Annotated in this window: 66 protein-coding genes, 1 tRNA gene and 1 pseudogene (1 of these 68 running past the window's edge); 32 read left to right on the forward strand and 36 right to left on the reverse strand. The window is 57.6% G+C overall.

Going from position 1 to position 52,808, the window contains the following annotated elements; all coding sequences use genetic code 11:
* The first annotated feature begins 175 nt into the window (after positions 1-175).
* Positions 176-382 carry a YqaE/Pmp3 family membrane protein gene (locus FZZ85_RS07900; RefSeq protein WP_115081635.1) on the forward strand — a complete coding sequence of 69 codons (207 nt, stop codon included), beginning with the start codon at positions 176-178 and terminating at the stop codon, positions 380-382.
* 7 nt (positions 383-389) lie between these two features.
* Here the strand turns inward: FZZ85_RS07900 and FZZ85_RS07905 are convergent, their stop codons facing one another.
* From FZZ85_RS07905 to FZZ85_RS07925, 5 genes are all read right to left on the reverse strand, one after another.
* The gene (locus FZZ85_RS07905) at positions 390-632 is read right to left on the reverse strand and encodes a hypothetical protein (protein ID WP_226413897.1); all 243 of its coding nucleotides are present in this window, start codon (positions 630-632) and stop codon (positions 390-392) included.
* Positions 633-674: 42 nt separating this feature from the next.
* Positions 675-842, reverse strand: coding sequence for a hypothetical protein (locus FZZ85_RS07910; RefSeq protein WP_226413899.1), 168 nt, complete (start codon positions 840-842; stop codon positions 675-677).
* Positions 839-1,474 (reverse strand): DUF389 domain-containing protein, encoded by a 636-nt coding sequence (locus FZZ85_RS07915; RefSeq protein WP_226413901.1) that lies wholly within the window; start codon positions 1,472-1,474, stop codon positions 839-841. The genes FZZ85_RS07910 and FZZ85_RS07915 overlap by 4 nt, the downstream gene beginning before the upstream one ends.
* A gap of 133 nt (positions 1,475-1,607) precedes the next feature.
* Positions 1,608-2,402 carry a prohibitin family protein gene (locus tag FZZ85_RS07920; protein ID WP_226413903.1) on the reverse strand — a complete coding sequence of 265 codons (795 nt, stop codon included), beginning with the start codon at positions 2,400-2,402 and terminating at the stop codon, positions 1,608-1,610.
* A gap of 103 nt (positions 2,403-2,505) precedes the next feature.
* Entirely contained in the window at positions 2,506-2,739 is a 234-nt protein-coding gene (locus FZZ85_RS07925; protein ID WP_226413905.1) for a hypothetical protein, read from the reverse strand.
* Positions 2,740-3,351: 612 nt separating this feature from the next.
* On the opposite strand from FZZ85_RS07925, the gene FZZ85_RS07930 reads away from it, so the two are divergent.
* On the forward strand, positions 3,352-3,645 hold the full coding sequence (locus tag FZZ85_RS07930) for a hypothetical protein (protein ID WP_186494653.1): 294 nt from the start codon (positions 3,352-3,354) through the stop codon (positions 3,643-3,645).
* A gap of 6 nt (positions 3,646-3,651) precedes the next feature.
* Here the strand turns inward: FZZ85_RS07930 and FZZ85_RS07935 are convergent, their stop codons facing one another.
* A complete protein-coding gene (locus tag FZZ85_RS07935; RefSeq protein ID WP_226413907.1) occupies positions 3,652-3,948 on the reverse strand; it encodes a hypothetical protein in 297 nt (98 codons plus the stop codon).
* Positions 3,949-4,055: 107 nt separating this feature from the next.
* Between FZZ85_RS07935 and FZZ85_RS07940 the strand changes: the two genes are divergently transcribed.
* The 4 genes from FZZ85_RS07940 to FZZ85_RS07955 all read left to right on the forward strand — a co-directional run bounded on the left by FZZ85_RS07940 (position 4,056) and on the right by FZZ85_RS07955 (position 5,915).
* Entirely contained in the window at positions 4,056-4,544 is a 489-nt protein-coding gene (locus FZZ85_RS07940; protein WP_226413909.1) for a hypothetical protein, read from the forward strand.
* Between the two features lie 154 nt (positions 4,545-4,698).
* On the forward strand, positions 4,699-4,905 hold the full coding sequence (locus FZZ85_RS07945) for a hypothetical protein (protein ID WP_226413911.1): 207 nt from the start codon (positions 4,699-4,701) through the stop codon (positions 4,903-4,905).
* A gap of 81 nt (positions 4,906-4,986) precedes the next feature.
* Entirely contained in the window at positions 4,987-5,271 is a 285-nt protein-coding gene (locus tag FZZ85_RS07950) for a hypothetical protein (RefSeq protein WP_226413913.1), read from the forward strand.
* A 326-nt stretch (positions 5,272-5,597) separates the two neighbouring features.
* Entirely contained in the window at positions 5,598-5,915 is a 318-nt protein-coding gene (locus tag FZZ85_RS07955) for a DUF3288 family protein (RefSeq protein ID WP_226413915.1), read from the forward strand.
* Between the two features lie 570 nt (positions 5,916-6,485).
* On the opposite strand, the gene FZZ85_RS07960 is transcribed toward FZZ85_RS07955, so the two are convergent.
* Positions 6,486-6,689 carry a hypothetical protein gene (locus FZZ85_RS07960; RefSeq protein ID WP_226413917.1) on the reverse strand — a complete coding sequence of 68 codons (204 nt, stop codon included), beginning with the start codon at positions 6,687-6,689 and terminating at the stop codon, positions 6,486-6,488.
* 121 nt (positions 6,690-6,810) lie between these two features.
* A complete protein-coding gene (locus FZZ85_RS07965; RefSeq protein WP_226413919.1) occupies positions 6,811-6,981 on the reverse strand; it encodes a hypothetical protein in 171 nt (56 codons plus the stop codon).
* A gap of 142 nt (positions 6,982-7,123) precedes the next feature.
* Here FZZ85_RS07965 and FZZ85_RS07970 point away from each other — a divergent pair, with 142 nt between their 5' ends.
* A complete protein-coding gene (locus FZZ85_RS07970; protein ID WP_226413921.1) occupies positions 7,124-7,396 on the forward strand; it encodes a DUF3303 domain-containing protein in 273 nt (90 codons plus the stop codon).
* Positions 7,397-8,230: 834 nt separating this feature from the next.
* On the opposite strand, the gene FZZ85_RS12205 is transcribed toward FZZ85_RS07970, so the two are convergent.
* Positions 8,231-8,368, reverse strand: a complete 138-nt coding sequence (locus tag FZZ85_RS12205; protein WP_226414129.1) for a DUF1651 domain-containing protein — start codon at positions 8,366-8,368, stop codon at positions 8,231-8,233.
* A gap of 55 nt (positions 8,369-8,423) precedes the next feature.
* On the opposite strand from FZZ85_RS12205, the gene FZZ85_RS12090 reads away from it, so the two are divergent.
* From FZZ85_RS12090 to FZZ85_RS07985, 4 genes and pseudogenes are all read left to right on the forward strand, one after another.
* Positions 8,424-8,558, forward strand: a complete 135-nt coding sequence (locus FZZ85_RS12090; RefSeq protein ID WP_255616095.1) for a hypothetical protein — start codon at positions 8,424-8,426, stop codon at positions 8,556-8,558.
* 83 nt (positions 8,559-8,641) lie between these two features.
* Positions 8,642-8,749: pseudogene (locus tag FZZ85_RS12210) on the forward strand (arsenical-resistance protein); the annotation flags it as partial.
* 13 nt (positions 8,750-8,762) lie between these two features.
* On the forward strand, positions 8,763-9,155 hold the full coding sequence (locus FZZ85_RS07980) for a chromate transporter (RefSeq protein ID WP_370631162.1): 393 nt from the start codon (positions 8,763-8,765) through the stop codon (positions 9,153-9,155).
* Between the two features lie 65 nt (positions 9,156-9,220).
* A complete protein-coding gene (locus FZZ85_RS07985) occupies positions 9,221-9,670 on the forward strand; it encodes a hypothetical protein (protein WP_226413923.1) in 450 nt (149 codons plus the stop codon).
* Positions 9,671-9,681: 11 nt separating this feature from the next.
* Here FZZ85_RS07985 and FZZ85_RS07990 read toward each other — a convergent pair whose 3' ends face one another.
* Positions 9,682-9,882, reverse strand: a complete 201-nt coding sequence (locus FZZ85_RS07990; protein WP_226413925.1) for a hypothetical protein — start codon at positions 9,880-9,882, stop codon at positions 9,682-9,684.
* Between FZZ85_RS07990 and FZZ85_RS07995 the strand changes: the two genes are divergently transcribed.
* From FZZ85_RS07995 to FZZ85_RS08005, 3 genes are all read left to right on the forward strand, one after another.
* On the forward strand, positions 9,858-10,463 hold the full coding sequence (locus tag FZZ85_RS07995) for a hypothetical protein (protein WP_226413927.1): 606 nt from the start codon (positions 9,858-9,860) through the stop codon (positions 10,461-10,463). The two genes, FZZ85_RS07990 and FZZ85_RS07995, sit on opposite strands and share 25 nt — an antisense overlap.
* A complete protein-coding gene (locus FZZ85_RS08000) occupies positions 10,456-11,835 on the forward strand; it encodes a virulence-associated E family protein (protein WP_226413929.1) in 1,380 nt (459 codons plus the stop codon). Before FZZ85_RS07995 ends, FZZ85_RS08000 begins: the two co-directional genes overlap by 8 nt.
* 400 nt (positions 11,836-12,235) lie before the next feature.
* Complete coding sequence (locus tag FZZ85_RS08005) at positions 12,236-12,370, forward strand: high light inducible protein (protein ID WP_114987765.1); 135 nt, start codon at positions 12,236-12,238, stop codon at positions 12,368-12,370.
* Between the two features lie 851 nt (positions 12,371-13,221).
* Here FZZ85_RS08005 and FZZ85_RS08010 read toward each other — a convergent pair.
* From FZZ85_RS08010 to FZZ85_RS08020, 3 genes are all read right to left on the reverse strand, one after another.
* Complete coding sequence (locus FZZ85_RS08010; RefSeq protein WP_226413931.1) at positions 13,222-13,380, reverse strand: metallothionein; 159 nt, start codon at positions 13,378-13,380, stop codon at positions 13,222-13,224.
* A gap of 115 nt (positions 13,381-13,495) precedes the next feature.
* Positions 13,496-13,822 carry a ferredoxin gene (locus FZZ85_RS08015; RefSeq protein WP_226413933.1) on the reverse strand — a complete coding sequence of 109 codons (327 nt, stop codon included), beginning with the start codon at positions 13,820-13,822 and terminating at the stop codon, positions 13,496-13,498.
* A gap of 26 nt (positions 13,823-13,848) precedes the next feature.
* Complete coding sequence (locus FZZ85_RS08020) at positions 13,849-14,595, reverse strand: phycobilisome rod-core linker polypeptide (protein WP_226413935.1); 747 nt, start codon at positions 14,593-14,595, stop codon at positions 13,849-13,851.
* 157 nt (positions 14,596-14,752) lie between these two features.
* Between FZZ85_RS08020 and FZZ85_RS08025 the strand changes: the two genes are divergently transcribed.
* From FZZ85_RS08025 to FZZ85_RS08035, 3 genes are all read left to right on the forward strand, one after another.
* Positions 14,753-15,160, forward strand: coding sequence for a hypothetical protein (locus tag FZZ85_RS08025; RefSeq protein WP_226413937.1), 408 nt, complete (start codon positions 14,753-14,755; stop codon positions 15,158-15,160).
* Positions 15,161-15,426: 266 nt separating this feature from the next.
* Entirely contained in the window at positions 15,427-15,795 is a 369-nt protein-coding gene (locus FZZ85_RS08030; RefSeq protein ID WP_226413939.1) for a hypothetical protein, read from the forward strand.
* A 976-nt stretch (positions 15,796-16,771) separates the two neighbouring features.
* Entirely contained in the window at positions 16,772-17,014 is a 243-nt protein-coding gene (locus FZZ85_RS08035; RefSeq protein ID WP_226413941.1) for a hypothetical protein, read from the forward strand.
* A 38-nt stretch (positions 17,015-17,052) separates the two neighbouring features.
* On the opposite strand, the gene fldA is transcribed toward FZZ85_RS08035, so the two are convergent.
* Positions 17,053-17,568, reverse strand: coding sequence for a flavodoxin FldA (gene fldA / locus FZZ85_RS08040; RefSeq protein ID WP_226413943.1), 516 nt, complete (start codon positions 17,566-17,568; stop codon positions 17,053-17,055).
* Positions 17,569-19,195: 1,627 nt separating this feature from the next.
* Here fldA and FZZ85_RS08045 point away from each other — a divergent pair.
* Positions 19,196-19,444, forward strand: coding sequence for a DUF3104 domain-containing protein (locus FZZ85_RS08045; protein WP_226413945.1), 249 nt, complete (start codon positions 19,196-19,198; stop codon positions 19,442-19,444).
* 1,550 nt (positions 19,445-20,994) lie between these two features.
* Here the strand turns inward: FZZ85_RS08045 and FZZ85_RS08050 are convergent.
* Positions 20,995-21,360 (reverse strand): hypothetical protein, encoded by a 366-nt coding sequence (locus tag FZZ85_RS08050; RefSeq protein WP_226413947.1) that lies wholly within the window; start codon positions 21,358-21,360, stop codon positions 20,995-20,997.
* A gap of 147 nt (positions 21,361-21,507) precedes the next feature.
* A tRNA-Arg gene (locus FZZ85_RS08055) sits at positions 21,508-21,581 on the reverse strand.
* A gap of 89 nt (positions 21,582-21,670) precedes the next feature.
* On the opposite strand from FZZ85_RS08055, the gene FZZ85_RS08060 reads away from it, so the two are divergent.
* Positions 21,671-22,381, forward strand: coding sequence for a helix-turn-helix domain-containing protein (locus FZZ85_RS08060; RefSeq protein WP_226413949.1), 711 nt, complete (start codon positions 21,671-21,673; stop codon positions 22,379-22,381).
* A gap of 19 nt (positions 22,382-22,400) precedes the next feature.
* Here the strand turns inward: FZZ85_RS08060 and FZZ85_RS08065 are convergent, their stop codons facing one another.
* Positions 22,401-22,637, reverse strand: coding sequence for a hypothetical protein (locus tag FZZ85_RS08065; protein ID WP_226413951.1), 237 nt, complete (start codon positions 22,635-22,637; stop codon positions 22,401-22,403).
* Positions 22,638-22,656: 19 nt separating this feature from the next.
* Positions 22,657-23,514, reverse strand: a complete 858-nt coding sequence (gene rsmI / locus FZZ85_RS08070; RefSeq protein ID WP_226413953.1) for a 16S rRNA (cytidine(1402)-2'-O)-methyltransferase — start codon at positions 23,512-23,514, stop codon at positions 22,657-22,659.
* Positions 23,515-23,540: 26 nt separating this feature from the next.
* Here rsmI and FZZ85_RS08075 point away from each other — a divergent pair, with 26 nt between their 5' ends.
* On the forward strand, positions 23,541-24,458 hold the full coding sequence (locus FZZ85_RS08075) for a 3'(2'),5'-bisphosphate nucleotidase CysQ (RefSeq protein WP_226414131.1): 918 nt from the start codon (positions 23,541-23,543) through the stop codon (positions 24,456-24,458).
* A 7-nt stretch (positions 24,459-24,465) separates the two neighbouring features.
* Here the strand turns inward: FZZ85_RS08075 and FZZ85_RS08080 are convergent, their stop codons facing one another.
* The 14 genes from FZZ85_RS08080 to sppA all read right to left on the reverse strand — a co-directional run bounded on the left by FZZ85_RS08080 (position 24,466) and on the right by sppA (position 35,853).
* The gene (locus FZZ85_RS08080; protein ID WP_226413955.1) at positions 24,466-26,631 is read right to left on the reverse strand and encodes a polyribonucleotide nucleotidyltransferase; all 2,166 of its coding nucleotides are present in this window, start codon (positions 26,629-26,631) and stop codon (positions 24,466-24,468) included.
* A 106-nt stretch (positions 26,632-26,737) separates the two neighbouring features.
* Positions 26,738-27,040 (reverse strand): 30S ribosomal protein S14, encoded by a 303-nt coding sequence (rpsN, locus tag FZZ85_RS08085; protein WP_011363576.1) that lies wholly within the window; start codon positions 27,038-27,040, stop codon positions 26,738-26,740.
* Between the two features lie 57 nt (positions 27,041-27,097).
* The gene (gene rseP, locus FZZ85_RS08090) at positions 27,098-28,180 is read right to left on the reverse strand and encodes an RIP metalloprotease RseP (RefSeq protein ID WP_226413957.1); all 1,083 of its coding nucleotides are present in this window, start codon (positions 28,178-28,180) and stop codon (positions 27,098-27,100) included.
* Positions 28,181-28,204: 24 nt separating this feature from the next.
* On the reverse strand, positions 28,205-29,482 hold the full coding sequence (serS, locus tag FZZ85_RS08095; protein WP_226413959.1) for a serine--tRNA ligase: 1,278 nt from the start codon (positions 29,480-29,482) through the stop codon (positions 28,205-28,207).
* A 42-nt stretch (positions 29,483-29,524) separates the two neighbouring features.
* Positions 29,525-29,686: a hypothetical protein gene (locus FZZ85_RS08100; RefSeq protein WP_006852120.1), complete on the reverse strand. Its 162-nt coding sequence runs from the start codon at positions 29,684-29,686 to the stop codon at positions 29,525-29,527.
* 78 nt (positions 29,687-29,764) lie between these two features.
* Entirely contained in the window at positions 29,765-31,255 is a 1,491-nt protein-coding gene (locus FZZ85_RS08105; RefSeq protein WP_226413961.1) for an AAA family ATPase, read from the reverse strand.
* The gene (locus FZZ85_RS08110; protein ID WP_226413963.1) at positions 31,252-31,788 is read right to left on the reverse strand and encodes a DUF177 domain-containing protein; all 537 of its coding nucleotides are present in this window, start codon (positions 31,786-31,788) and stop codon (positions 31,252-31,254) included. Before FZZ85_RS08110 ends, FZZ85_RS08105 begins: the two co-directional genes overlap by 4 nt.
* The gene (gene yidC, locus FZZ85_RS08115) at positions 31,785-32,915 is read right to left on the reverse strand and encodes a membrane protein insertase YidC (RefSeq protein ID WP_226413965.1); all 1,131 of its coding nucleotides are present in this window, start codon (positions 32,913-32,915) and stop codon (positions 31,785-31,787) included. The genes FZZ85_RS08110 and yidC overlap by 4 nt, the downstream gene beginning before the upstream one ends.
* 56 nt (positions 32,916-32,971) lie before the next feature.
* Entirely contained in the window at positions 32,972-33,379 is a 408-nt protein-coding gene (locus tag FZZ85_RS08120) for a PH domain-containing protein (protein ID WP_226413967.1), read from the reverse strand.
* Positions 33,376-33,762, reverse strand: coding sequence for a ribonuclease P protein component (locus tag FZZ85_RS08125; protein ID WP_226413969.1), 387 nt, complete (start codon positions 33,760-33,762; stop codon positions 33,376-33,378). The genes FZZ85_RS08120 and FZZ85_RS08125 overlap by 4 nt, the downstream gene beginning before the upstream one ends.
* A 62-nt stretch (positions 33,763-33,824) precedes the next feature.
* Complete coding sequence (gene rpmH / locus FZZ85_RS08130; RefSeq protein WP_226413971.1) at positions 33,825-33,962, reverse strand: 50S ribosomal protein L34; 138 nt, start codon at positions 33,960-33,962, stop codon at positions 33,825-33,827.
* A gap of 46 nt (positions 33,963-34,008) precedes the next feature.
* Positions 34,009-34,584: a DUF2808 domain-containing protein gene (locus FZZ85_RS08135; RefSeq protein WP_226413973.1), complete on the reverse strand. Its 576-nt coding sequence runs from the start codon at positions 34,582-34,584 to the stop codon at positions 34,009-34,011.
* A 76-nt stretch (positions 34,585-34,660) separates the two neighbouring features.
* A complete protein-coding gene (aroH, locus tag FZZ85_RS08140; protein ID WP_226413975.1) occupies positions 34,661-35,044 on the reverse strand; it encodes a chorismate mutase in 384 nt (127 codons plus the stop codon).
* Complete coding sequence (sppA, locus tag FZZ85_RS08145; protein WP_226414133.1) at positions 35,041-35,853, reverse strand: signal peptide peptidase SppA; 813 nt, start codon at positions 35,851-35,853, stop codon at positions 35,041-35,043. Before sppA ends, aroH begins: the two co-directional genes overlap by 4 nt.
* Positions 35,854-35,906: 53 nt before the next feature.
* On the opposite strand from sppA, the gene FZZ85_RS08150 reads away from it, so the two are divergent.
* Genes FZZ85_RS08150 through FZZ85_RS08160 form a run of 3 tightly spaced genes read left to right on the forward strand, consistent with a single transcriptional unit; the run spans position 35,907 to position 39,758 of the window.
* Positions 35,907-36,848: a DMT family transporter gene (locus tag FZZ85_RS08150; protein ID WP_226413977.1), complete on the forward strand. Its 942-nt coding sequence runs from the start codon at positions 35,907-35,909 to the stop codon at positions 36,846-36,848.
* Positions 36,845-37,954, forward strand: a complete 1,110-nt coding sequence (locus tag FZZ85_RS08155; protein ID WP_226413979.1) for a glycosyltransferase — start codon at positions 36,845-36,847, stop codon at positions 37,952-37,954. The genes FZZ85_RS08150 and FZZ85_RS08155 overlap by 4 nt, the downstream gene beginning before the upstream one ends.
* A complete protein-coding gene (locus FZZ85_RS08160) occupies positions 37,929-39,758 on the forward strand; it encodes a glycosyltransferase family 39 protein (RefSeq protein WP_226413981.1) in 1,830 nt (609 codons plus the stop codon). The genes FZZ85_RS08155 and FZZ85_RS08160 overlap by 26 nt, the downstream gene beginning before the upstream one ends.
* An 11-nt stretch (positions 39,759-39,769) precedes the next feature.
* Here the strand turns inward: FZZ85_RS08160 and FZZ85_RS08165 are convergent, their stop codons facing one another.
* Positions 39,770-40,291, reverse strand: coding sequence for a DUF721 domain-containing protein (locus FZZ85_RS08165; RefSeq protein WP_226413983.1), 522 nt, complete (start codon positions 40,289-40,291; stop codon positions 39,770-39,772).
* Between the two features lie 64 nt (positions 40,292-40,355).
* On the opposite strand from FZZ85_RS08165, the gene FZZ85_RS08170 reads away from it, so the two are divergent.
* Genes FZZ85_RS08170 through FZZ85_RS08185 form a run of 4 tightly spaced genes read left to right on the forward strand, consistent with a single transcriptional unit; the run spans position 40,356 to position 43,464 of the window.
* On the forward strand, positions 40,356-41,129 hold the full coding sequence (locus FZZ85_RS08170) for a PspA/IM30 family protein (RefSeq protein ID WP_226413985.1): 774 nt from the start codon (positions 40,356-40,358) through the stop codon (positions 41,127-41,129).
* A 56-nt stretch (positions 41,130-41,185) separates the two neighbouring features.
* Positions 41,186-41,512 (forward strand): thioredoxin, encoded by a 327-nt coding sequence (trxA, locus tag FZZ85_RS08175; RefSeq protein WP_226413987.1) that lies wholly within the window; start codon positions 41,186-41,188, stop codon positions 41,510-41,512.
* A complete protein-coding gene (locus FZZ85_RS08180) occupies positions 41,499-42,689 on the forward strand; it encodes an aminotransferase class I/II-fold pyridoxal phosphate-dependent enzyme (RefSeq protein WP_226413989.1) in 1,191 nt (396 codons plus the stop codon). The genes trxA and FZZ85_RS08180 overlap by 14 nt, the downstream gene beginning before the upstream one ends.
* A complete protein-coding gene (locus FZZ85_RS08185) occupies positions 42,682-43,464 on the forward strand; it encodes a biotin--[acetyl-CoA-carboxylase] ligase (protein WP_370631164.1) in 783 nt (260 codons plus the stop codon). The genes FZZ85_RS08180 and FZZ85_RS08185 overlap by 8 nt, the downstream gene beginning before the upstream one ends.
* 66 nt (positions 43,465-43,530) lie before the next feature.
* Here FZZ85_RS08185 and FZZ85_RS08190 read toward each other — a convergent pair whose 3' ends face one another.
* Positions 43,531-44,229: an ABC transporter ATP-binding protein gene (locus FZZ85_RS08190; protein WP_226413993.1), complete on the reverse strand. Its 699-nt coding sequence runs from the start codon at positions 44,227-44,229 to the stop codon at positions 43,531-43,533.
* Positions 44,222-45,793 (reverse strand): NAD(P)H-quinone oxidoreductase subunit N, encoded by a 1,572-nt coding sequence (locus tag FZZ85_RS08195; protein WP_226414135.1) that lies wholly within the window; start codon positions 45,791-45,793, stop codon positions 44,222-44,224. The genes FZZ85_RS08190 and FZZ85_RS08195 overlap by 8 nt, the downstream gene beginning before the upstream one ends.
* A gap of 111 nt (positions 45,794-45,904) precedes the next feature.
* Here FZZ85_RS08195 and topA point away from each other — a divergent pair, with 111 nt between their 5' ends.
* Genes topA through FZZ85_RS08220 form a run of 5 tightly spaced genes read left to right on the forward strand, consistent with a single transcriptional unit; the run spans position 45,905 to position 51,847 of the window.
* Positions 45,905-48,604, forward strand: a complete 2,700-nt coding sequence (gene topA, locus FZZ85_RS08200) for a type I DNA topoisomerase (protein ID WP_226413994.1) — start codon at positions 45,905-45,907, stop codon at positions 48,602-48,604.
* Positions 48,604-49,017 (forward strand): hypothetical protein, encoded by a 414-nt coding sequence (locus tag FZZ85_RS08205; protein ID WP_226413996.1) that lies wholly within the window; start codon positions 48,604-48,606, stop codon positions 49,015-49,017. The genes topA and FZZ85_RS08205 overlap by 1 nt, the downstream gene beginning before the upstream one ends.
* Positions 49,014-49,667 (forward strand): DUF2232 domain-containing protein, encoded by a 654-nt coding sequence (locus FZZ85_RS08210; protein ID WP_226413998.1) that lies wholly within the window; start codon positions 49,014-49,016, stop codon positions 49,665-49,667. Before FZZ85_RS08205 ends, FZZ85_RS08210 begins: the two co-directional genes overlap by 4 nt.
* On the forward strand, positions 49,639-50,823 hold the full coding sequence (locus FZZ85_RS08215) for a nicotinate-nucleotide--dimethylbenzimidazole phosphoribosyltransferase (protein ID WP_226414000.1): 1,185 nt from the start codon (positions 49,639-49,641) through the stop codon (positions 50,821-50,823). Before FZZ85_RS08210 ends, FZZ85_RS08215 begins: the two co-directional genes overlap by 29 nt.
* A 10-nt stretch (positions 50,824-50,833) precedes the next feature.
* A complete protein-coding gene (locus FZZ85_RS08220; RefSeq protein ID WP_226414002.1) occupies positions 50,834-51,847 on the forward strand; it encodes an ABC transporter substrate-binding protein in 1,014 nt (337 codons plus the stop codon).
* Here the strand turns inward: FZZ85_RS08220 and FZZ85_RS08225 are convergent.
* Positions 51,821-52,808, reverse strand: partial view of an aldo/keto reductase gene (locus FZZ85_RS08225; protein WP_226414004.1) — the 3' portion only. 134 nt of this gene lie beyond the right edge of the window; only the last 988 of its 1,122 coding nucleotides appear in the window; its start codon lies beyond the right edge, outside the window; its stop codon occupies positions 51,821-51,823. The two genes, FZZ85_RS08220 and FZZ85_RS08225, sit on opposite strands and share 27 nt — an antisense overlap.

Genomic DNA, 52,808 nt, shown 5'->3' on the forward strand with positions numbered 1-52,808 from the left:
GCCATCGGTTGATCTGGAATCAACTAACGATTCAGATCAACTGAATCGGAAAGCCCCCTCCTCGGAGGGGGCTTTTTGTTGTGCATGCAGCTCTTATCTTCCGATCTCTTCACTGAGGAGCCGTCTGCACTTTGACCGGCGATTGCTAGACAAAAGCACGTCAGTGATCGTTTTCATGACCTGTGGCGACATCTTCCGGATCATCATTGCTCTGTTCATTCCACCCCTTGGTGTCTTCACCCAGGTGGGATTGACCCAGCCCTTTTGGATCAACCTGGTGATCTATCTTTTTGCTGTAGGCGGTCTTGGTTTTCCGGTGTTGTTCGGCATGTGGCCAGCCGCTGTGATTCACGCCCTGTTTGTGATCCTGACCCGCAAATAAACACGTTTTAGCAATTTGGCTCTGAACAGATTTCAGCTTCAGTGGAATCTCCTGCTTGATTGTTTGGTTGATCTTCAAGCAACTGAGCCGGCGCGAGGGCCATTTCTGCCTCGTTGAAAATTTGCTCGAGCTCAACCTCTAAGTTCACTTCATTGCCTTCCACCACACTCACGTTGATGCGTTGCACCTGCATCCGTAGTTCAAGGCCGGGGAATTGCCCTGCAAGTCTGCTGTTGATGGTGTCTTGCATGTTCTGAACCTGCTTGTAACTCGGCAGCTTGGGATCGACGGATCACACCACCTGGAAGCTTGGGGCTTGATTTTGTTCCCAGTAGTTGGGCCAGTCGAAAACGATCTTTTCGAGTTCCACGGCGTCGTTCGCGCCAAAGCTCAGCGTCTCATTCTTCAAGTAGTAGCGAATCTCAGATTCAATCTGTTTTTGGGCAACCTCCCGCTTCACCTTGAATCGGTGCTCATACCTTCCATACAGCTCTTAACCCACAACACGGCCATACCCAATGCCAACAGCATTGGTAAGCGAGAGCGTCGTCCTCGCCTGAGTTTCTCGCGGAAGTACGGCTCACGAATTGCCAGCACTGCGATCCCACCAATCAGAATTCCAAGCAAGTTGGCGGCATAGAGCAGGGCAGGCCCTTGGGCGTTGCTGATGTCTGGGCCGGAGAGCATCAATCCCATCACGCACATCGGTGGCACCAAGGCCACGGCAATCGCCGTGCCGGCCATAGAACGCACGGCACCGGGGTTGACCTTGGCGTAGGTCGCGATGGCATCTGCCGCCAGGGCGATTCCCAGATCAAACGTGTTCGGTTCAAGTCGGGCGGCGATCTGTTCTGGCAAGGCCATGACCACAAGCACGCCATGACTCCATGCGATCCAGCCCAATCCCATAGACAGGATCAAGGTGATCCCTGCTCCGGCCGCAAGGGTGAATAGTGATCGGGACAACAGCCTGGCATGCTCGATCAGAATCGCGAACACCGCCACCCTCAGCGGCAGAATCCAGTGGGCCAAAACCATGGCCCGAATGAAGACCGCAGAGTTGTTGGCCAGTAATCCCAAACTGGCGATCAAGTTGGCACCAATCGTCAGAACGATGAAAGATTCGTTGAGCCGTGCTTCTCAGTCGTAACTGCGGTGCAGTTCCTCGACACGATCTTGATCTTCGAGAAGCGATTGTTGATCAACAACCACGGCAGTCGTTCGTTCAGCTGCGTCGCCCCACAATTACTGGAGGTGTGTTGCCGTTGCTGCCCGGAAGGGCCGGTACAACCTCCGTTTGCCCATCCCACTTATCGAGGAACAGCTTGTAGAGCACCTGATCATCAAGGCTGCGGTTGAGGGTGTCGTAACGCAGGGCTTCTTGTTCAGCGATCTTGACTTCGGTCTGGGCGCGGAGCAGTTGCTGCTCGGCAATCTGTTTCTGTTCAATGGCGGCGCGATATTCCTCTGCAATTTGCAGACCTGTGAGGTCCAGACCGCGCACTTCCACGTAATCAAATTTGTCCAGCTCTTCGGCGACTGTGCGTTCCACCAGCGCGGAGATGTCGTTCCATTCGGTGGCAATGGTGACAAGCTCGTACTGGGAGAAGACCGACTTCAGTGCTTTCAGCAATGACGGCTGAATGATGCGCGGGTAAATCTCTCGGTCGTTGCCGGCGATCGTCCGGTAGATACGTCCTGCTTCGTTCGGGCGAACGGCATATTTCACGGTTGCGGTTGCTTCGATCACCTGGAGGTCTTTTGTGAGGGTGGCAAATTCTTCCGGTTTGACCTGGGTGCGCACATCAAAGGGATACACCGATTGAATGAACGGCACCTTGAGATTGAGGCCGGGCAGTCGTGATCCCCCGCTCACTTTTCCCAAGGTGGTGACCACCGCCACCTTGCCGGCAGGAACAATGAACAGAGCCTGCCCCAACAACAACAGCGCGCTGAGAACGACGGCAACCACAACGGCGAGGCTGTTGGCGGGATCGTTGATCCGTCGTGGGGTTTGCATGGTTCGGCAAGATCCTGATCTGATGATGTCGCGTTTGCTCGTGCGTCGTTGGCTCAGTGACCTTTTCTCCGCCAAACCGACACCATCAGGATCCGACTGATTTCTAGTTCAACCAGAGCGACTTAAAGGCCCTTGGATAGGGATCTCGCATGGTCATGGAGGTCTCGCGGATGAAGGTGATGCACGCTTTAGACCCGTCGAACACCTTCGCTTTGATCATCATCTCCATGGCTTGCTGAAGCGTTTTTCCTTCTTCGAGGCTGGTGTCGATAATCTTCACCGCTGTGGCGGGTTCACAAGGGCCCAGTTCCAGAGCTCGTGCCGCAGAGGAGAGCACGCTAGAGCAATGGATAGAAGCAACACTCCGTTGAGGGCATGCATCTGGCCGGGACCCTGTGATGGATGCACGAAGCCTATGGCGTGGGTCTGCATAGACCTGACTCTTTTCTGACTGAGTTGTTTTCTGATCTCACTGGCCTGGGGCAGAGCTGAAGCAGTCTCAAGCTCATCGAAATGCGTCGGATCAGTGAACAAAGTTGTGCACCTATGGCTCACCTCCGCCGCGCAGACAAGCTCCTTGGGTATGAGAGCTCTCCAGACTGATATGCCTTGTGATTTAACAAGGCATAAAAAAACCTCCGTTGAACGGAGGAATAAGCCAAGTAATCCCCATCACCCGGCTTTTCTATAAGTGTAGTGCTTCTCGTCAAGTTTGTGCAGCTGATCCACCACATCTGGTGGATTGAATTTCACAAAACACTGCTGAGGGGCAGCTTATCCACAGGAGAGTGGAAAACTTTGGCAATCTGCGTTGTCGCCGTTTCTTCAAAAGGCCTGCAATGACTGGTTCGTTCAGGTAAGCTGTGGATATCCCCATCACCCGGCCGCCCGCTTGTGGCGGCTTTTTTGTGCCCGTGCTGCCAGTGTGGACCTGTATTCCACAAGCCCTATGACGGTGAACCGGGAGCAGGCCAGGGATGCTCTGGCGACACTTCTCGAGGTTTTCGCGGGGCCGAACTACTCAGGCGCGTTGCGCGATGGTGATCTCACCACCCGCCTCGAGCGATGCACCGGCTGGGTGAAGGCTGAAGCCTCGGAGGCGGCATCCCTGATCGAATCATGCGTCCCTCACGGCAAGCCGATGCTTGCTCAGGCTCAGCAACGCCTGGCTGTTCTGGAATCGTTGAAGACGTTGCAGGAGGTTGCCGTCAACCATTTCGGCCCCCTCGACGATCCCAGCTAAGGGGCGTCAGTCGCGACGCAGCCAAGGCGAGGCTTTGCTGAACCAATCGCCGAGATCATCTTCTGGGTGCTCAGGGTCGTCTGGATGACGTCGCCCCAGGTCGAGATCGGCCATCAAACCGTCGAGGCCTTGTTGTGTGCCTTCCCGTTGAAAGCGCTGCGCTCTGCTCGCCCACGTGCTCACGCTGCGATCGCGTTCGGCGAATTTTTGAAGGTAGACGCGTTCCTGAAGTGACACGAACTCACCCTGAGCCAGGCGGCTGCAGATGTTTTGCAGCTTCAATCGTGTCGATGTGGTCAGCATGATCGATTCAACTTTTTCAGGTGATAGGGAGTCCCGACCATGGATTCAGTGGCCCAAGGCACCATTTGTCGCACGGGTGCATGGCCTGGTTTTCATATCGTGACGGGATGGATCACGAGGAAACCCTGCGCCTGACCCCCATTGCATCGGACTCGCCCTGGTTGGAGCGCTGTGGCACTTTGTTGCGTCCGCAGAGCGACCCTGCATTGTTCGGTCCAGCGGACGCAGATCTGTACTTCGCTGCAGATGGTCAACCACGCTTCTACGTGATGCGGATCCGCCGCCGGCCTCCTGTGCTCAAGTCGATGACGCGGCACCATCGCGTGAGTCAGTGTTTGGGGTCTGCCGATGCACAGCCCTGGTGGCTGGCCATGGCCCCCTCAACGGATTCTGGCTGTCCGCCACACGCATCCTCGATCGCTCTGATCAAGTTTCAAGCCGGTGAAGCCTTCAAGCTGCATCCGGGAACGTGGCATGCAGGGCCTTTTGTTCAGGAGCAATCAGCGCTGTTTTTCAACCTTGAATTGAGAACAACCAACGAAGATGACCACAATTCGCTCGTGTTAGCGCAGCTTTTGCGGTTGAGCCTGATTTAATTGCCGCGGCTGTAACGGGATGAACAGCGCAACTGGGCTTGCATGGCCTATATTTATTTTGTAGCAATTGCTACGAACGTTCACTTCGCTACACAGCGAAGCGCAGTTCGACTCAGGGCATGGAACGGGGCCTGAGCTTTCTACGAGGAACACCATGAATGCTCTTGGGCTTCTGAAGCAGCGCGAATTGCGCGTGCAGCTCCGCAACAACTCCAAAAAGGCCGTGGCTCGCGGACCTGAATCCAGCGACTACACCTCTGCGCATCTCTCTCCCGTCAAACTGGCGAAAAAGAAGGTCGCTCCAACTCAGTTGAAATACCGAGGAGTGACCTACGAGTCAATGCGTGCCAATTGGCTCTGACCCCTGTTTCATTCAAGGGATGAAGCCCCACTTTGGTGGGGCTTTTTGTTTGGATGGACTGATCGTCTGTGCAATCCGACAGTGGCCTTTGATGTTGCGACTACCGGATCAATGTCTTACCTGGATGTAAGGGATCAACTGCCATCGATTGACCCTGAAAATCTTTCGCCGCAGGACGTGCTGACCATTCTTCTGCATCTGTTCCAGCAGCAGCCTGGGTTTGTCGACCGTGGCCATGAGGTTAATAATAAGGAGACAGCTTGGCTGAATGGCTTTCTCTTTCGTCTTCAGAATGATTCCGCGGCTGAGCGTTTTTCTATTGAGGAAGTTGGCTCAAGCGTCGACAAAATCTCTGCTTTAAGATGATTGCAACAGCTGATCAAGCGATCCCAATATGTTTCTGTTGATCCCGCACATAACCCGCGTTCTCCTCGAGCCTTTGTCCAGTTCGAGCCAAGCGCATGTATGCAGTTCAAGAGCTGACAGTTGAGGGATGGTCCGATCGTGCTGAGCACTCTTCAAAAGACAATGCCTTCTGGCATGCCCGTGCCAGAAGTGATGCTGATGGACAGACGTATCGCCTGATCAGTGAGGAAAAGCACGTTGTGTGCCTGCTCACCAGTCGTGGATCTGAGTGCTGGGAGCTCGACTAATTTGCTGCTCCGGTCGCCCTCTTCAGGCATGATCGGTTGATGAACGACGACATTCAACAAACCCATCCGCTTTACGCCATCGATCGCGACCAGATCGATGCTGTGTTGGGTCATGAGGGCGCACCAGGCCCGCAGCAGTTGACAACGATTGCCGCGTTGTTTTCTCGATATGCGGATTTTCCTGGCGCTGAAGATATACGCGATGATCTGCAGAAATGTCTCACGCTGTGGGGGCTATCTCGCGATGAGTTGAATCTCAAGACGCGGGAAATCTGGGAAAGTGGTTGGCGACCTGGGCAGGATCCTGTGGCTGAGGGTGTTGGTTCTGGGGCTGATGTTGAGGATGCAGAAGCTTGATGCTTGTCTGCATGGCTCTTTCTTTAGGTGTTGAAACGTGAGCCTGAGATGAGGTTGGGCTTGTGATGTTTCATTGGTGAGCATCCAAAGAGGAAGGCCGCCCTTCCCGGTGGAAAGACGGCCTAACTCGCTCGTTTGTGCATTGTTCAACCCATCACTTCAGCTAAGGAAAGAAAGGGTCGAAGCTTCTGGCTCGAGGCGCCCTGGGGCCATGGACTCGAGGTGTTGGGTCGTTTTCTCCGAGGGCACCTGAGACGGTGCAAGTGGAGCGTCGATTGGCGTGGCGGACCTTTGCGTGCCCACCAAAGGACCAACCCAGGTCATTTTTGAGACTGTTGGAGCAGGGGCCAGAAAGTCAGTTTGCTTCTTCGGTCTGCTGGGGTGGAGTGTCGTCCGTCATGGGCTCCTCCGATCTCGATGCCCATAGTTTTGTGCCTTGAGGGCACAAAGTCATCAGCATTAAGGCGCATTGCCTTGAGGGCCTAAACGATCGATTGTTGGGGTGGCGTGCCTGTGCGTCGGCTGAAGCATGGTCTTGGTCTCGCGTGAATCCGGGGGCAAGTGATCTCATCAGATTTCGGTCTGTTCAGCGACGCCCATTGATGCCCGTTCTTCCTCCGTAAGGTATTCCTCAATGAGTGGGGAGCATTCCTCCCTCTGAACGGCGGCGATCTCTCGTTCGATGTTCTGGATGAAGAACTCGTTCCCGTTCCGCTTGGCCACCGCAAGCACACGCTCGAGGCGTTCGAGTTCCGCCTGCTGCTCGTTGTTCATTTCATGGCATGTCACTCGGCGCACACGCTGGCAGAGTTGGATCAATAATGCTGAAAAAGCTGGCGAGATGTGTTGCTGAACTCTATGGATTTTTGCTCCTGAGGCTTATGTCAACACCCGCTTAAGCAGCCTCTGAATTCGTGTCTTCATACAACGCCTTGAGCTGATCAAGCTCAGCCATCAGATATTGAATCTCAAGCCAGTCCGTCGAAAGGTCAATGGCGGTTTCGAGGCGGTCAATCTGACGCTTGAGAAGCTCTGGCATTCCGCCATCTCGCTGCATGGCCCCCATGTAACCGCGCTTGACGCTGGATGCAAGACGACTGTTGACGAGGCCTGGGAGCGAAGGCTTTGCCGCGTTCCATCGCTTCGTATTCGCTCTCACAGACCATATGTCTCAACCGTGGGACTGTTTGTTGGCTTCAACCCATCCAATGACCTTTTTGATGCACTGGTCTTTTAAGACCGGCTACCACGAGATTGCTGCCAAGAAGTTTCTGGCAACGGGTGCGCCCTTCCCGGAGTGCAAGTCTTGGAAGCGCTTCCATGCACCTGGATCGGTCGAGGGCTGGATCCTCGTGGAGGCAGACAACGCTGATGCCTGTTATGAGCACGCTGCGGAGTGGGCCGAGTGTCTCGATTGGGAGGTCACTCCAGTGCTGACAGATGAGCAGGCTGGCCCCCTGATCGCCAAGGCCTACAACTGATCGTCTGTTTGGGTCGATGCCTCTCGTCTATGCGGGGGGCTCGTCACCCCATGGGATTAATTCTGAAACTTCTTCGTCAGATTGGAGTTGTTTGGACGCCCCCTGATGGATTCGCACCACCGAACTGCTGCCGCTACTGCAATAGGTCAACCGTTCCAGATCAAAGGCAGTGACCAGGAAAGTTCCCTGAAGCTCTGGGGAAGTGCGCAGATTGGTGCGCCAGAGGAATCCAACCCCAAGCTCACGGCGTCACTGATTAAGCGTTAGCAGCAGATGCAGCAACAGCAGTAGTCAGCGAGCTTGAGGGAGCACCCACAAAAATGAGCTCACATCGACGAACACAACAATTTCAAAGAGCTCGCATTGAGAGATGTCTGAGTCTTAAAACAATGCATCGATGAATACTTGAAAGATCCGAATAAAACCTTAAAAGAGGTTGTCTCGAGTTTTGGTCTCCTCAAGACGACGAATAAGGCTGCTGACAACCGTCGGCAGCCTTATTCGTTTGTCTGTGAATCGAGACTACAAACACAGTTTCTCAAACGAAATCCTATAAGTGAACTCGTCGCGCGCTTATGCGAGCTGCTCGACTGCGAATTCGTGAGCAATCCTCACCTCACGGATTCGCTCGAGTTGAACTTTAAATCTGAGTTGAATGCTTTGACGCGCCCTTTGCTCGCATAGTTTCCACGCATTCCTTTTCGGGGCCTAGCTGCCCTAATTGGGCACATGGGTAAAATCCAAACGAACCACTACAACACATCGTCAGACGACGAAAGCTGATGTCATCCGCGAAAGCCATTACGAAGGCAGCAGAAAGACAGTCAAAACGGCCTAACGCACAGGCGGGGGGAAGCGTCTCCAGGCCGTCTTCCGCATCGTCTCCCAAGCATCAATGGCGTTGTGCCGCAGCATCCGCCTACGAGTCATCGGCTCAGGCGGGCGCGACGGAACGTAGCTGTACGTCCTGATGGCTAGCCACTGCGCGTGAACCGCCGCCGATCAGGCTCGAAAGGAAATTCGAGACATGATTGATGCCACCTTGTCAGTCATCATGCGAGAGCATGATGTGGATGAAAGCTTTGTGATTAAGGAAATCAAGGATTATCTTTCCGAGACTGATTCTTCCGGCCAGGGAAATAATAGTTTGAAGGTTATTTAATGCTCCCCAAAACAAGTGTCAAGGAGCGGCGGCTTTGGCTCAGTAGTGAACATAATTCGTTCGAGAGCGCAAAAAATCAGTGCGATTCGTCTGCCGCCTTGGTCACGGTTGTTGGCGTGCTGGTGGAAGTTCTGGTGATGCTGTCGCTGGTGGCGATTGCCAAACGGAACCGACGCCTGTTCCCTGCTTGAGAGGAGCAGCGTGATGCCCGCTCCGCTGCAGGTGTTCGTTCAGTTCTTCTTGTTGGCGCTGACCTCCTTCGGTGGCCCCGTGGCGCAACTCGGTTATTTCCATGAGCGTTTTGTGCAGCGGGAGCGTTGGATCACCGCTGAGGCCTACGCCGATCTCGTTGGGCTCTGCCAGTTGTTGCCTGGACCCTCGAGTTCCCAGGTAGGCATGGGTCTGGGACTGATTCGGGCCGGGTGGCTTGGCGGGTTGGCCGCCTGGGCAGGGTTCACCTTGCCTTCGGTTGTGTTGATGCTGCTGGCGGCGTCGCTGCTCTCAGCCCATCCCAGTTGGATCGACGGGGGCTGGGTGCATGGCTTGATGGTGGCGGCTGCTGTGCTGGTGCTGTTGGTGCCTCGCGTCTGGTTCTGAGAGGCGGGGGAGTTCACTTAGCTGCAGTCCCAGAGTTGTAGAAAAGAAGTACCGAGCCTCGATCCATGCTCCTTCTCGCCAGCCTTAGCGGGCTGCTCTTGGCCGCCGGCTCTTGTGAGTTCCTGATCCCAGTTGGTGGGGACGGCAATACGACCGTGACCAAGCGAGTGGATCGACCGAAGGTGTCCCCTTTTCTGCTGGCCTTTGGCCGTACGAACTGGAACACGGATTTCGTCGTTGATAAGCCCTATCGCAGCTACAAGCTGTTCTTCACAGCGCAATCATCAGAACAGGCCACCTACCCAGTTGAGGCTTACCTCAAGTTCAGCGATGGCTCGAACCTCCAAGTGGTCAATGAATCCATGAAGCCGGCAATCGGTACCGGCAACATGTTTGGCCCTTTCAGATCACCAGGAGGCAAAGCGGTCAGCCAGGTGAATTTCAAAGTTGGTTCTTCACTAGAACCAGAAGCCTCAGGCTTTAGCTATCGCATTGCAGTGCAGGGCTGCCGGTAAAAAGGCTTTCCTCAGGAGGAAAAGACCTCTTTCTCTAGAGCGTCGAGGCGTCTGAGCACGTCTTTCATCACGCCTTTGGCGCGAGGGTCCAGGGTCTGGATTTGATCGGTGAGGGATCCGTCTGCTGAGGCACCTGGCAGGCAGCTGAGAACGCAGCCACGGATGTAGACGGAGACGTTGGTGCCGCGTGCAGCGAGATACAGATCTCTCACGGTTCAAGCTGCTTTTCGCTCCTAGCCCGGCGCAGGTTGACCAGGCGATTGATCAAGGGCTGACCGCCGGACATTTCCATTTCAACGAGAGCACCGGAGCGGGCGAGCAGCTCGAGCAGTTTTTCTCTCCTGGACGGCAGGTGATCGTGCTGGGAAAACACTGGTCGTCAGGCGGCCACTACTACTGGCCTGATAGCAGCGGCCCTGAGGCGTTGTCAGCTCCACCCAATTTCTGGTGGGACACCGTTCTTCAGCTGGCCATCGACAACCACCAAACGTCAGTTCCAAAGCACCGCACCGTGAGCACCGGGCGCAGTGATTGGCATCGGCTCGACGATTGCCCGGTATGCCATCGCAATTCGAATGTCATCTGCGCGCTGCACCGCGACGGCAGAACTTTGCGCTGCTTTCACGGCCAAACATTCGCGCCGCCGCTGGAACTGAAAAAGGGTCAGCTCGCCCCCGGCACCCAGTGGGCTTTTTCAAAAACTCAGCAGGTGGATTTCGGGACCTTCTCGGTCTTCGCCCTGCACCAACCCAACAACCATCAACGACTCCGGGAGTGGCTGCGGAATGGCTGAACAGATCGTCAAAGTCAGCCTGCTGCCTGAAGGCTGGAACACCTTTATCGACAGGGATGGCAAGGAACAGCGCATCAGGCTGGCGCTCGAGTTTGGGGACCTTTCGGTCCTGCTGAAGAAAGCCCTCAAAAAGCGATGGCGCTTCAACCTGCTCACCAAAAAGATCGAGCTGGATGGTGTCGCCGTTCCGGTTGCCGAGATCGACCAGTTGTATGTCGCGCTCTCGGAGCGTGGATACAAGATCGATCAGAGCAAGGCCAAGGCCGCTGCCAAAACAGCGGCCATGGCCAACGCGTTCCATCCAGTCACGGATTATCTGAACAAGGTGGCGAGCGATGGCGGCATCGCAGCCGTCGACCTCAACAGCGTGGCCAGCACCTACTGGAACACCACCGACCCGCTGTACGACGCGATGGTGAAAGCCACGCTGATCGGCGCTGTCCGCCGCATCTTTGAACCGGGCTGCTCACGCCGCAACGTCCTGGTTTTCCAAGGCGGGCAGGACATTGGGAAGAGCCAGGGAATCATCGTTCTCGCCAGCCCTGCGTGGCACTCCGACACCCATCAGGAGAACCACAAGGACTTCCTGATGGCGATCCACGGTTGCTGGATTTTTGAACTCGCTGAACTCGACAGCATCGTTTCCAAGAAGCAGGCCGGAACGCTCAAGAACGACATCTCCTCCCCGAAGGACTACATCCGCGTTCCGTACGGCAGCTCCCATGACTGGTTCGCTCGGCAGAGCGTCTTCATGGGCACAAGCAACCGCACTGATTTCCTGCGCGACGAAACGGGCTCATCTCGGTTCTGGGTGGTCCAGCTTCCGCACGATGCGGACGCTGGGTTCGTCATTGATCTGAAAAGGCTCCTGAGGGATCGGGACGGAATTTGGAAGGCCGCCGTTGAGGCGTACCGGCGAGGCGAATCGGACAGGCTGACCTTCGAGGAGCAGGCCGAATCCAACCGGCGCAATCTCAACTTCGAGGTGGATCACCCCTGGGAGGACACCACTGCTGAATGGTTGGAAAAGCTCCCGACCCTTGGGAGCGCCCAGACCCTTTCACCAGCGAGGAGTGCTTCTACCTCTCCGGTTGCGCTGGCAATCCGATCGAATGGCGACACGCCCGAGCCGATGACTTCTTCAAGCCGTTGGATCAAAAAGTCGCCGTCGAGGTGGGCAAGATCCTGCGCCGCCTGGGATACGAGAAGGACAACCATCAAAGCAGCAGCAAAAGCGGGAAGAAACGGCGGTGGCGACCCTCAGGTGCCTCACGTCGGCGCACCACACCTGAGGCGGGCCAAACCCCAGCAAGCGACAGCGATGCGGGCGAAGCGTCTCAGGTCTCAACTTCTTTTCATCAAAAAGATCTGAACCAAGGGGAGCCCGTGGCTGCCGCAGCAACTGTTGGGAAAACACCTGAGAGATCTGAGAGGCGCCGCCACCGCATCCCGCAGCTCGAGTTCCCCGATGCGCCGTTTTTCGGCCGACCGTCTCCCAATACAGGAGATGGTTTCGCCCCCACAAAGTCAGATCGCCAAAGAATTTCGCGGAGCAGCCGATCAGGCACATGCTCCAACCTGTACTCCAAACCCCCGAGACAGTGGCTGGCGCAGGCTGTGAACTGACCTGACTTCGTGTTCGCTCGGGAGGCTCCCAAGAGCTGTCAAAACCGCATAAGGCTCAGAGGTAAAGCTTGTGGAGCTGGTTGATTCATTTGGCACAACAGAAGCAGAAGAGGGCCTCTAGGGTTGTTAAGCTTTTTAACAATGCTATGGACAGCAAGTTCGGCTTCTCGTCTTTCGCTGAAACCTGGAATGGCCGCCTGGCAATGATGGGGTTCATCATTGGCCTTGGCACTGAGCTACTCACCGGTCAAGGGATCCTTTCTCAGATCGGGATGGGTTGATGCCCAAAGAGGAAATTGATGTCTGGGTACCCGAAACACGTCTTGGGTACTTCAAGCTCTTTTACTTCGGGATGCTTGTGGCAGCTATTTGCGTCGGTGGGAACACAGCACTTGGCTCCCTTTGGCCAACCATGGCTGTTGGATAATGATCCGAGAGCTGACACCTGTTTTCTGTTGGAGGTATCGACTAGTCCTCAATAGACATCACAACAATGCCGCTGCTCATTTGAAACTGCTCTTGGCAACATCTAAAGCACGAACATCCGACCTACATTTCATACTTTGTTCGGAAGTTTCAGTCGCATGGGCCTTCCATCCAATGGTTTCTCCAATAACCATTGGGCGCTGAGTGTCAGCGTTACCATCCCGCGCCGACACAGCAAGCAACGGCCTGGCTCCTCTTATGAAGGGGAGGAGTCAGATCAGCGTTTTCAGTTGCCGAAACCTTTCAGCGACTCATTTGGTCGCCGCTGTCGCCTCATTGGAACTGCACTGAACGCCTGGCAGAGGCGATCATTTCTTCGGAGGTTCCTTTGCTGGGCACTTCCACCCAATGGTTAGGCAATGCCATTGGGCGCTGGAGCGACCTGACTCCCTTTCTTTCCGGTCGGGGGGTCAGTTCAGCGTTAAAAAGCCTTCAAGACCGCCTTATCGCCTGTGTCGACTCCTAAAGAACTCCAACGCGTGAGCTTCTGAACTACACGAAAGCCAACGGAGATGAGCTGGTTGGGCTCGCCGTAGAACTAGCTGAAGACCCCAGTGGAGGCGTTCAAGTAAGAGTGCTTATGGATTCAAATGTCGTTAGCGGGGTAACAGTGGTCCCCCTGCAACAAGGCGGCTGCTGCGACTAATCAGCAGCAACCACAACTAGAGCAACATTGCTCATCACCGGCATGACCATCAGCACATGGCTGAGAGCAGTAAATCTTGCCTTCTTTCTCGATGGCTTTTTCCGGATTAACGCTGCAGCCACAGGGTTCACATGCGCATGGGTGGTTGGTGGTTTGCATGGCGTTGACAAAGTATTCCCACCTTTATAGATCAAAAATCAATCGACGCATCCCTCAAACATATTCATAGTATCGTATTTCTTCAATCAAGGAAGAGCCAAAGTATTCAGATAGTTCATATCTCTACGCCGTCATCACGATGCTCAAAGTCTACCCAATGAATACAATCAACAGGGCAGGTATCAATCGCCTCCTGGATTCGATCTATTGAATCGCCATCTTGTCGCACAGCACGGCAGCGACCTGTTTCTGGGACCATAACAAAAGTATTAGACGCCACATGTGCACAGTAACGACAACCAATGCAATCAGACTCGTCAACCCAAACTGCTTTTTCACGCAATGCTCCGCCCAAAGATGGCTCTAGCCCAGTGCGAAGACCACTGCAATTACCTGATTTAGGCGAGAAAGCTGCCCCAACTGATTTTTCCGAAATGTACATAATTCTGGTTTGACACAATCTCTAGCTCAAATCGTGAACATCTGGCGGAAGACTAAAAGAATCAAGGAAACACTTCCAATGCCTAAAACAAACAAGAAAACAAACCAGAGTTTAAAAAGACGACCCTCAGGCTTTTCATAAATCAGACGGGATACCGTCATTGGCCGACTGATTTTATTGAGGGCATCTACAGAGATCATTAATCCGTCACGAATCAGTCGATCACGCCAACTTTCTCCATAGCGAGGAAGTCGCTGGTAGATAGGCATCTCTCCTTGAGAGCGTCCTGGCAAAATACGATTTACTTGATCGGGGATTCCATCAATTCCAAATCTCTCAAAATACTCAGGAGATTCCAAGATGTCATCAACAAAAGCTGCAAATCCCTGTTCGGCAATAACAATGGACCAAGATTTTACTTCATCTAGTCCGTAAACAGGACGACCAAGGACACGGCCTATGACCTGCTCAACTACTCGATCGTTCCCATTGCATTCGACGTAGCCCCTATAAAAACGATCCGAAAGTAGAAGTCCTCTTATAAAATCTCTTACGGTGATAGAACCTGACCTAAGCTGTGATTCTAAAAATCGATCACGATCACATCTCATTGCATGAAAATATATCTGCCGATAACACCTTTCAATTATTTCTGACGACAAATCAGGTGCTCGATCCAAACAGGGTTGACGAGAAGCTGATATTGAGTCAACTCGAGAGTTTTGACTTGATGGCTTGAATGGCAAGCGAGCCCTGGCAGAAAGGGAGGCCAATTAATCTGAAGTGATATTGCATTATTAAAGACATTAAAAAATTACTGGCAAAAACAATGAATACCTCTATCGAAGATAATCAAGACACCCCGCGATTGCAAAAGGCATATTATAAAGACCATTTGATACCACATTAGGTAGTTTTTAAACGTCCAATGTGGCAACGCTCTTTAATGATGGTTTTGATCATCACGGCAAATTGGCTATGGCGTTGAGCGAATTTGAAATTGTGATAGGTGGGCTTACTTCAATTCCAGTTGTGGGTGGACTAATCTTTCTTGGATATAAGTCTTTAGGCGAAAGTTCTTTAGATACAAGCAAACTTAAACCCAAAAAAAAGACAGCAGTCGCAAAGGGAACACCCACACCTGACAAGAAAGACCCTGGAGCAAAAAGCCAAAAGATAGAGAAAAATATTAATACGACTAGCACTAACAAAGAAGAAGCTTCTGCGGGAGAACAGCCAAAGCCAGCTAAGGAGAAAACTTCAATATCAAGCAAAAATCAGCCTGAAGACAAATCAAAAGTGATGCCACCAAATCAAACAACCAAACTGGAAAAGTAGGAGATATCAATAAAGCCAAGCAGGAAAACATGTAGATAATATGTCTGATCAAGCCAAGCCTTCTCTGCTTAATATGAGTAGCGATTCAGGCTGCCAGTAGAAGCATAAAATATACGATCTGCATGTAACAAGATAAGCATTCAGTCTCCATTATTACTACCCAATGAGATCGATATTCACCTTGTAAAAGCAGCATCGAGGACATGAATTGCTATCAAATTATTTCATGAGGAAGCCGGAGCCAACGAAGATATGATTTTATACTAATGGACATTCTCAATGTTCTTGTTGGCGTTACCGCGATCTTCTGGATTGCCGCTGGAATCAAAACACATAGCGATTGGATTCAATCGATCTTTGTCAATGAGAGCAAAAAAATCCGGCAACAAATAGAAATAATTAGTGAGTTTGGCTACGGAGCACTCAACACACGCAACACACTTGAGGTCAAGAAAGGACTGGTCTTTGCCTATTGGGACAAGCCCCTTGGAAAACAAAAAAACGAGGGGACTCCTGAACAAATGCAAAGTCCACTCATTTTTCAGCTGGTATCACTAAACCTTATTGCTTGCACATCAATTGCATTATTAATAGTTCTGGGCAGAGGTCTTTTCTCAATACTAGGTCTGATTTAAACGCACCTAAACTTTAACTGAAGTCTTAGACCTACTAATAGTTCTAACGCTCGATGACCACAGGTCAAAGCGAATAATGATGTCTCACTTTGTCTAGGGCATAGTACCAAACATTCCACAACATATCTGGCGTGCATTTGGATGAAGCTATTACCTCATCTGTACTGCACTTAACTCATGGCTAGTGAGACAATTTTTTTGGAAGTTCTATTACAGCACTTTCATCCAATGGAGTGATGACCATTGGGCGCTGTTCAGGGACTAACTCCTCTTCTGAACGGGGGGAGTCAGTTAAGCGTTACTGGCGCCTGAACATCGAAAAGTGATATTTCCCTGTGCGATCTGCTCGTGCGGTGTTCATCATGTAGTCCAAGCCAGATCCTGATCCATGGTTCCTTTAGTGCGGCCAATCGCTGGCCTAGTACTGGTGTTATTTCACATCATCTACGGGACTAATCCTCAGAGCTAAAGCAAAGATACGCATTAATAGGCATATTTAACAAAATTCATAAGACTCATTTGATAATTACCTCTACATCATCGGATTAGTACTCAACTACAGCAGAGGTAATGATGTTTATGGAAGTTCTTCCGTTAGGGCTTTCCATCCAATGGCCTATCCACAGTCATTGGGGCGCTGGAGAGTAACTGGCTTCTCTTCTTCAGTGGTAAGCCAGTTCAGCGTTGTCTGATTATTGACTCCACCACATCGAAACATAGGCAACGATCATTTAGCTACTGCCATTGCCTCATCACGACGTAACAGCATCCATCCACAAAGCCATGCTTGTTGCGGAGCCTCGGAACCTCCCTCCAATGGAGTGATGACCATTGGGCGCTGATAACACCACTGGCTCCCTCTTTGACGATGCAGGGAGTCAGATCAGCGTTATTTGACTGCTGATGTGATGAGCCTAAAGACACCTAGTCATCCTTCTTTTGCAAAGAGTATTTTGTCTACAAAACCCAAGAGGTTATGAAGCGTTCATTGAAGATTATATTTATTTTCTCTCTCTACACACTTATGTGTAGCGGAGTTCTTACTATAGCCATTCGCGAGTCCACAAGACAGCCAATTGGCCTATTAGTGGTAAGCATGGCATTGACCCCAGCCTTTGTTGCTGTTTTTGGCGGCTTACCTGTTAATTTTTTAGAGGAAAAATTTAAAATGAAGCTTGATAATAATTCAACTGGTAATGAGGGAGCCAAAAGAAGCTGACTAAGCTTCATGATAGCGTATATTGCACTCACAGTCTTTTATATAATCGCCTCCTGCATAATTAGCCTGGACCAAGACTGAAGTCGCTCATCGGTTTTTTCGGATTCATTATCTTCATCTAATGGGAGGCCGCAGAACATGCCGTCAACAACGCTTTTGGAATCATCAAAGATATATTGCTCAACTGATACATGGCCGATCATCCGACCTCCTGCAGATTCGAATAATCTATAAAGCTCTTCCATTGCATCACAAAAATACTTGCCGAAGGCCGCAGAATCACCTAAACCTACAATCGCAATAGGCTTACCTTTTAGGGATAAATGAGGAATATGATCAATATGCTCGTCCCATGTTGTACCTGATCTCTTGGTTTCAGAACCCGTATTCCACGTTGGAGTACAACAAATGAGTGCCTCAGACTCTTCCAGCTCTTTTATAAAATCTATTCTATCAAGGTCTTTTAATTCCGATCCAGGCAATAGCACTTTCAGCCTTTCCGCGATGTCTTCTGTATGACCAGTTGCAGACGCATAAACAATGGTAAAGCGCATAGAACTAAGGCACCCAGTCAATAGTAAATATCAGCTTTATGCCCCTTAATCTTATTTGACATATCGAAGTCACGCAAAGCACCTATACGACTTATTTTTGCTTCTAAGGCACACAGCTTCCACCAATGATTAGGAAAATTTGCCAGATACTTGATCAATAGGATCCGGGCTTTCAACCTACTTAACTAAATAAATTATAGCCAAACTCTTCACTGAAAAAGTAATATTGAACGATTTTGCGTTGCAAAGAGGAGGCCGCCCCTCCCAGGTGGAAGAGACGGCCTAGCTCGCTCGCTTGTGCATGGTTCAACCCATCACTTCTGAAGAAAGAAAGGGTCGAAGCTTCTGGCTAGAGGCGCCCTGGGGCCATTTGCTCTAGAGAATGGGTCGTTTTCTCCTAGGGCACCTGCGACGGTGCAAGCGGAGCGTCGAATGGCGTGACGTATCTGATGTGTACCTAACCAAACGACCAACCCAGGTCATTCATGAGACTGTTGGAGCAGGGGCCAGAAAGTCAGTCTGCTTCTGAAGTCTGCTCGGTTGGACCGTCGTCTCGCATGGACGCCTCCGATCTCGATGACCATATTTTTGTGCCTTGAAGGCACAAAGTCATCGGCATTAAGGCGCATTGCCCCTTTGATGGCATCTACGCGAATGTTGGGATGGCTTGCCACAACAGGTTGATGCAAGCTTTGGGCACTGACGAGAAGCACAGGCTCCTGTGTTTCAGAGGAGGAGTCGGTTCAGAGTCTTCGCTTGCCACAACATTGGTGTGCCTCATTTAGTTACTGCCACTGCCTCATCTGAACTGCACTGAACCCCCAGCAGGAGCGATGGTGTCTACGGAAGTTCAGTCGCATGGATCTTCCATCCAATGGAGGGGCAATTTCCATTGGACGCTGTGTGTGTCTACGCTTATCCAGTCCGGCGTTGACATAGCAAGTGACGGCCTGACTCCTCTCCTCAACCAGAAGAGTCAGTTCAGCGTTTTCAGTCGTCGAAACATTTCAGCGAATCATTTGGACGCCGCTTTAGCCCCATTGGGACGGCACACGATGCCTGCCGAGGCGATAGTTTGACTGGAGCGCAGCACAGCCTCCATCCAATGGAGTGATGACCATTGGGCGCTGATAACACCACTGACTCCCTCTCTGACGATGCGGGGAGTCAGATCAGCGTTTTGACTGGTTTCGACGACTCATTTGGTTGCCGCTGTCGCCTCATCTGAAAGAACGCAGCCCACAACAGGGGCGATTGTTTCTTCGGAAGCTTCAGTCGGATGAGCCTTCCATCCAATGGTTTTTTTGTTTTAACCATTGGGCGCTGATCAGAAGCTGACTCCTTCATTCGCAACCGGGGGAGTCAGTTCAGCGTTTTGACTTTCTTCGACGACTTATTTGGCCACTGCCACTGACTCATCTGTATCGGACTGAACCTTGGCAGGGGCGATTATGTGTACGGACGTCCACTTGTATGGACATCCATCCAATGGTTTGCACTTAGCCATTGGGCGCTGGAGCGACCTGGCTCCCTCTCTGGCGAGCGGGGAGTCAGATCAGCGTTATTTCATAGGCAGCTGCAACTCGTCTAACTGCCAGAAGCAGTAGAGATCTACTTGAAAAGGTGTATGTCAATTGATCATGCAAGTGGCGCCTCAACGCCCAAACCAGATCCGGTCTTTCTCCATGTCAAAGCGGGAATGGCAGTGATAATCCGGAACACTGACAAGACCTGGCGCATGGCTGACGTCATTAACGTTATTGGCAGCGCCAAAAATCCAAAGGTTCCAAAGTTTTTCCAGGTGACATATGTGGATAATCACGTCACCAACTGGGTCAATGCTGACCTCGTGACTCACATCGTCCCAAGGGTCTGAAGTGCCGGCATACACAGCGTATGAGCAACCTCCTGCACCTCGAAACATTTCAGCGAATCATTTGGACTCCGGCATTGCCTCATCTGAAGAGAGATCACTCAACGAAAAAGTGATTATGTCTTCGGAGTCCCCAAGCCTCCATCCAATGGCGAGCCGTGGTCATTGGGCGCTGACAAGAAAGCTGGCTTCTCTTCTGACCGGGAGAAGTCAGTTCAGCGTTATCTAACTGGAGGCAGGCAGCACCTGAAGGTCTAAGACCTAAGAATCATTCCTTAGCCAGATTTCACAACTCCGAGCAGCGCAGACACCCCAAATGACATGAAATCGCAGTGATAATAATTAGTTATTTTCTATTGTCCTCCAACAACTATCTTTGACCAGAATTACCAACTCAGTCGACGTGGCTTATTCAAAGGATCAGTCACCACTAACCCAAGAACCCTTATGCTATAGATTTACCGATAAAAATCTTCCCTCTTGAGCGGTGTCTTCCGCTCGTTACTCTTAACATAGAAGAACGCCCCTGCGGCAACGCACAAGAGCGGTAATGCAGTAAAAAGGAGAAGGGCAATAGCGGTGAAGTCTTGATGCATAGCAAGAGAAATTTGCTACACATTAATTTCTAAAATCAAGATAACTATGTCGAACTATACCCTGCCTTGAACCAAAAGATATTGCACGCTGTTGGTCAATAAGAAAAGCACATCTTAATCGTACGCAAAAGCCAATCACGCACTTCATTGGACATCAATAAGCTTCCTGTAAATCACCAAAAAATAAAAGACGAAGCATACGCATTAGTAGCTTTGCAAGTTAGAAGATATACATTTGACAATATCTAGACTTATAGAACTAACTTTCCTTGTCTTTACACCCTTGTCGAAAAGACTCCAAATCTTGCCTTGCTCTCAAGTAAGCGATGAGACGTTCACAACTTTGAGATTCCATCCAGTTCGCTTCCGAGGCAACAACCCTTGCATAAAGTGCACGCTCGGTTTTGGTTTCAAAGCGGACTACACCTTCTTCCAAGGGTGCATGGACGAAATAATCCCAATTAGGCTCAACCACCTTCAATAAAGCACTAAAAGCAATCTAAATATTAATGAAATCGAGTTCATCCAAAATTAACTAAAGAATGTGAGGTAATTGGTTAACTTGAGTAAAATATGGGCCATAAGCAAGAAAGCGTACTGTATCAAGCAATTTCTTGGAATCTTCGGCTAAGTCGACCCTAAGGCTTCATAAGCGAGAATAATTTGTGCTGGATGCCACATCAATTGAAAATATTTATCACGCCCAATATGAATACCTTCGGTCAAGATTCCTAAGTCGTCCTTGGACGGGATCGACGGGCCAATGTACTCTTCTTTTTCGCTGGGCTAGCGAAAGAGGAGATGGCCCCTTGGCTACTTCGAAAAGTATCTTTTGAATCGATCTACACATACTTGTGTTGAGTGGATCTATAACTAATTACCCGTCCAAGGTCAGTGAAAGCCCCGACTACTTCGGGGCTTTTGCGTGCTGAGTCATCGATCAAATGAGGAGCTTGTTCAGCATTTGCGTCTGTTGATGCCGTAACCGCGGTGGGAGTTGTATCCGGTGCCGGTCATGTGATCGAGCTGGCGGATGGCGCTCACCACGGCGCCCGGGTTCTTCTGCTGCATCGCCTGTCCAGCCGCGGCCATCAACGTTTGGATCGACCAGGACAGCAGCTCCTGCCGGTCGATGCCGCTCTCATCGATGTCGTCCTTGATCTGCGCCCATGCCTTCTTCAGAAGCCGGTAGCTCTGCGCTCTGGAGACCCCCCACGCTTGTCTCGCAAAAGTGAGACAAGCGGTATTGGGCTGCCCCGCCAAGATCATTCCCTGGAGTTGGTCGACTCGCTCGGCGGACTCTGCTGAGGTGGCTCTTGCCATGGCCCATCAACCAGTGAAAGCCGCTGGGGCATCCAGCTTCTGAAGCAACCCAACGATAGGGCGGTTTGGGCCACAGTTTGGGCCACAGAAAGTATCAACCAAGAAGCAAGGGGCTCAGCTTTCGCTGAAACCCCTTGCTTCAACTGACGCCCCCTGATGGATTCGAACCATCGACCGACTGCTTAGAAGGCAGTTGCTCTATCCAGCTGAGCTAAGGGAGCAAGCGACCACATTTTGGCAGGCTGCTTTAGGGCAGGCTGGATATGGAAGCCTTGTGCCGCCTAAGGTGATGGGCTATTGATCGGCATCCATGGCCCCGCGTCGTCTCAGCGACAGCGAGAAGCAGGATCTGGTCGGTCGTTACAAGGCCGGCGAGTCAACTGTTGCTTTGGCTGAGGCCTTTGGGTGCAGTCCCAACACCGTCAGCCGCACGGTGAAAGCACTGCTGCCCGCTGATGCCTACGCCGCACTGAAGGCCAGCCGGCAAAAAGGGTCTCTCGCCTCTCCCCCGGTAGCCGTCACTCCGACTGAAGAACCTCAGGCTGACTCTCTTAAGGACGACGACAGCAGTTTGGCCCTCGATGACGCGGATGACTTCGGCGAGGACCCTGATGAGGAGCTGGCTGACGACGATGACAACGCTGGCGCTGAAACGTTCACGGAGCTTGTTCCCCTTCTAGGCGTAGGAGACCTCAGTGATCGCCCTCTGAATCAAGCCCAACCGTTCAGTGTCGACCTGCTTCCCGACAGCGCTTACATGCTGGTCGACAAGGTGGTCGAGCTGGATGCCCGCCCCCTCAAGGAGTTCCCCGAGTTGGGCCTCCTCGACGATGCCGAGCAGGAACGACAAGGGTTGTACCTGTTTGTCAGCCCCCGCGCGGCTAAGCGCCAGTGCGGGCGCAGTCAACGGGTGATCAAGGTTCCCGACATGGCTGTTTTTCAGCGCACTAGCAGTTTCCTGCTGGCCCGGGGCATCACTCGCTTGGTGTTGGATGGAACCTTGATTGCGTTGGATTCCTGATCACCGGAGCTGATCGTTCTTACTCGAAGCGATCGCGTTGATCGGGAAGCAACACGGCCGTAGCGGTTCCGCCACTGATCACGCCGATAACCAGAGCAATTCCTACGAGAAAACCCGTGGGGAGAGGCACCGACCGCTGTCCCCCGAGCTGGAGCGTGTGGCGATCCTGAAGGTTCTGCGCTCCGAGGCAGAGCAGCAGCATCAGCAGCAAGCCACCGCCAAAGCTGATCAGCAGAAGACGAAGGCGAATCAACATGGCACAACCATCGACGGGCTCAGTTTGACGTGGCCTGGTGCAAGAGGGCATACAGCCGTCGTCTGGACAGCCCTGTGGTTTGGGCCAATTGCCGTGCAGCGTCGCTGGCGCTTGCACCTTCGTCCTGCAACCCCTGCAGCTGCCTGAGCAGGTCATCGTCGTTGGGTTCTTCCGATTTCTCCAGCGGTGCTCCCCCCAGCACAACCGTGCATTCCCCTTGGGGGGGATGCTGTTGAAAGTGCAGCAAGGCACTGTCCACCGTCTGCCCCACCTGTTCTTCGTGGCGTTTGGTGAGTTCCCGTGCTACCTGCAGGGGACGGTCTCCTCCGCAATGGTGGTGAAGTTCCTCGAGCAGAGTGATCAGGCGGTGTGGCGCTTCGTATAAAACGGTGGTGCGGGGTTCTTGGCTGATGGCGTCCAGGCGTGCCCGCCGTTCCTTGCCTTTGGTCGGTAGGAATCCTTCGAAGCAGAAGCGTCCACTGGGTAAGCCGCTGCTCACCAGAGCTGTGGTAGCGGCGCAGGGACCAGGGATGCAGATCACGGGATGCCCGGCTTGGTGCGCGGCGGCCACCAGCTCTTCACCGGGGTCGCTGATGCCCGGCAGCCCGGCATCACTGATCACCGCCAGGCTTAGCCCATTCCCCAGCAGATCCAGCAGTTGGGGTAAGCGTGTGCGGGTGTTGTGCTGATGAAAGGACAGCTTGCGGCCGCCTGCTCCAAGACTGCTAAGCAGCTGTCCGCTGTGGCGGGTGTCTTCGCAGGCGATTACATCCACGCTGCGGAGCAAATCGCGGGCTCGTGGCGACAGGTCTCCCAGGTGACCAATGGGAGTGCCCACCAGATAAAGGCTGCCGCCGCTTGGTTCATCCCGCTGCATCACAATGGCGAGCGCCTCTGTTGATCATGATGCCCAGCTCTGCTGTTCTCCACGCTGGCGTGAACCAGGAGGCTCTGCTGACGGAACTGCGTCGCCTGGGTTGGGGAGCCGCCGATATCTTGCGGGCCTATGCCCGCGGCGAGCAGCCCCCGCATGGTTTTCCCAAGGCATTGAGTGTCGATGGAGGCGGAGAGGGCCCCGTTTCTGCGGCTGATCTGGCAGTTAACACGTGGTTGATGGACGGGCTTTCCGCCGCGTTCCCCAAGGCCGACTGGACGTTGCTCAGTGAGGAGACCGCGAAGGAGCAGCTCACAGAGGGCCAACCGCTGCCGGCGGAGTGGCTCTGGATTCTCGATCCCCTTGATGGCACCAAGGATTTCCTGGAGGGCACAGGCGAATACGCCGTGCATCTGGCCCTTGTGCGCGACAAGCGGCCGGTGATCGGTGTTGTGCTCCTGCCGGAAGCCGATGAGCTTTGGATCGGCATAGTTGGTGAGGGTGCCTGGTGTGAAGACCGTCAGGGTGAGCGGTCGCCGGTTCGCTTCAGCGACAGAACCGAGGTTGCAGATCTGATCCTGGTGGCCAGCCGCAGCCACCGTGACGACCGTTTGGTTGAGCTGATTGAGGCCCTTAATCTCGGCGGTTCGAAAGCAGTGGGCAGCGTTGGCTTCAAGGTGGCCACGATTCTTAGAGGCGAAACCGACCTCTACGTTTCCCTCTCCGGTAAGAGTGCTCCTAAGGATTGGGACATGGCTGCTCCGGAGGCTGTGCTGCTGGCGGCCGGCGGTCGCTTCACCCATGCCGATCAGGCCGATCTCACTTACAACACCGGCGATGTGCGTCAGGCCGGCTGTTTGATCGCCAGCCATGGAAAAGCCCACGCCGAGCTCGGAGAGCGTGCGACGCGGGCCATGGCCGAGATCGATCCCGGCTTTCAGGTCTGAGGCCTGATCAGCTCAGAGGTGCAACCGGGGTGGGCTGAGGCTCCACCTCGGAGGCCTCGCCGGCCTGGGGCACGCCCCGCAGGGTGAGGTTGATGCGGCCGCGGTTGTCGATTTCGCGCACCCGCACGGTCACCTCGTCGCCCACCTTCACCACGTCTTCGACCTTCTCGACGCGAGCTTCCGAGAGCTGCGAGATGTGGATCATGCCTTCCTTACCAGGAAGGATCTCCACGAAGGCGCCTATTGGGATGATCCGCGTGATCGAACCGGAGAACACCTCGCCTTCATTGACCTTGCGGGTCAGGCCTTCGATGATCTTCTGGGCTTCTTCAGCCGCAGCACCATCGTGGGAGGCGATGGTCACGATGCCGCCGTCCTCGATGTCGATCTTGGTGTTGGTGCGCTCGGTGATGCCCTTGATTGTGCGTCCACCGGGGCCGATCACGGTGCCGATCAGCTCAGGATCAATCCGGAAACTGAGCAGACGTGGGGCATGGGGAGACAGGTTGTCCCGAGGGGTGTCGATCGCCTCGAGCATCTTCTCGAGGATGTGGAGCCGCGCCGGACGCGCTTGGTTCACGGCTTCCGCCACCGTCTTCACCGAGAGGCCGGTGATCTTCATGTCCATCTGCAGGGCGGTGATGCCCTTTTCGCTGCCGGCCACCTTGAAGTCCATGTCGCCGAGGAAGTCCTCGATGCCCTGGATGTCGGTGAGGATCCGCACCTCATCGCCTTCTTTGATCAGACCCATGGCAGCGCCACTCACCGGGGCCTTCAGCGGCACACCGGCATCCATCAGCGACAGGGTGCTGCCGCAGACGGAACCCATGGAGGTGGAGCCATTGGAGCTGAGTACTTCGCTCACCACACGCACCACGTAAGGGAAGGTGTCCTTTTCGGGAAGCACGGGAAGAATGGCGCGCTCGGCCAGGGCGCCATGGCCGATTTCACGTCGACCGGGGGAGCGCATCGGGCGGGTTTCACCGACGGAGTAGGGCGGGAAGTTGTAGTGGTGCAGGTACAGCTTTTCGGTGTTGGGATGGAGATCGTCCATCTCCTGGGCATCGCTGGGGGTGCCCAGCGTTGCGGTGGAGAGCACCTGGGTGAGTCCGCGCTGGAACAGACCGGAACCATGCACCCGGCGCGGCAGGACGCCGGCCATGGCGCTGATCTGGCGCACCTCGTCGAGGCCGCGTCCATCCACACGCTTGCCGTCCTTGAGGATCTGCTGACGCATCAGTTTCTTGGTCAGCGCCTTGAAGCTGTTGCCGAGCAACTTCGGGCTGCTGGCCAGGGCTTGGCGAACGGCATGGTCTTCCTTGAGACCTGCGATGGTCTCGGACACTTCGCCCTTCACTGTTTCCAGGGCTGTATCCCGCTCGTCCTTGCTCTGATCAAACTTGCTGAGGACAGCGCTGATGGCTTTGTTGCACTGCTTCTCGAGATAGGCAGGAACTGTGCTGTCTTCTTCCGGCTTCTCCGGCTTCACCTGGGTGATGCCCAGATCCTTGAGCAGCTGTTCCTGAGCCTTGATCAGTTCGCAGATCGCTTCGTAGCCGAAATCGATCGCCTCGATCACGTCCTGCTCGGGCAGCTGGTTGGCGCCGGCCTCGACCATCACCACGCCGTCGGGGGTACCGGCGACTACCAGGTCCAGATCACCCCGTTCGATCTCTCGGTAACTCGGGTTGAGGACGAAGTCATCCCCCAGCAGACCCACCCGCACGGCTGCCATCGGGCCGTTGAAGGGGATGCCCGCAAGCAGCGTGGCTACCGATGCGCCCGTCACCGCCAGAACATCGGCGGGGACCCGCTCATCGAGGGACAGGCAGGTGGCTACCACCTGTAGGTCGTCGCGCAGCCAGCTTGGGAACAGCGGCCGCATGGGGCGGTCGATCAGTCGTGCAGTAAGCGTGGCGCGTTCGGGTGGGCGGCTCTCACGACGCATGTAGCTGCCGGGAATGCGGCCAGCTGCATAAAGCCGCTCCTCGTAGTCGCAGATCAGCGGCAGGAAATCAATGCCTTCTCGACCGCCCGAACGGGTTGCGGTCACAAGCACGGAGGTGTCGCCACACTCCACCAAGACGGATCCTCCCGCCTGTGGGGCGAAGCGCCCGGTGGTCAGTCGAATCTCGCGTCCGTCAAAGGAGATCGACTGGGTTTGTCCTTGCACGACGTCTTATGTCCTTTTGTCAATCCCAAGTCTGACATTTCATGGCTGCTCTTCACAAGAAAGGGGAGGACAAGCCTCCCCTCACGACGCTCTGGCGACTCGTTGATCACCAGCTGGACTTGACCACGCCTGGCAGTTCTCCCTTGTGGGCGCGCTCACGCAGCTGGTTACGGCAGAGACCGAAATCGCGATATACGCCGCGGGGCTTGCCGGTGGCCCAGCAACGGTTGCGCACGCGGATGCGTGCGCTGTTGCGAGGCAGAGCCTGAATCTTGCGATGGATCTCCAAGCGATCCATCGGATCTTCGGCTGCGTTGAAGGCTGCCATCAGTGCTGCGCGCTTGGCCGCATAGCGCTCAACCGTTTTCTTGCGCTTCACATCGCGAGCGATCATCGACTTCTTGGCCATGCAGCTGAGGGCAGCGAGTGAACGAATCGTCAACGATACATGGGCGGCTTCGCCCCATTAGCGACCCATCAATTGCTGGACCACCGGCAGCTGACTGGTATCACGCACGATCAGCACAAGGGTGAGCCCCACCAGGAGAAGAAAACCGGATTGCACGAAGGCCATTTGGATCCGCTCCGACACGGGACGACCACGAACGGACTGAATCGCAAGCATCATCATCTGCCAGCCGTCGAGCAGCGGTAGCGGCAGCGAATTGAGCACCGCCAGATTGATTGAGATCAGGGCTGAGAAGAGCACCAACCCTGATCCCCCCTGCTGGCTGAGCTGAGCGCCCATCTCAACGATCTTCACTGGGCCACTCACCTGCCCCGCCGTGGCTCGGAAGTTGGTCAGGAGGCCGGCGTAGCCCTGCACGGTTTGCTGCAGCATTTGGCTGAATTGCGAGCCGGTGGTGAGCACCAGTTCACCGGGGTTCCGCACGGATCGCATCTCCCCACTGATATTGGCCTGGAGTTGGGCGCCGATTTTCCCTGTGCCCTGTTGATCGTCGGGGATAAGTTCAACGGTAGACGTCTCGTCTCCCCGCCTTCGCTCCAAACGGATGGATTGCTCGGGTGCTGCTTTCACATCCCGCACCATTGCCTCAACGCCCCGTTGTCCTGCGGGAAGGGGTTGGGCATTCATGCTGAGGATCTGGTCACCGGCAAGGAGCCCGGAGCGGGCGGCAGCACCACCCTGTTGCACCTGAACCACCAGGACCCCCGGATCCGGCGCGGCGGGGACGCCGACAAACGCTGCCTGAGCGAAGAGCACCACCAGTGCTAAGGCCAGGTTGGCCAACACCCCTGCAGCAACCACCAAGGCTTGCTGGGGGATGGGCCGGTTGCGCAGCAGATCCGGATCATCAGCAGGGATCGTGCTCTCCTCGTCGTCGTCGGGGAAGGCGACGAAACCACCAAGGGGAAGCAGCCGCAGGGCGTAGGTCACCCCACGACGTTGTCTCTTGATCAGGGCCGGGCCAAAACCAATGGAAAAGCCGCTGACGCGGATGCCCTGGAGCGTTGCAGCGAGGAAATGGCCGGCCTCATGCACCACGATCAGCAGGGCTAGGACCAGAAGGGCTGCCAATACGTTCATATACCCGTCAGGAATCCAGTCGGATCATTCTGGCTGGAGTCGCTCGCGGCCGACGTAGGGCACCAGAGATTTGGGCAGCAGGACGCTGCCGTCGGGCTGTTGTCCGTTCTCCAACAGGGCCGCCATGGTTCTGCCAACGGCTAGGCCACTGCCATTCAGGGTGTGAACCAATTTCGTGGCCTTGCCTGCTTTGGTGCGGATGGAGGACCGTCGCGCCTGAAAATCGCCACAGATGCTGCAACTGGAGATTTCCCGGTAGGCCCCCGCCCCCGGCAGCCAGACCTCGAGGTCGTAGGTCCTGCGGGCGGAGAAGCCGAGGTCGGCGGTGCAAAGGTCCAAGACCCGATAGGGCAGCTCCAGCGCCTGAAGCACAGCTTCTGCATCGGCCGTTATCTGTTGGTGTGCCTCTTCGGAGTGATCGGGGTGCACAAACCAGTACAGCTCCACCTTGTTGAACTGGTGCAGGCGAATCAGGCCACGGGTGTCGCGGCCGTAGCTACCGGCCTCACGGCGGAAGCAGGGGCTGTAAGCGGCGTAGCGCAGGGGCAGTTGATCTGCCGGGATGATTTCATCCCGGTGCAGGGAGGTCACCGGCACCTCAGCGGTTGGTGTCAGCCAGAGGTCGTCCTCCGCGCAACGGAAGCTTTCCTCGGCGAACTTGGGCAGTTGTCCTGATCCGGTAAGGCTGGCGCTGTTCACCAGCACCGGGGGCAGCACTTCTCGGTAGCCCTTGCTCGTGTGGAGGTCGAGCATGAAATTGATCAGGCCACGCTCCAGCCGTGCCCCCTGCCCCATCAGCGTGACGAAACGGCTCTGCGCGATGCGGACGGAGCGTTCGGTATCGAACAGCTGCAGCCGTTCCGCGATTTGCCAGTGCTCGTCGAGGTTGTCGTCAACACGGGGGGTTCCCCAGCGGCGCACTTCAATGTTGTCGTCTTCACTGCGCCCATCAGGGCAGGCCTCTGATGGGAGGTTGGGGAATCCCAGCAGTTGCTGCTTGAGCTCACTCGAGAGCTTCTTTTCATCCTCCTCCAGCACCGCCACCTTCTGCTTGATGGCATTGCCCTGTTGGCGGAGTTCGGCGACCTCGTCGCCATTGGGATCAGCGCCCGACTTGATGCGTTGGCCGACTTCCTTGCCGATCCGGTTGCCTTCTGCCTGCAGGTTGCTGCGTTGTTGCTCCAGATCGCGCTGCTGCTGGGCGATCAGCTGCAATTTGGTGAGATCAACAGCCTTCCCTCGCCGCCCTAGTTGCTGGGCGATCGTTTCGGGGTTGTCACGCACAAGGCGCTGATCGAGCACGGTTCCAGGAGCGTCAGCGCCGGCAGCCTATGGCAGTCCGTTTCAGAGCACCTGGCCGACCATCACCGCCGCAATGCCCGAGAACAGGGTGATGCCAAGGGCGGTGAGGGGGCTTTGTCCCTGGGCGACGGCCATTGTCGTGATCACGCCGGCACCAAGGCAGGCCACGCAGAGCTGAGTAGCGATGTCGTTGCGGCTCTCCACTTAGGTCCTGCAATTTTTCGGACCGTAGGGAGCGCGCTGGCTGCCGCCTTGCTCAAGGGTGACGTTCGTTACGCCCCGTCAGGCTTCGTTACTTGCAGCAACAGACGCGGGGCGGGCACGGCCGCCTGCAGCCCACTGCTTCAGCCGCTCGAGCTGTTCGCTGGCGGTGCGCGAGAGGGGGATGAGCTGGGATGCCGCTCCAATCAGATCCGGCTCCGTCAACTCACGGTTGTCGGCAAAGGCTAAGTGCATCGCCTCGATCACGGTCTGCTCCAGCTCGGCACCGGAGAAGCCCTCACTGCGGCTCACCACGGTGTCTAGGGGAAGCTTCAGCCCCGGGCGTCGCCGTTCCAGATGCAGCTCAAGAATGCTGTTGCGCTCAGAGCTGCTGGGCAGATCGAGCATGAAGATCTCATCGAAACGCCCCTTGCGCAGCAGCTCCGGTGGCAGCTTCTCGACACCGTTGGCGGTGGCGACGACGAACACCGGGGACTGTTTCTCGGCCATCCAGGTGAGCACGTTGGCCAGAACCCGCTGGGTGGTGCCGCCGTCACTTCGGCCATCCCCCCCGAAGCCCTTGTCGATCTCGTCGATCCAGAGCACGCAGGGCGCCATCGCTTCAGCCCGTTGGATCATCTCGCGGGTGCGTGCCTCGCTGGCTCCCACCAAGCCCGCGAACAGACGCCCCACATCTAGACGCAACAGGGGCATCGACCAACTGCAGGCGATGGCTTTGGCCGTGAGTGATTTCCCTGTGCCTTGAGGACCCACGAGCAGGACGCCACGGGGTAGTGGCAGTCCGAAACGCCGTGCATCTTCCGAGAAGGCCCGGTGTCGTTGGTTCAGCCAGGTCTTGAGACCGTCGAGGCCTCCGATGGCTTCGGTGCCCGCATCGCTGCGACAGAACTCCAGCACCTCACTTCGGGCAATCGTCTGGCGTTTTTCGTCCAGAACGTCCTGCAGATCTTCTGATCCCAACTGGCCGCGGCGGGCCAGGGCACGGGCCGCAACCTGGCGAACCCGCATCTCGCTGAGTCCGCTGCAGGCCTGAGCCAGCTCATCCAGGACGGAAGCTGGAAGCTCGCTGCCGCTGCTGGTGCTGATGCTGCTGATCAGGCGGCGCAGGTCGTTGTTGTCGGGCAGGGGGAGATCCAGCAGCGTGAGGCTCTCTTCCAGATCCCCTGGGGGTGTCCATTGCCCGCAGCACAGCACCAGCGTGTGCGGGGTGCTGCGCAGGGATGCCTCGAGATTGCGCAGCATCCGGGCCACACCGGGGTCATCGCAGAAACGATGAAAATCCTTGGCGAGCAGAAGGGTTGGGCTGCCCGCATCCCGTTGCTGGAGCCACTGGAGCATGGCCATCGGTTGACGGCTCCCCTGTCCATCGGCGTTCACTGGACCTCTAATGCCATCGATGAAATTCCAGCAGACCAGCTGGCGTGCAAGCCGTTGAGCGGCCTCTCCGAGCAGGTTTTCCACCCGGGCTTCCTCATTGCTGCGCACCCAGATCAGGGGTGTGCGCGCACGCACCAGAAGGTCGATCTGGTGTCCCCACGCGGCACTGCTCATGGCTGGTCGATCTGCTGCTGGAGCTGTTGCAGGGCCTGCCAGCGGGGATCCACGTCCTTTGGCTTGGTGGTTGGGGCCACGGACTGCTGCTCGAGGCCTGGTGGGCCTGGGCAGTGGTCACCGCAGTGGTTGACGACGGGCAACAGCAGGTTGAGCTGTTCGAATGCCCATTGCTGCGGGTCAAATTGACCACGTGGATCGAGAACATCCACCAGACCTTCCATCTCGGCGACCTCTCCGGAGAGCTCCAGCTCGTCGGCTGTCGGTTGCTCGTCTCCCAGCCAGATCAGTTCCGAGGGTGTGCAAATGAGCTTCTGATTGAACTGATTCAGGCAGCGATCGCAGCAGAGCGTCACGATTGTGTTGAGTTTGCCCTGAACCGCCAAGACGTTGCCGCGGTGCTCTGCGGAGACATGGCCTCGCACTGGTGTGAGCGAGGGGAGCTCATCGAGCTCACCCTCAATGTCCCAGACTTTCGCGGTGCCGAGGGCCCGGAGCTCCTGGAGGGGAACAGGCTCCAGTGACTCGATCACTTGCCCTTCGGTTCAAATGGCAGCCTTGAACCACCTGAGCTGGCGGAAACCGTCACCGTTTTCTGGGCCATTTGCTGGTCCAAAATTTTCTGGAGGTTGTCGGGCAGTGCCTCTTTGGTGAGGATGAAGGTCTGCAGACCTTGGAAAATGTTGGCGATCAGCATGTAAAGCAGAACGCCGGCGGGGAGGGGGAAGAACAAAAACATCCCCGTGATCATGACCGGAGTGATTTTGTTGGCCGTGGACTGCTGAGGGTTAGCGGGCATGCCCATGCCCGACAGCAGTTGTGAGATGAACAGGGTGACGCCGAAGCCGGCAACGAGAATGGCAATGTCCCAGTTGATGGCACCGTCGGCGTAGAAGCCCACCTGACCCAGGGCTTTGATGAAGAGGAAGCCGCTTCGGGCTGCCAGGCCCTGAATCTTGGCTTCAACAGTGGCCTCACCGGCGGCGAGGGCCGTGATCGTGCCCTCTTCACTGACGCTGACAATGTCATCGCCCTTGGTCACCGCCCAGGTTGGGGCAAAGCGTCCAGGGTTCTCAACATCCGTGAGCACGTCGCTGAAGGCGCGGCCGTCCTTCGTGTGAAGGTTCACTGTGGCGCTATCGCCGACGCCAATCTTGGTGCCCCGCGGCAGGCTGGCAATAACCGGTACGTGGTCGGTTTCAGCGATGAAGATGGAGTGGCTGGCGCTGTTGAACGGCTTAGGTTCAACGGCAGCGATCTGGTCAGCCGGCAACACCTTCATGTTCAAGGTGTAGGGGACGTCGGCGAACGGTGACCCCCGCAGAGTTGCAAACAGTGCAAAAAGGATCGGCATCTGCACCAGCAGCGGCAGGCATCCCGCCAAGGGGCTGCCGAATTCCTTCATCACATTGCCCAGCTCCTCCTGCTGTTTTTGAGGATTGTTGGCATACCGGCTTTTGATCTCAGCCTGGCGTTTCTGAATCACCGGTTGGGCAATGCGCATGCGCCGAGCGCTGCGAATTGATCCTGCGCTCAGGGGGTAGAGCGCGATCCGGATCACGAGGGTGAGGGCGACGATGGCCAGGCCATAGCTCGGAACCAACCCATAGAAGAAGTCCAGGATTGGAATCAGCAGGTTGTCGGAGATGTATCCGATCACGTTGAAGAAACGGGGGGGCAGGACGTTGTGAGGCCAGTGTGCATGAACAGCTGCACCTAGGCGGCGAAACCTTCAGTGGTTTTCTCTTGCGCTTTGGCCGCACGGCTGCTGATGCGTTCGAGGATGTAGGCCTCCACTTCCCGGAATCGCGGCATCGAGCGGAGTTCGAGCCTGGCGCCATCTTTGAGCACCAGCACCATGTCTCCCCAGGCACCGAAGCCGCGGGGCACGGTGCGCACTTCGCTGATCTGCGAGTACACCACCTGGGTTTTGTCTTTGCCCATCCAGCCCCCCGTCACCGAGATGCGCCGACTGGTAATGCGGAAGCGCAGCCAAAGGGCCCGCACAACGGCTCCAATGGTGAAGGGAAGGCCGATCAGCGTGAATCCGAGCAGGATGTTGAAGATCAGATCCCCTCGGGCTGGTCCACCCTCATATTGGACATCTTCCTGAATGCTGGTCATAGATCCAGTCCGGCTCTTCTCAGAAGACTGTCGCATTCTTCGAGCAACTGTGTGGGTTCGGCTTCCGCGGCTTCCGGGCGGAGACTGAGCAACAACCACTGGCCTGTCAGGTCGTTTCGCCGTTCAAAATGTCGACGCAGATGGTCATGCAGAAGCCGCCTGAGGCGGTTTCGCATGACCGCGCGCTTGCTCACCTTGTTGCTTATCACCAGAGCGCAGCGGCAGGTCTTCTCTTCGATCCTCCGCAACTCGCGGCGAAGCAGATTGGAGTCACCTGCAGCGACGCGTAGAACCATCAAGGTTCCGTCTTGGCGCTTGGAGGATCGGTGCAAACGGTTGAAGCATCGATGCCCGCGCAATCGCATGGTGGCGGGAAGGACCATCAACCAATCGTGTTTTGGAGAGGCTGAGTTTGGGATGAATCCTCTGGATTCATCCCAAATCATCAAGCGGCGAGGCGGGCACGACCGCGCTTGCGTCGCGTGCGAATCACGCGGCGGCCAGTGTTGGAGCGCATCCGTACACGGAAACCCGAAACGCGCTTCCTCTTGCGGTTTGTTCCCCCGAGGGTGCGCTTGGTCATGGACGTCTCCTGGCTACCGGCCGATCTGAGTCTGAGATTTTATCAGTCAGTCCACGTCGATCAGCCAGCTGCCGCGGTAGCCGGACATCGGCACATCACCAGGAGCCTGCACCAGGGCGTTGAACTGATACATGCGATTCCCCTGAGGATTGAACAACTTGATTTGGAGCGAATAGTCCCCGTCTGAAGGCAGCGGAGTGTCGGGGAACACAATGATTTCTGTTTGATCTTTGTTGACCTCGATGACTGCAGGGATGTCTTCGAGGCACTTGCTCCGGCTCGTCATGCTGCCGACGCTGGTGCGGCACAGGCGCATGCGGTGGGGTTTCAGCTTGGAGTCGAAGTAGTCCGGAACGGTAACGGTGAGTTTGAGGATCGCAGTCTTGCGGTCCTTTTTGCGCAGGGTGAGGTACCACTCCGAGCGGTCGTTTTCGATGTTGGAGGTCTGGTAGTAGTACAGCTTCCGGTAGTCACGATCGCTGTCCCAGCGGAATTCCATCAGCCCCGGTGTGCTTTGGGCGTGGGCGATCTGCTCGGGAGACCCGGTGAATGCTGAGCCAATCAGTAGAGCTGCAGCGGTGCCGGCTCCAGCAAGTAAGCGTCTGGTGGTGGAACGGGCCATTAGGAAAAATCTTGATGGTCGAATTCTCCTGAGTCCAACCACGGGGCGGTGATCTCAGGGGTCGGAGACTGATCTGTCAGTTGTGACCAGATCGGTCTGGCCTGAGCCGCTGCGCGTCGCCTTGATAAGGGTGCACCGGTTGCTGTTCCTGCGGGATCCAGGCGTGGGCCAGAACACGGATGCAGCGGGGGAGGTCTCCTTGAACCGCCATTTGTTGGCAGTCCAGCAGTGCCACCGTTTCCCAGCCGGGCCGCCGGCGTGCAACGGCTGCCGGGAAACAGGCGTCGAGATCGACGGTGACCGAGAAGGTCACCGAGACCAGCTTCTCGGGGGTCAGATCATTGTGATCGACAAGGGCATCCATCAAAGCGGTGACCGCCGCTTGGATGGCCTCCGTGGTGTTTTCCGTGCAGGTGGTGGCCCCGCGCAGGCCTCTCAGAACAAGGTGTGAGCTGGTCATGGGCGGTACAGCCAAAGCACCTGACCGCTCCCCATCAATTCAATCGAGAGGCGCTGCTGCAGTTGATGGAAGAGCTGGGATCCCGGCAGCAAGCCACTGAGCTTGCGGCGTTGCTTGCCCAAGGTGACGGGACGAATGTCGTCCGCGTCGAGATCGGCCAGCTGCGCCGCGAGGCGACGGGCATGCTCTTCGTCGCCGAGTTCATCCACCAAGCCCAGGGCCTGCGCCTGTTCTCCGCTGAACACCCGTCCATCGGCGAAGCGCTTTACCGTTTCTAGATCAAGGTTTCGCCCCTGAGCCACAACCCCAACGAACTGGCCGTAGCTGCTGTCGATCAGCTCCTGAAGCAGTGCCCGTTCGGCATCGCTCAGCGGACGATCCGGGGAAAGGATGTCCTTGAACGGACCGCTCTTGACCGTGTCGAAGCGAATCCCGATCTTTTCGAACACCTGCGAGAGGTCGTTGCCCCGCAGAATCACTCCGATGGAACCAGTAATCGTGCCCGGATTGGCGACGATTTTCTCCGCAGCAACGCCGATGTAGACGCCTCCGGACGCGGAGATGTTGCCGAAGCTGGCCACCACGCGACAGCCCTGTTCTCGCAGTCGCAGCAGGGCTGCGTGAATTTCCTGGCTGTCTCCAACCGTGCCGCCGGGGCTGTCAATTCGCAGCAGTAGCGCTGGAAATTCCCTTTGCTTAACCTCCAGCAGCGCCTTAAGTACACGCTTCCGCGTGGCGCCGGTGATGGGGCCATCAACAACGATGCGCGCCATCCGTCGTCGTGATTTTCGCCACAAGGGCCAGATCATGTTGCGCATCTGCATCGCTCTAGATCTTAAAAAGAGCACCCAAGCGCTCATTCATGCCGTCATTGCGACTCTGGTTCCTGATGGTGTTGCCCTTTGCGCTCTGGGGAACGGCGATGACCGCCATGGCGCCATTGCTTGCCAGCGCAGGGCCCTGGCTGGTTGCTGGCTTTCGCCTCGTGCCCGCCGGTTTGGCTCTTTTGCTCTGGGGCCGGTGGACCGGCCGTGGCCTGGCGATCGATTCCCGTGATCTGCTTTGGTTCCTCCTGTTCACCTTGGTGGATGCCACCTTGTTTCAAGGCCTTTTGGCGCGGGGGTTGGAGGGCACAGGAGCGGGTCTCGGTTCCGTCCTGATTGATTGCCAACCTCTGCTGGTGGCCCTGATGGCACGCGCTCTTTTCAGGGAGTCGATCAATCCCATCGGCTGGATGGGGCTGGCCATCGGTTTGGCGGGAATCGTCTGCATTGGCCTGCCCTCTGAGCTGTTGGGACATTGGTGGTTGCTGGCTGATCCGCCGGCGGTGCAGCAGTTGTTTCAGCCCGGTGAGGGCTGGATGTTGCTGGCGGCCGTCGCCATGGCGGCTGGGACGGTGTTGATCCGCTTTGCCTCACGCCACAGCGATCCGGTCACCGTCACGGCCTGGCACATGGTGCTGGGGGGACTTCCCCTATTCGTGCTTCATGCCCTCCAGCGCACAGATGCTGGTTTGGCCTGGACGGCAACGGAATGGGCGCGCATGGGGTACGCGAGCCTGCTCGGAAGCGCCTTGGCCTACGGATTGTTTTTTTGGTTCGCCAATCAGCGAGATCTCACCAGTTTCAGCAGCCTCGGATTTCTTACACCTGTGTTTGCGTTGGCTACCGGTGGGTGGTTGCTGGGAGAGCGCCTTGATCTGCTCCAGTGGATCGGTGTCGTGCTGGTGCTCGTGTCCGTGATCTTTGTAAGTCAACGCCGCCGGTTCTGGGAGCCGTTGCCGCTTACGGATCCCTCGTCATGACGGTGTCGCCGCTTCATCTTGTCATCGTCAACACCCCCATCGGGGCTCTCGGCAGTGGCGAGGGTGGTGGTGTGGAGCTCACCCTCCGATCCTTGGTGCAGGGGTTGGTTCGGCGGGGCCACAGGCTCACGGTTGTGGCCGCCAAGGGCTCCACGCTCCCTGCCGACTGCAGCGGAGTTGAACTGCTGGAGGTGGAGGGTGTGAACCAGCCCAGCTGGCAGCATGCCGCCGAGCATGCACCGGTCGAAATTCCCCGGAACGGTCTTCTGCCAGCTCTCTGGGAGGCCGCGCTCGATGTGGGGCAGTCTGCCGACGCTGTCATCAACGGCGGGTACGACTGGCTGCCGCTGTGGCTGACGCAACGGGTCACCGCCAGGCTCTTTCATCTCGTGAGCATGGGCGATGTGGCTGCGGTGATGCGCGATGTGATCGAAGCCGTCGCCTCCTGGGATTCACGTCGCCTTGCCTTTCACACCCACCGCCAGTCCGCTGATTTCCGGCTGCTCTCTCCCGCCAATGTTGTGGGTAATGGATTTGATCTCAGTAATTACAACTTTCAGCGCCAGAGCGATGGCCCCCTGGGTTGGGCAGGCCGTATCGCTCCGGAAAAGGGTCTGGAGGATGCTGCGGCTGCCGCGGCTGCCTTGGGCGAACAGCTTCTGGTTTGGGGGTTTCGTGAGGACGATGCCTATGCGCGTCAGGTGGAGTCGAGTGTTCCCAAGGGCACGATCGACTGGCGTGGATTTCGATCGACCCAGGAGCTGCAGCGGGAGATGGGCCACTGCCGCGTTCTGATCAACACACCGAAATGGAACGAGGCCTACGGCAATGTTGTAGTTGAGGCCCTTGCCTGTGGTGTTCCGGTTGTTGCCTATGACCGTGGTGGACCGGGGGAGCTGATCTGTTCGGGTCGCACAGGCTGGTTAGTGCCGCCTGACGATGTCGCCGCCCTCACGGAAGCTTTGCGGCGCATCGGCAGTATTGAGCGCTCCCATTGCCGCAGCTGGGCTGAGGAGCATGCCTCGTGTGAGGTCTTCAGTCAGCGTGTTGAATCTTGGGTTCGAACAGGACTGATGGCGGATGTCAGCATCAACCCCAGAAGCTGAGAGTCCCTTGTCGGTCAATGTTTCAGGACGACAGCGACGCCAGGTTCTGGCGCTTGTGCTGGCCCTGGGACTCGTCATCACGTTCTGGCGGCTGGGATCCACCGGCGTGGTGGATGAAACTCCGCCGTTGTTTGCCGCAGCCGGGCGGGCCATGGCTGACACCGGCGACTGGCTGACGCCTCGGGTGAATGGCTTACCCCGTTACGACAAACCGCCCCTGGTGTACTGGCTCATGGGGTTCGGCTATGCCTTGCCCGGACGCGAGGTTTGGGATCCTCTCGGCAGTTGGTCGGCACGGCTTCCTTCCGCCCTGGCCACGGTCGGACTGATGCTCGGCCTCGCCGATACCTTGCTGCGCTGGCCTTTCTCCGGTGATGAGCGTCCGCGTTTGACGGCCCTGATCGCACCGCTGGCATTTGCCTTCTCGCCCTTGGTGCTGGTCTGGAGCCGCACCGCGGTGAGTGATGCCCTGCTGTGTGGCCTGCTGGGTCTCAGCCTGTTGCTGCAGTGGCGGCGTTTTGCCGCCCCCCAAGAGGTGGCCTGGTGGCCGGCCTGGGTGATTCTCGGATTCGCAATGCTTGCCAAGGGGCCGGTTGCTGTGGTGCTCTCAGGTCTCGCTCTGCTGATGTTCGGAGCGTTGCGACGGGATCTCGTTCAGCCCTGGCGGAGGCTGCGCCCGCTGCCCGGGTTGCTGCTCACCGCTCTGATCAGCCTTCCCTGGTACGCCCTGGAGTTGCTGGTGGAAGGAAAGCCCTTCTGGGACAGCTTTTTTGGCTACCACAACCTTCAACGCTTCACCTCCGTGGTGAACGATCACCTCCAGCCTTGGTGGTTTTTCGGACCGGTGATGCTCGTGGCTGCCCTGCCCTTCACTCCCTATCTGCTGTTTGGGTTGGCGCGGGTGCCCCGATCGCGGATCGCTCCTGAGCATTCGCTGCATCAATTCGCAGCTTGCTGGCTTTTTGCGGTGCTGCTGCTGTTCACCACCGCAGCCACAAAGCTCCCCAGTTATTGGTTGCCCGCCACCCCCGCGGCGGCTCTGTTGGTGGCCCAGGCCACGCTGGGCTCATCGCGCTGGCAACGGATGGCGTGGGGAACTTCCCTGGCGCTGATCGCCGTCCTGGCCGCTGGGTTTTGGCTGGGATCGCTCTGGGTTCCCCTGATCGACGATCCGGAGATGCCGACGCTGTCGGTGGATTTGCTAGCCAGTGGTCTGTTGAAGTGGGCTGCGGTGTGGTTCAGCGCTGCCGCAGCGCTTGGAGCCTTTCTGTTGCTTCAGCGTCGTACTGCGGCTCAGGCCTTGCTGGCAATGCAGGGCTGTCTGCTCGGATTTCATCTCTTAGCTCTGATCCCTATCGCCGAGCTCGCCGATCGTCTGCGTCAGCAACCGGTCCGCGACGCGGCTTCACTGATGTTGTCGCAACAGCGAAGGGGAGAGCCCATGGTCATGGTTGGCGCCATGAAGCCTTCGCTGCACTTCTACACAGATCAAGTGATCGTCTACGAAGGCCAATCCGATGGGGCGTTGGTCAACATTGCGGATCGCCTGGCCCATGAACAGCGAGGCGGCTGGAGTGGATACCCCCTCGGGAGCCTGGCTGCATCCAGCACCGTGTTGGTTCTGATCGATCGCGGCACGGCAGAACGTGACCATTGGATCGACCTGCAGCCTGAGCTGATTGGTCAGATCGGGATTTACGACGTGTGGCGTCTGGACCGCAGTCGCCTTGAAGAACGGGCACAAACTCTGAAGAACGCCGGCGTCGATGCCGACTGGCGGGAGCCGCGCCCGGAGAGGTATTGAGGCTTTGAGCTTTAAGACGTTGACAAGGTCTGGCGATGGCAAAAACCGCAGTGCCCCCAGAGCTTGATTTCTCCGTTGGGGGCTGGTCGGCTGCAGTCCGGGCACGTCCCCATTCCATGGACATCGGTGCGGCTCGGATGCTCGGCCCAGATGCTGGCTTCGCTATCCAGCACAGGCGATTGAAGGGGATGGTGTTGCTGGATACGCAGATCACGCACCGCATGGCCTGCTTGATGCAAGGCGCTGATGAGCTGGGGCCGGTTGTAGAGGAGAGCCTGGCGCCATTGGGGATGGCTGGCCCCCACGGTCAGCACCCCGCGTTGTAGCGATAAGGGGCGGCAGTGCGGTGCCAGTTGCGCTCCCGCAACTCTCGGCCAGTCCTGCCAGAGCGCTGCCAGATGGTCATCCTTGCGCCACTCCCTCTGAAGAGCGCCCAGGCAGGTTTTCAAGGGTTCCGCCGGCGCTGGTGCAGCTGATTGGAGCAGCTCCAAGCCCAGTAAGCGCCGCCGTTGGGATTCAGGTGCAACCGCCATCGTCAAATAGTAGGCAGAACCATTGCAGGAACCTCGCTAATCTCAGCGCGTCTAGGGCCAAGTCATGGGTTTCTTTGATCGGCTGAGCAGGCTGGTTCGTGCCAACGCCAACGCTGCCGTCAGCAGCATGGAGGACCCCGCCAAGATCCTCGACCAATCCGTCGCCGATATGCAGGCGGATCTGGTCAAGTTGCGTCAGGCCGTCGCCCTGGCGATCGCTAGTCAGAAGCGTCTGAGCAGCCAGGCTGAACAGGCTGCAGCTCAATCCAAGACCTGGTTCGAGCGTGCCGAGCTGGCTCTGAAAAAGGGTGAGGAATCGCTGGCTCGGGAAGCTTTGACCCGGCGCAAGACGTTCCAGGAGACGGCGACCTCGCTGACAGCCCAGGTTCAGGCCCAAGACGGCCAGGTGGAATCGCTCAAGAAGAGTCTGGTTGCCCTCGAAGGAAAGATCGCCGAGGCCAAGACCAAAAAGGACATGCTCAAGGCCCGGGCACAGGCAGCCAAGGCCCAGCAGCAGTTGCAAAGCGCCGTCGGCAGCATCGGCACCGATTCCGCCATGGCGGCCTTCGAGCGGATGGAGGAAAAGGTGGAGGCCCTGGAGGCCACCGGCCAGGCCGCATCTGAGCTGGCTGGATCTGATCTGGAGAGTCAGTTCGCGGCTTTGGAAAGCGGTGGCGGCGTTGACGATGATCTCGAGGCGTTGCGCGCTCAGCTGAAGGGAGGCCCGGAAGCCGTTGCGCTCCCCGCGTCCGAGGGAGCCGAGGCAGTGAAGCCCGTGCAGGTTGAAGAGGTGGATGCCGAACTCGAAGACTTGAAGCGATCCATCGACAAGCTCTGATCAACCCGGGAAAGTCGTCCGGCTTTCCATAGGATCAGTTAAGTCATTTGAGTGCCTTGGCTGGAGCTGTTGCCGATTTCACCGATGCTGGTTTTGAACGTGAAGTCCTCAAGGCTTCCGGCACGGTCCTGGTCGATTTCTGGGCTGCCTGGTGCGGCCCCTGCCGACTAATTGCTCCATTAATGGATTGGGTCGCGAGCGACTACGGGGATCGCGTCAGCGTCGGCAAGCTCGAGGTGGACGCCAATCCCCAGACCCGTGACGCTTATCAGGTTCAGGGCATACCCACGTTGATCATCTTCCGCAACGGTGAAGTGGTGGCGAGGCATGAAGGTGCCATCGCTAAACCGCAGCTGCAGTCCTTCTTGGATGCCAACCTCTAAGCGACTTGCCTCGCTGGGCAGTGCTGTTTTTGCCCGTGTTGATGCTGCAAAGCACGCTTATCGGCTCGAGGCGTCTTCTTCGGTACGTTCGGGTCTGGTGGATCTCTCCATCGGATCGTCTGATCTTCGGCCACCCACGGCGTTGTTGGACACCATGGCCTCAGCGGTCATGCTGTCCAACAGCAGTTCCTATTGCCTTCAAGCCGGACTAAGGCCTTTCCACGCCGCCGTAGCGGACTGGTGTCGGCATCGCTTCGACGTTGCGGTGGATCCTGATCATGAAGTCCAGTTGTTGGTGGGATCCCAGGAAGGAACCGCCCATCTGCCGCTGGCGGTGCTTGATCCCGGTGACGCTGCCCTGCATCTGGACCCCTGTTATCCGTCCCACACCGGTGGGTTGCACCTGGCGGGAGCTCGGACCAAGGCCTTGGCCCTCTCCCCTGAAAACGACTGGCGGCCGGATCTGTCGACCATCAGCCCCGAGCTTTGGGAGCAACTGAAGCTGTTCGTTTTTGGGTATCCCCACAACCCTTCAGCCCGAGTGGGGGATCAGGAGGATCTCAATCGCATCACGACGATCGCGGCTCTGCACGATGTGGTGATCGCTCACGACAATCCCTATGTGGATCTCGCCCTGGATGGAGAGCCTCCCTCGCTTTTGCAGACTCCGAACTGGAGGGAGTGCGGTATCGAATTCTTCTCCCTCTCGAAGGGCTGGTGCCTTGGGGGGTTCAGGCTCGGTTTCGCCGTTGGTGCAGCACCGCTGATTGAGGCACTGCGTCGCACCAAGGCCGTCATCGATTTCAACCAGAGCCTTGCCCTGCAGCAGGGTGCGATCCAGGCCTTGCAACGCTTCCCCGATTGGCCGCGGCAACTGCATCCGACATATCGCGAACGACGGGATCGTGTGGTCGAAACCCTCAGGGCACGCGGTTGGTCAGTTCCCTGTCCAGAGATGGCGATGTACCTCTGGTTCCCTTTGCCTGATGTGGCCAAGCGTCGGGGTTGGAGTGATGAAGATGCCGCGAGGGAACTGCTTCAGCGCAGTGGTGTCGCCTTGACCCCTGGGTCTGGGTTTGGTGGCGGCGGTCGCATGTGGCTGCGCATGGCGCTGGTGCGGCCGGTGAGTGAGTTGGTGGACGCTGCATCGCGTCTCGCGGATGCGATGGATGACTGATCCACGCATGCCGCGACATCGATACCCACACCATGGTGGTGGCCGGTTGATGGCGACGTATCGCCGCCTCGCAGGTGCCTCGGCACGCCACTGGACCATCCGGCACGTGCCTGTGTGCAGCAGCACGGAGGAGCTGCTGGGGACCTGGTTGCGCGATCAGCCCTCGTTGATGGGGCCTCGCGCCGTCATTGCTACCCACCAGCGACGGGGAGTCGGTCAATGGAGGCGTGCCTGGGTTTCTCCGCCAGGTGGTGTCTGGATCAGTGCTGCATTGCCCTGGCGGAGCCATGGGTCCGGTCAGGCCGGCTTGCTTGGGTTGGCGCTGGCCCTCTCCGTGGTGCAACGGCTTGAGCAGAGGGGCCTTACGGTTCAGATCAAATGGCCCAATGACCTGCTCGTGAACGGTCGCAAATTGGCGGGCCTTCTGCCTGGGGTGGTGCAGCGGGGCTCCCAGATGCGTTTGCTGCGCATCGGCCTGGGCCTGAATGTGCGGAATTCAGTTCCTGGTCATGCCATTGCCCTGCGAAGGCTTGAAGGGCAGCAGGCTGCGGATCCGATCAGGTGGACGGCGGAGGTTTTGCTGGCCTTCGATCACTGTTACGGCGTCGGAGGCGATGGGGCCTGGTGCCTCGATGGCGTTCAGGCCCGGCTCTGGTCCGATCAGCTCGTCCATCCTGAAGATGGTCAGATCTGGAGGATTGCTGGCCTGGAACGCGATGGAGGACTTCGTTTGCGTCAGGGTTCAAGGACCGAAACCTGGCGCCGCTGGCCCTGAGTTGGTGTCCCATCCATAGGATTTTTTGGCACAGCCGTCTCCTCCGTTAGCGCAGGGTCACTGAAATCATTGTGGGCATCCTGTGAGAGCCCGACCATCCTCGAAGCGAGCAATGCGTTGTGCTCGGGCTGCTACATCGTCCTCATGGGTCACCATCACCAGGGTGATGCCTTGTTGGTGGAGTTCATCAAACAGTTCCAGCACCTCTGCGGTGGTGCTGGAGTCCAGCGCCCCTGTGGGTTCGTCCGCCAGCAGCAGGCTGGGGCGGTTGATGATGGCCCGGGCAATGGCAACACGTTGTTGCTGTCCTCCCGAGAGCTGATTGGGCTTGTTCTCCAGACGCTGTGCCAGACCAACGCGGCGCAGGGCCGATTGGGCACGCTCGATCCGTTCGTCCCTGGGCACCCCCGCATAAATCATCGGGAGCATCACATTCTCCATGGCGCTGGCGTGGCCGAGCAGATGGAACTGCTGAAAGACAAACCCGAGCGAGCCGTTGCGAACGTCGGCTAACGCATCGTCCTCCAACTGTTCAACGGCCATGCCATTGAGCCGGTAGGTCCCACTGGTGGGCCGGTCGAGGCAGCCAAGGATATTCATTGCCGTGCTCTTGCCGGAGCCGCTGGCGCCCATCACCGCCAGGTAATCCCCCTCCCGGACGGTGAGATTCAGTTGATTAAGGGCTTTAACTTTGAGATCACCTGATCCGTAGATCTTGCTGATACCCCGGAGCTCAGCAACTGGCGGTCGCGCAGGCTCAGCCAAGGCCTTTAAGGCTGGAGAGGGCGATGGCCTGCTGAAGCAATGGAGTTCCTGCAACCGCGGTGTTGGCCCACTGGAAGAGGGGATTGGAGAGGATTCCGCCAACGGCTGTAATGGCCACACATCCGATTAGGGCAACCCGTAGCGGCTGCATCCCCATCAACGACCAGTTCACGTCGGGATAGGCCTTGACCACATCGGAGGCCTCTTGGGGCTCCTTCACCACCATCATCTTGATGACTGAGATGTAGTAGTAGATCGAGATCACAGAGGTGACCAAGCCAACCACCACCAGCAGGTACTGGTGGTTCGCCCAACCGGCAAAGAACAGATAGATCTTTCCAAAGAACCCCAGCATTGGGGGGATCCCACCCAGGGAAAGCAGGCAAAGACTCAGGCCGAGGGTGATCAGGGGATCCTTTTGGTACAGCCCGGCGTAATCAGAGATTCGGTCACTTCCAGTGCGGATCGAGAAGAGGATGATGCAGGCGAAGGCCCCAAGGTTCATGAATAGGTAGGCCGCCATGTACAAAACCATGGCTGCAAAACCATCCTCGGTGCCGCAGACCATGCCGATCATCACGAAGCCGGCCTGGCCGATCGAGCTGTAGGCAAGCATCCGCTTCATCGATGTCTGTGCGAGGGCAACAACGTTGCCCAAGGTCATGCTCAATACCGCCAGAACGGTGAACAGCAGTTTCCATTGATCGTCAAAGGCACCGAAGCAACCCACCAGGATGCGAAGAGCCAAGGCGAAACCGGCTGCTTTAGAACCCACGGAGAGAAACGCCACCACAGGGGTTGGTGAGCCTTCGTAGACGTCAGGCGTCCATTGGTGGAAAGGAACTGCAGCGATCTTGAATGCAACGGTGGCCAAGACAAAAACCAGGGCCAAAGCGGCCAGCGGTGTGGTGCTGCTCTGCAGTGCCAGGCCGATGGTGTCGAGGCTGGTGCTGCCGCTCAGGCCGTAGAGAAGGGAGGAGCCGTAGAGGAAAACAGCAGCAGCTGCCGATCCCACTAGTAGATATTTGAGTGCTGCTTCAGAACTGCGGGCATCCCGCTTCATGTAGCCCGACAGCAGATAACTGGCGACGGAGAGCGTTTCCAGCGAAATGAACACACTCACCAGATCCGTTGCCCCGCAAAGAAGCATGGCGCCGAGGGTGGCGGCGAGAAGGATGGCGGCGTACTCGCCAACAGGTGTGCCGCTCTTCTCGGCATAACGCCAGCTGATCAGTAGCGAAAGAAGCGTTGACAGGGCGATCACAGCCCTGAAGGCCACTGCCAGGTTGTCGGCGAGAAAGGCCCCGAGGAAGGATGGCTCCAGGGGTGCATTCCACTGCAGGGCTAGCAGAACCAGGGAGCTCCCCAGGCCGATGTAGCAAATCGGGGGCACCCAGCGAGTGGCGACCTTTTCGCCGGCCAGGTCCACCAAGAGGGTGGCGATCATCGCCAGCAGCACTGCTGCTTCGGGCAGTACGGCGGAAGCGTTGAGAGAGAGATTCAGCAGCTCACCAGGGGCAGCCATGGCCTGGGTGGCGAGAAGGGAAGCACCCATATCGGGCATGGCAGCCTGGAACCGTTGCGCTGCGGCGACTGTAGCGGCGCTTGACGCGCCAACGGTCATGCAGAGCGCTGCTCGGTGCGATAAAGAAGGGGAACGGTTCATCTGCCGCTAGTGGCGCACACCCTCGTCATCGTTGAAAGCCCCACGAAGGCCAAAACCATCCGTGGCTTTCTGCCCAAGGGATTCAAAGTTGAAGCCTCCATGGGGCACGTCCGCGACCTCCCCAACAACGCCAGCGAGATTCCGGCATCGGCCAAGGGGCAGAAATGGGCCAATCTCGGCGTGAACACCGACGCAGATTTTGAGCCGCTGTACGTGGTCCCAAAGGACAAGAAGAAGACGGTTCGCGAACTCAAGGACGCTCTCAAGGGTGCTGATCAGTTGCTTCTGGCAACGGACGAAGACCGTGAAGGCGAAAGCATCAGTTGGCACCTGCTCCAGTTGCTGGCGCCGAAGGTGCCGGTGAAGCGCATGGTGTTTCACGAGATCACCAAGGAAGCCATCGGCAAGGCTCTTGACCAGACCCGCGACTTGGATATGGAGCTGGTTCATGCCCAGGAAACCCGGCGCATTTTGGATCGCCTTGTGGGATACACCCTGTCTCCTCTCCTCTGGAAAAAGGTGGCCTGGGGACTCTCTGCAGGGCGGGTTCAGTCCGTTGCAGTGCGGCTCCTGGTCCAACGGGAACGGGCCCGGCGTGCCTTCCGCAGCGGCAGTTACTGGGATCTCAAGGCCCAACTTGAGCAGTCGGGCAGCGCCTTTGAGGCCAAGCTCACCCACGTGGGTGGCCAGCGGATCGCCACCGGCAACGACTTTGACGAGAGCACCGGCGGGCTGAAGTCGGGTAGTGCCGTTCGGCTGCTCAGCGAGAGCGAGGCCAAGGCGTTGGCTGAAGCCGTGCGATCCAACGCCTGGAAGGTGGACGCGGTGGAAGAGAAGCCCACCGTGCGCAAGCCGGTGCCTCCCTTCACCACCAGCACCCTCCAACAGGAGGCCAATCGCAAGCTGCGCCTCTCAGCCCGGGAAACCATGCGCTGTGCCCAGGGGCTCTACGAACGCGGTTTCATCACTTACATGCGGACCGACTCGGTTCACTTGTCGGATCAGGCGATTAATGCATCACGCAGCTGCGTGGAGAGCCTCTATGGCAAGGAGTATCTGAGCAAGGGGCCGCGGCAGTTCAGTACCAAAGCCCGCAATGCCCAGGAGGCCCATGAAGCGATTCGTCCGTCGGGCGAAAGCTTTCGAACCCCCGGTGAGACCGGTCTTGATGGGCGAGATTTGGCGCTCTATGAGCTGATCTGGAAGCGCACCGTGGCCAGCCAGATGGCCGAAGCCAGGCTCACCATGCTGTCGGTTGATCTCAGCTCAGGCGAGGCCAGTTTCCGGGCCAGCGGCAAGCGCATCGACTTTCCCGGTTTCTTCCGCGCCTACGTGGAGGGCAGCGATGATCCCGATGCGGCCCTTGAGGGGCAGGAAGTTTTGTTGCCGGCGTTGAGCGTTGGCGATGCACCGGAGCCGAAGACTGTCGAACCTCTCGGCCATCAGACCCAGCCGCCGGCACGGTTCAGCGAGGCATCGCTGGTGAAGATGCTGGAAAAAGAGGGCATCGGCCGGCCGTCGACCTACGCCTCGATCATTGGAACGATTGTTGACCGCGGCTACGCCACGCTTCTGGGCAACGCCCTTACCCCAAGCTTCACCGCCTTTGCCGTGACGGCGCTGCTCGAGGAGCATTTCCCTGAACTGGTGGACACCAGCTTCACCGCCCGGATGGAGAACACCCTCGATGAAATCTCCCACGGCAAGGTGCAGTGGTTGCCTTACCTGGAGGGCTTCTACAAGGGTGACGAGGGCCTGGAAACCCAGGTGCAGCAGCGGGAAGGGGACATTGACCCAGGTGCATCCCGCACCATCGATCTGGAGGGCTTGTCCTCCGTGGTTCGCATCGGCCGTTTTGGCGCCTACCTGGAGTCCAAACGTGTCAGCGACGACGGTGATGAAGAGCTGATCAAGGCCACCTTGCCCCGGGAGATCACTCCGGCTGATCTGGATGAAGAGCAGGCCGAACTGATCCTCAAACAGAAGGCCGACGGCCCCGAAGCCATCGGTGAGGATCCCGAAACAGGGGATTTGGTCTACCTGCTCTTCGGTCAGTACGGCCCGTACGTGCAGCGGGGTCAGGTGAGTGATGAGAATCCCAAGCCCAAGCGTGCGTCTCTGCCCAAGGGGCAGAAGCCGGAAGATCTCACCCTGGAGGATGCCCTCGGACTGCTCCGCTTGCCGCGTCTTCTCGGTGAACATCCAGATGGTGGGCGCATACAGGCGGGGCTGGGCCGCTTTGGCCCCTATGTCGTCTGGGACAAAGGCAAAGGCGAGAAGGATTACCGATCCCTAAAGGGGGATGACGATGTTCTGGCGGTGGGACTGAGCCGTGCCCTTGAGCTGCTGGCCATGCCCAAACGGGGTCGGGGCGGACGCACCGCCCTCAAGGACCTCGGTAAGCCGGAGGGCAGTGATGAAACGATTCAGGTCTATGACGGCCCCTACGGCTTGTACGTCAAACAGGGCAAGGTGAATGCCTCGCTGCCGGAAGGCAAAGGCGCTGACGATGTGACCCTTGAGGAGGCGGTGGAACTGCTTGCCGCCAAGGCAGCATCGAAAAAGGGCGGTCGTAAAACTGCCGCTAAAAAACCGGCGGCGAAGAAGCCAGCTGCCAAGAAACCAGCCGCCAAGAAACCTCCTGCCACCACCAAGACCGGTCGGCTTAGGGCCAGTGCGGTGCGGGTGATCAAGCCGGCTGACAATTGATGGCACGTCTGCTTTGGCTGCTGCCTGTGGGGCTCCTGCAGGCCTGTGCCGGTACACCAGTCGCCGAGCAGTTGGAGCGATCCTTTGCGGTGCCTGAAGACAGACCGGTGCGGCTAACTACGCCCGTCCCGGCTGTGAAGACCAGCCCAACGGTTGCAAGTCCAACTGCTGATCCCCCCTCTGCACCGGCGACTGAGCCTGTTTTCCGGCCTGAGGCAGAGATTGCCCCAGAGCCTGTGCCGCGGCCAAAACTGCGGACGGTGGCATCCCAACGTCTGCCCCAGGCGCCTTACCGGATCACCATCCGTTTGGCCGGAGCCGACCCTGCCGCTCCTGCGGAAGCCGTCACCCGCGCCTTGCGCGAGGCGGATGTTGGCTTCGCTGTGGAACGGATTGAGCGGGTCGAACCATGACCGACGCGACGCCCCGGTTGAGCCGCCAGCAGGCTTTGAGGCTGGTTGAGGGGGCGTATCTCGCTGCCGCGACGGGGCTGATCTGGTTAGCCCTTTACTACTTACCGGTGGGTGGTGCACTGTTCCGTCTGGCCCTTCCCTTGCCCCTGATCCTGCTGCAGTTGCGGCGCGGCAGCCGTTCCGGCGCCGAGGGCCTGCTGCTCTCTGTTCTTCTGCTCACGGCTTTGATGGGTCCTTTGCGTGGGCCGCTTCTGCTGTTTCCCTACGGGCTTTTGTCGCTGTGGCTTGGCTGGAGCTGGTGCCGGGGGGTCAGCTGGTGGCTGAGCTGGTCGGGGGGCATCGTTCTTGGAACAGCGGGTTTTTTGGTCCGAGTTCTCGTGCTCTCGTTGCTGGTGGGAGAAAACCTCTGGGTGGTGATCACCCGGGCTGGCTCCGCTCTGCTCGACCGCTTGATTGCAGCGCTTCATCTGCCGATCACACCGGATCTCACCCAGGTGCAGTTGATGGCGCTGCTGTTGGTGGTGGTTCAGGAGGTCATCTACGTCCTGTCCCTTCATGCTCTGGCGTATTGGATCTTTCCCCGCCTGAAATCACCGATTCCGGAGCCCCCGAGGCTGCTGCATGGACTCATTGCCCTTGATCCCCTCTGAAGCTTCGGTGTTGCCTGAGGGCTGTCAGCAGCTGGGACGTCTCGGTGCAAACGCACTGGATGCAGCTGTACTCCGTCCCTGGACCTCCAACGAGCAACCGCTGGATCTGTTGCTCGTTCTGGCGGCCACACGAACGGCGGAGCATGAGGGGATCTCTGCCGCTGGCTCCACCGTGGCTTCGCGGCGTTACACCGCCTTGGCTGATGCGGAGCTCCTGATCCGTGGTCCGGCTGAACAGCGCCGTTGGCCCTTGCCGCCGCTGCCCGCTGGGGTCTCTCCCGCCCTGCTCAGTTACGTCGCGGCGCGACGCTTGAAGTTGACGCCGCAGGTGGCGGCCCTCGGCTTGGTCCAGAAACCCGATTTTCCCCACCTGGATATTGAGCCCATGGATCAAGGGCCCTCGGCCTGTTTGTCCACGGGGGCGGCGATGCCATTGCTGCGGGTGCAGCATTTGTGGCGACAGGGAGAGCTGCTGGGGCAGCGGTTGCAACGCCCCCTGGTAGTGGCGGAGTGTGTTCCAGGAGGCACCACAACCGCTCAAGCGGTCTTGACGGCTCTCGGCGTGGAGGTTGCTCATCTGATCAGCGGTAGTGCTCTTCATCCGCCGCAGCAGCTCAAGCAAGAGCTCGTTACCCGAGGGCTGCAGCGAGCGTCCCTTGGCGCGCATCCTTCGGCCGAGCAGATCCTGGCTGCTGTTGGTGACCCTTTTCAGGCCTTCACCGCAGGGGTCTTGGTGGGTGCGGTTTCGGCGGGACAGCCGCTGTTGCTGGGGGGCGGTTGCCAGATGCTGGCTGTTCTGGCCTTGGCGATGCAGGCTTTACCCGCTCGACAGCGGGAACACCTGGCGGTCCAGGTGCTGATCGGCACCACCGGCTGGCTCGCTGATGAGGGTGCGGCTGCTGCGGGTCAGTCCCCCTTCGGCGGGTTGGTGGATGCCACCGCGAACCACCTGGCTGCCGCACTGTCCGTCTTGGCCTGTGGCGTGCGTTTTCACAGCAGTACCCATCAACCCTTAAGGGACTACGAACGGGGCTTTGTGAAAGAAGGGATGGGGGCCGGAGCCCTCTTGCTGCTCGCACAGCTGCGCGGTTGGTCCTGTGACGACCTGGTGCTGGATTGTGAGGATGCCTTGGAGCAGCTCTCAGCCGCCCCGTAACGTCAAGCCCATGAACGACTGGAGTGAGCGGTTGGGTCCCCTGAGCCGGCGCCATTTGCTCCAGATGATCGGGGCGACCGGTACCGTCCTGTTGGCGGGCTGTCGTCCTGCGACAGCCGCACCAACACTGATGACTCCGGCTGGGGTTTTGCCGAAACTGTGGGCTGATGCCTTGCCCAAGCCCTGGCGCCTGACGCTGGCCCCAGCCCAGCAGGACTGGACGCCGGCGGATCAGGCGCGTGCCGATTTGTTGGTGATGGGTGATGGGTGGCTGGATGCCGATCCAGCGGACAAACTCCAGCCCATCGCCTCTCAACCGCTCTTCAGCCAGTTGGATGGTCAGGCCAAGGCTCTTCTGGCTGACCTCGGTGCCCTGCAGGATCGTGTGTTGCCGCTGGCCGTCAGCCCCTGGGTGATGCTGTTGAGGGATGACCCGGCCATGACCCAGAAGGGGTGGACTCTCCTCCTGGATTCCTCCATGGCAGGACGTGTGGTTCTGCCCGCCAGCCCCCGCCTGGTGATGAGCCTGGCGGACCATCTGGGCGGAGGTCAGGCCTTGAGTGCGCTGCGTCGCCAGGTCCTCACCTACGACGACCGGCAAGCCACCAACTGGCTGCTCAAGGGTGAGGCCAAGCTGGTGGTTCTACCGCTCAACCGCTGCATCACGCTGCTGGGGCGGGATCCCCGTCTTCGGGCTGTGCTGCCTGCCTCCGGTGCCCCCTTGCACTGGACTGTTCTGCTCCGACCGGAGGCCAGTCGTGAACCGGTGCCCCAGAGCTGGGTCGAGCAGGGATGGCGGGATCCCCTGCGTCGCCGCTTGGTGCAGCAGGGATGGCGGGTGCCGATTGCATCGTCAGGGGCGATGGCGGATCAGAAGGCCCTTTCGGCGCGTCTGCGGCCTCTGCTCTTTCCCTCTGCAGACACCTGGTCACGCTGCTGGTCACTGCCACCGCTGTTGCCCGACGACCGGAATGCCTTGGAAGAGCTCTGGCGAGATTCAGCTCCACAGTCGCCGCCGCGGTGAAGCCTCCAGCCGTTGGTGGGTGTCTGCCAACAGATCAGGAATGGGCAAGTGATTCGGGCAACGGGGAAGGCACTCCCCACACCGTTCACAGGCCGAAGCATCGTTCTCTTCCCACCAGTGGCCGGCACGGCCGATCAGGTTGTAGCGCTCCTGCGCGAATGAGGTGAGCCCATGGCCTATGGCCAGATTGCGCAGCCGCAAGAGTTCGGGAATCGGAACCTCGTTCGGACAGGGGAGGCAGGCCTGACACTGCTTGCAATGCTCCTGGCCAAGGCGTTCCTGCTGCCGCCTTTCTGCCGTGATCAGGGCCTGTTGCTCTGCCTTGCTGAGGGGGCCATCCTCCTGCGCCAGTGTTGCGACGAGTTGAAGATCGCCTGCAGCGGCGGCACCAACGGTCAGGGTGCTGATGCCGTTTGCCAGCAGGAACCGGTAAGCCAGCTCAAGGGGGGCAAAGGGGGTGCAGTCCTCCACCAGTGTTGGGCTGGGGGCCTGTAGGCGACCGCCTTTGTCGGCGGGGGAGATTGCCATCACACCGAGGCCTTGCTCAAGGGCCCAATGGGCCAAGGGCAGGCGCTGGGGATCCAGCCAATGCAGGTGCAGGCTGCAGAAACTGAAGCGCTGGCTGCGCAGCGCCCGATCGATCAGCGGGTTGCTGCCATGGCTGCTGAAGCCCACCTGGCTGACGCGGCCGCTGCTGAGGGCCCAGTCCAGAAGCCTGGATCCATCACCCATCAGGGCCCAGTCCAGATGTTCCTCCCGGTTGATGCCGTGGATGGCGAGGTTGTCGAGCTGTGGACAGCCCAGCCGCTCCAGAATCTGATCAAGGCGGCGTTGTCCCTCCTCGAAACTCAGCCCTGGCAGCAGTTTGCTGGTGATCACCCAGTGGTCTGATCTTGTGCGGCTGTTCTGGCGAAGAGCCTCTCCCAGAAAACGTTCTGCAGGTCCGTAGGCCGGGGCGGTT

Origin of the sequence: Synechococcus sp. MU1642 (assembly GCF_020514115.1) — a bacterium.
GTDB lineage: Bacteria > Cyanobacteriota > Cyanobacteriia > PCC-6307 > Cyanobiaceae > Parasynechococcus.

Bases quoted from the DNA above. Each gene is read 5' to 3' on its own strand.
- rpmH (WP_226413971.1), bottom strand. From the start codon at position 33,962: ATGACCAAGCGCACCCTCGGGGGAACAAACCGCAAGAGGAAGCGCGTT.
- FZZ85_RS08185 (WP_370631164.1), top strand. From the start codon at position 42,682: ATGACTGATCCACGCATGCCGCGACATCGATACCCACACCATGGTGGT.
- FZZ85_RS08105 (WP_226413961.1), bottom strand. From the start codon at position 31,255: ATGAGCAGTGCCGCGTGGGGACACCAGATCGACCTTCTGGTGCGTGCG.
- FZZ85_RS07970 (WP_226413921.1), top strand. From the start codon at position 7,124: ATGACCTTTTTGATGCACTGGTCTTTTAAGACCGGCTACCACGAGATT.
- FZZ85_RS08120 (WP_226413967.1), bottom strand. From the start codon at position 33,379: ATGACCAGCATTCAGGAAGATGTCCAATATGAGGGTGGACCAGCCCGA.
- FZZ85_RS07900 (WP_115081635.1), top strand. From the start codon at position 176: ATGACCTGTGGCGACATCTTCCGGATCATCATTGCTCTGTTCATTCCA.
- FZZ85_RS08155 (WP_226413979.1), top strand. From the start codon at position 36,845: ATGACGGTGTCGCCGCTTCATCTTGTCATCGTCAACACCCCCATCGGG.
- FZZ85_RS08125 (WP_226413969.1), bottom strand. From the start codon at position 33,762: ATGGTCCTTCCCGCCACCATGCGATTGCGCGGGCATCGATGCTTCAAC.
- FZZ85_RS08205 (WP_226413996.1), top strand. From the start codon at position 48,604: ATGGCACGTCTGCTTTGGCTGCTGCCTGTGGGGCTCCTGCAGGCCTGT.
- FZZ85_RS07940 (WP_226413909.1), top strand. From the start codon at position 4,056: ATGGATCACGAGGAAACCCTGCGCCTGACCCCCATTGCATCGGACTCG.
- FZZ85_RS07955 (WP_226413915.1), top strand. From the start codon at position 5,598: ATGAACGACGACATTCAACAAACCCATCCGCTTTACGCCATCGATCGC.
- FZZ85_RS08065 (WP_226413951.1), bottom strand. From the start codon at position 22,637: ATGTTGATTCGCCTTCGTCTTCTGCTGATCAGCTTTGGCGGTGGCTTG.
- FZZ85_RS08170 (WP_226413985.1), top strand. From the start codon at position 40,356: ATGGGTTTCTTTGATCGGCTGAGCAGGCTGGTTCGTGCCAACGCCAAC.
- aroH (WP_226413975.1), bottom strand. From the start codon at position 35,044: ATGACCAGCTCACACCTTGTTCTGAGAGGCCTGCGCGGGGCCACCACC.
- sppA (WP_226414133.1), bottom strand. From the start codon at position 35,853: ATGATCTGGCCCTTGTGGCGAAAATCACGACGACGGATGGCGCGCATC.
- rsmI (WP_226413953.1), bottom strand. From the start codon at position 23,514: ATGCAGCGGGATGAACCAAGCGGCGGCAGCCTTTATCTGGTGGGCACT.
- FZZ85_RS08135 (WP_226413973.1), bottom strand. From the start codon at position 34,584: ATGGCCCGTTCCACCACCAGACGCTTACTTGCTGGAGCCGGCACCGCT.
- FZZ85_RS07980 (WP_370631162.1), top strand. From the start codon at position 8,763: ATGCCCGCTCCGCTGCAGGTGTTCGTTCAGTTCTTCTTGTTGGCGCTG.
- FZZ85_RS08010 (WP_226413931.1), bottom strand. From the start codon at position 13,380: ATGCAAACCACCAACCACCCATGCGCATGTGAACCCTGTGGCTGCAGC.
- FZZ85_RS08215 (WP_226414000.1), top strand. From the start codon at position 49,639: ATGGACTCATTGCCCTTGATCCCCTCTGAAGCTTCGGTGTTGCCTGAG.
- FZZ85_RS08015 (WP_226413933.1), bottom strand. From the start codon at position 13,822: ATGTACATTTCGGAAAAATCAGTTGGGGCAGCTTTCTCGCCTAAATCA.
- FZZ85_RS08210 (WP_226413998.1), top strand. From the start codon at position 49,014: ATGACCGACGCGACGCCCCGGTTGAGCCGCCAGCAGGCTTTGAGGCTG.
- FZZ85_RS08005 (WP_114987765.1), top strand. From the start codon at position 12,236: ATGGACAGCAAGTTCGGCTTCTCGTCTTTCGCTGAAACCTGGAATGGC.
- FZZ85_RS07960 (WP_226413917.1), bottom strand. From the start codon at position 6,689: ATGAACAACGAGCAGCAGGCGGAACTCGAACGCCTCGAGCGTGTGCTT.
- FZZ85_RS08220 (WP_226414002.1), top strand. From the start codon at position 50,834: ATGAACGACTGGAGTGAGCGGTTGGGTCCCCTGAGCCGGCGCCATTTG.
- FZZ85_RS12090 (WP_255616095.1), top strand. From the start codon at position 8,424: ATGATTGATGCCACCTTGTCAGTCATCATGCGAGAGCATGATGTGGAT.
- FZZ85_RS07985 (WP_226413923.1), top strand. From the start codon at position 9,221: ATGCTCCTTCTCGCCAGCCTTAGCGGGCTGCTCTTGGCCGCCGGCTCT.
- FZZ85_RS08035 (WP_226413941.1), top strand. From the start codon at position 16,772: ATGAAGCGTTCATTGAAGATTATATTTATTTTCTCTCTCTACACACTT.
- FZZ85_RS08075 (WP_226414131.1), top strand. From the start codon at position 23,541: ATGATGCCCAGCTCTGCTGTTCTCCACGCTGGCGTGAACCAGGAGGCT.
- FZZ85_RS08165 (WP_226413983.1), bottom strand. From the start codon at position 40,291: ATGGCGGTTGCACCTGAATCCCAACGGCGGCGCTTACTGGGCTTGGAG.
- FZZ85_RS08030 (WP_226413939.1), top strand. From the start codon at position 15,427: ATGGACATTCTCAATGTTCTTGTTGGCGTTACCGCGATCTTCTGGATT.
- FZZ85_RS08050 (WP_226413947.1), bottom strand. From the start codon at position 21,360: ATGGCAAGAGCCACCTCAGCAGAGTCCGCCGAGCGAGTCGACCAACTC.
- FZZ85_RS07905 (WP_226413897.1), bottom strand. From the start codon at position 632: ATGCAAGACACCATCAACAGCAGACTTGCAGGGCAATTCCCCGGCCTT.
- FZZ85_RS08160 (WP_226413981.1), top strand. From the start codon at position 37,929: ATGTCAGCATCAACCCCAGAAGCTGAGAGTCCCTTGTCGGTCAATGTT.
- rpsN (WP_011363576.1), bottom strand. From the start codon at position 27,040: ATGGCCAAGAAGTCGATGATCGCTCGCGATGTGAAGCGCAAGAAAACG.
- fldA (WP_226413943.1), bottom strand. From the start codon at position 17,568: ATGCGCTTTACCATTGTTTATGCGTCTGCAACTGGTCATACAGAAGAC.
- FZZ85_RS08150 (WP_226413977.1), top strand. From the start codon at position 35,907: ATGCCGTCATTGCGACTCTGGTTCCTGATGGTGTTGCCCTTTGCGCTC.
- FZZ85_RS08045 (WP_226413945.1), top strand. From the start codon at position 19,196: ATGTCAATTGATCATGCAAGTGGCGCCTCAACGCCCAAACCAGATCCG.
- FZZ85_RS07935 (WP_226413907.1), bottom strand. From the start codon at position 3,948: ATGCTGACCACATCGACACGATTGAAGCTGCAAAACATCTGCAGCCGC.
- FZZ85_RS08060 (WP_226413949.1), top strand. From the start codon at position 21,671: ATGGCCCCGCGTCGTCTCAGCGACAGCGAGAAGCAGGATCTGGTCGGT.
- FZZ85_RS07945 (WP_226413911.1), top strand. From the start codon at position 4,699: ATGAATGCTCTTGGGCTTCTGAAGCAGCGCGAATTGCGCGTGCAGCTC.
- FZZ85_RS07920 (WP_226413903.1), bottom strand. From the start codon at position 2,402: ATGCAAACCCCACGACGGATCAACGATCCCGCCAACAGCCTCGCCGTT.
- FZZ85_RS07930 (WP_186494653.1), top strand. From the start codon at position 3,352: ATGACGGTGAACCGGGAGCAGGCCAGGGATGCTCTGGCGACACTTCTC.
- FZZ85_RS08180 (WP_226413989.1), top strand. From the start codon at position 41,499: ATGCCAACCTCTAAGCGACTTGCCTCGCTGGGCAGTGCTGTTTTTGCC.
- rseP (WP_226413957.1), bottom strand. From the start codon at position 28,180: ATGAACGTATTGGCAGCCCTTCTGGTCCTAGCCCTGCTGATCGTGGTG.
- FZZ85_RS08000 (WP_226413929.1), top strand. From the start codon at position 10,456: ATGGCTGAACAGATCGTCAAAGTCAGCCTGCTGCCTGAAGGCTGGAAC.
- FZZ85_RS07965 (WP_226413919.1), bottom strand. From the start codon at position 6,981: ATGGGGGCCATGCAGCGAGATGGCGGAATGCCAGAGCTTCTCAAGCGT.
- FZZ85_RS08195 (WP_226414135.1), bottom strand. From the start codon at position 45,793: ATGCCCGATATGGGTGCTTCCCTTCTCGCCACCCAGGCCATGGCTGCC.